We start from the raw sequence: 57,671 nt of genomic DNA on the forward strand, positions 1-57,671 counted from the left end.
ATGCCTTCGGCCGCCGCATCGCCAAAACCGTCGACGACCACACCACCGAATTCTTCTGGCAGGGCGACAACCTCGTCGCCGAAAGCAGCCGCGAGCATTACCGCAGCTACGTCTACGAACCCGGCACTTTCCGCCCATTGGCCATGCTCGACGGCAAAGGCCCGCGCAAGGCGTGCCCGTTTTACTACCAGCTCGATCACCTTGGTACGCCGCAGGAACTGACGGATTTTGGTGGCGAGATTGTCTGGTCGGCGAAGTACAACGCCTACGGAAAAGTCACGCATTTAGCAGTTGGCGGGGGAGAGCAGCTCGAACAACCGCTGCGGTTTCAGGGGCAGTACTTTGATGTCGAGAGCGGTCTGCATTACAACCGGCATCGGTACTATGATCCGGAGGTAGGGCGGTACCTGACGCCGGATCCTGTGAAGCTGGCGGGCGGGCTGAATCAGTACGGGTACGCGCTGAATCCTACGGGGTGGGTTGATCCGTTGGGGTTGGCATGTCTACCTTGCCCCGGTGATCCTGAAGGGCCGTATAGCGAAATTGTTCCGGGAGGAGGTTTGGCTGCGCATGAGGCGCAGGGTGGGCATCTAATTGCGAAGCATATTGATAGGACCGAAGCACAGTTGCGAGACAGGCTTAGAGCAGAGCCAAATATACCCATCGCGTCGACGTTTCCTAGCAGGACTGCCGCGGAGAGTACTGTCTCAAGTGTCATGGAGAAAAATAAAAAGACAATTGATGATTTTATGATAGGTAATGCACGGAAAATAGTGATCACAGAACCAATGTCAACACCGGTAGGTGTTGGGGTTGTTCGGCTCAGTGGAAAGCTTGAATCACTAGCTGTTGTAAAATTAATACTTCAGAAATCGAGAAACTCTCCTTCTGGTTACATAATATTAACGGGGTATGCAAGTGATCGATAAATCGTATGCTCAGCTTTTTCAGTTTTTGGGGGCTTACTTTAATGAGGACTGGATGTGCGAGTCCGGATTGGCTGATGATATTGTTCGGTCGTTCATAGTTGACTCGGCAGCAGAGACGATTTCGAATGTAATAGGAGAAATTACAATGCTTTTAGAGGTGCGCATGCCTGAGCCAGAGTTGAGAGAGTTTCTGCTAAAAAATATGAGTTGTTGTTACTGTTATTGGCATGAGTGGGCTTCAGGAGAAGATTGGCTAAAGCATGTTGTTAATATTCTTGGTGAATGAGATGTTTTTGGTTTGCAGGTCGATTATTTGTTGTTGTTGATATTGTCGTACGACTTTCCGAGCTGCACGATTTTTTTGGCGCGTACTTTCATCAGGACTGGGTAACTGAGTATGGCGCGGCAGAGCAAGTGATTGACGCGTTCTTGGCTGACTCCGATCCTGAGGATCTAAAGTTGGTTCAGCAAGAACTTGGCTTTTTGCTTGAACAAAGGAAGAGTGAACGGGAGTTAAAGGAGTACTTATTGAAGGAGCTGAGCTGTTACTACAGCTACTGGAATGAGTGGGAATCAGGCGAAGCATGGTTGTGTCATATTGCTAAAAAGTTGGGCAGCAAAATTTGATGGTTTTGCTGATAACGGGAAACGAAATTTCTGGGCAAGGTCGTCGGAAGTTTCCTTCAATTTCTATCGGATTCCATGAACTGGCGCGTAACGTGTTCCATGGATAGTCTCTGGTGGTCACTGAAAATTCAGTGATGGGGGTGTAGGAACCCTTCAAGACCAGAGAGGACGCTTTGGCGTCGACACCTGAATTGCGGCCATCAACATGCGTCCGTAAGATCAGTTGCGGCGGCTGTACGCGGGCATGCTTCGGCGTGGTCGAGTTCTCTGGTCTCGATATTCCTACCCCGCGTATAGCTGCCACCCAAGCCTGTAGGAAGGCCGATGGTAGCTTCCCTTCTTACCAGAGGTTTAAAAATGACAAATCTTCACCCCGATCCACCCTACGAAAAACCAGCCCCCCCCCCCCGAAAACCGCTTCATGGCGCTCACCAGCAACTGCGACGACATGCCCACCTTGTTCGTCGATACCCTCGCACCACTTGACGTTTTATACGACGCGGCCAGCTATCGAATCCGCGCCGTCACCCAAGTCATGGAAAACCTGTCGATGCGCGGCTCGATCGAATGTCAGTCGTTCATCCTCAGTGATTTCGCCTTGCTCTGCGCCATTCCGTTGCGGGACGGGTGTGATGTGCTGGATGTGTTGGGGCGGCGGTTGAAGGCTCGGCCTTCGGCGTAGCGCCGCTGAATGCTGAATGGTCGTTTCCATGCGCCGCGTGGGAACGATCACTGCCCGCTCGGCCGCGAAGCCCTGACGTTCGCCTCGGTACAAGGTAAACTTCCCGACCTTCGCAGGAGCAATCATGAATTATCGTCACGCCTTCCATGCCGGCAATCACGCCGATGTGTTCAAACACCTGACCTTGACCCGCCTCATCGCCCTGATGTCGCGCAAGGAGCAGCCGTTTGCCTATCTCGACACTCACGCCGGCATTGGTCTGTATGACCTGCAGGGTGATCAGGCGAGCCGTACCGGTGAGTACCTGGAAGGCATTGCGCGGTTGTGGGATCAGCCGGATCTGCCGGCGTTGACCGCCGATTACATGAAGGTGCTGTACGACATGAACCCGGATGGCCAGTTGCGCTACTACCCGGGTTCGCCGGAGCTGGCGCGGCGGCTGACGCGGCCGCAGGATCGGCTGATGCTCAACGAAAAGCACCCCGAAGACGGTGTGTTGCTCAAGGACAACATGGCCGGGGACCGTCGGGTGAAGGTTCACTTGGGCGAAGGCTGGCATGTGCCGCGTGCGATGTTGCCGGTGCAGGAGAAGCGGGCGGTGATGCTGATCGATCCGCCGTTTGAGCAGCTCGATGAAATGCAGCGTTGTGCGGCGTCGCTGAAAGAGGCGATTGGCCGGATGCGCCAAACCGTGGCGGCGATCTGGTACCCGGTGAAGGACCAGCGCATGTTGCGGCGTTTTTATCAGGACCTGGCCGGCACGGGCGCGCCGAAGTTGTTGCGGGTGGAGTTGCTGGTGCATCCGCTGGATACGCCGAATAGCCTGAACGGTTCCGGGTTGGCGATTGCCAATCCGCCGTGGGGGCTGGAAGAGGAATTGCGTGAGTTGCTGCCGTGGTTGTCCAAGAAGCTTGGCCAGACCCAGGGCGGGTGGCAGATGGATTGGTTGATTGCCGAGAGTTGATGGCTGATCAGATGTTTTGATGGCGTCTGATCGGGCGCCTTCGCGGGCAGGCCCGCTCCCACAGGTTTTGTGTTTGACCACAATTTTGTGATCGACATAGATCCTGTGGGAGCGGGCTTGCCCGCGATGCTTTCAGGGCCTGAATCAGATCGGGCAGGTCACGCCTGTGCCGCCAATCCCGCAATACCCTTCAGGGTTTTTCGCCAGGTACTGCTGGTGATACGCCTCGGCGAAGTAGACCGTCGGCGCTTCTTCGATTTCGGTGGTGATGGTGCCTTTGCCGGCCTTGGTCAGCTCAGCCTGGAACACTTTCTTGCTGGCCTGGGCCGCGTCCAGTTGGGTCGGGTTGGTGGCGTAGATCACTGAACGATACTGCGTGCCGATGTCATTGCCCTGACGCATGCCCTGAGTCGGGTTGTGCAATTCCCAGAACATCTTCAGCAGCGCTTCGTAGCTGACTTTTGCCGGCTCGTAGACCACGAGCACGACTTCGCTGTGGCCGGTCAGGCCCGAGCAGACTTCTTCATACGTCGGGTTTGGCGTGAAGCCGCCGGCGTAACCCACCACCGTGCTGACCACACCTTCGCGCTGCCAGAACTTGCGTTCCGCGCCCCAGAAGCAACCCAGGCCGAAGATCGCGAAATCCACGTCCATGGCGAAGGGGCCCAGCAACGGGGCGTCGTGGACGAAGTGTTTTTCCGGCAGGTTCATAGGCGTTTCACGGCCAGGCAGAGCTTGTTCTTTAGTCGGGAGCACGTTTTTGTTCACCAGGATTTCCGAGCGCAGAACCATAATCAGTCCTCTCAGTCAGGTTGAATTGTCAGACACGCAGTTTGCCCGAGTGCAGCCTCGCTGTCAGGCGATTGGGCCGCGCGGGTAGCGCTTGAGCTTTTCGATCAGCTCGGTGCCCGGGATCGGTCGGTCGAACAGGTAACCCTGGCCGACGTCGCAGCGGTGGCGGCGCAGGAAAGCCAACTGTTCGGCCGTCTCGATGCCTTCAGCCACGACCTTGAGTTTCAGGTTGTGCGCCATGGCGATCACCGCAGAGGTGATTTCCATGTCGTCCTGGTTGTCCGGGATTTCGTGAATGAAGCTTCGATCGATCTTAATGATGTCGATGGGGAATTTTTTCAAGTAACTGAGCGACGAGTAACCGGTGCCGAAGTCGTCCATGGCCAGGGTCAGGCCCAAGCGCTTGAGCTGGTCGAGCTGCAAGTGGGTGTCTTCGGTGGCTTCCAGCAGCAGGCCTTCGGTCAGTTCCAGCTCCAGCAGGCTCGGCGGCAGCGCTTCTTCCTTGAGGATATTGGCGATCGACGACACCAGGTCCGGGTCGGAGAACTGCTTGGGTGACAGGTTGATCGCCACTTGCAGATTACCCAGGCCAGCGGCGGTCAGGTCTTTGCTCATGCGACAGGCCTGGCGGGCGATCCATTTGCCGATTGGAATGATCAACCCGGTTTCTTCGGCGACGCTGATGAACTGGTCCGGGCGGATCATGCCTTTTTCCGGATGGTTCCAGCGCAGCAGCGCTTCCATGCCCAGCAAGCGGCCGCTGCGCAGGCAGAGCTTGGGCTGGTAGAACACGTCCAGTTCGTTTTGCGTCAGGGCGCGGCGCAGGTTGTTCTCGACGAACAGTTTGTAACTGGCCTCGGCGTTCAGCGCTTCGGTGAACACCTGGACCTGATGCTTGCCGTTGGCCTTGGCCTTGTGCAGCGCGAGGCCGGCGTTACGCATCAGGGTCTGTGGATCGCGCCCGTGCAGCGGCGCGCAAGCCAGGCCCACGGAGCCGGTGACGCTGATCAACTGGTTATCGACGAACATCGGTTTGTCGAGGGTCGCCAGCAGTTGATTGGCGACTTGCTGGCCCATCGCGAGGTCGGTGTTGTCCAGCAGTACGGCAAATTCGTTACTGGCGAAACGCGCCAGGCTGCCGCTCGGGATCAGGCTGTTGCGCAGGCGTCGGGCCAGGCTGATCAGCAGTTTGTCGCCGGTCTGGTGGCCGAGGCTGTCGTTGATCCGCTTGAAGTTGTCGATGTCCACCAGCAGCAGGCTGATGGGGGTATCGCTGTCTCGGGCGAAGCGTTCATCGAGGTTGCGGATAAACGCCGGTCGGTTGCCGAGGTTGGTCAGGTTGTCGGTATAGGCCAAGCGCTCGATGCGTTGCTGGGCGAGCTTGGTCTGGGTGATGTCTTCGTAGATGCCGATGTAATGCGTCAGCTCGCGGTTGTCGCCATATACCTTGGAAATCGACAACTGGCCCCAGTAGGGTTCGAGGTTTTTGCGCCGGCTCTTGAATTCGCCCTGCCAACTGTTGCTCTTGACCAGCGCCGAGGGCGCGTCGAACAGCAGTTCGCTGAGGTTTTCCAGGGCCGGCAGTTCCGACAGTCGCTGGCCGTGGACTTCTTCAGTGGTGTACTGGGTGATCGCGGTGAAGCTCGGGTTGACGTATTCCACCACGCCGTCGCAATTGACCAGCAAAAAGGCGTTGGCGCTTTGCTCGACCGCACGCTGAAACAGGTGCAGGGCGCTGGTGGCGGTGCGGCGATTGTGGTTGTTGATGACCTGGGCGAATTGGTCGGCCAACTCGCCGGCGAAGGCGATTTCGTCGGACTGCCAGGCGCGGGTTGCCCCGATCTGTTCGAGGCAGAGCACGCCGACCACCTGGCCATCGACGCGAATGCTGGCATCGAGCATCGCGTTCACATCGCGAGCGCGCAGGCTTTCGGCCATTTCCCGGGTGCGTGGATCACGAATCGCATTGTGGGCATCGATTGCCCGGCTGCCATGCAGTGCGTCCATGTAATCGGGGAAGCCGCTGACGTCGATCGGCTCCGGGATTACGTATTCCTGAGGGGCGCGGTGATAGGCCGAGATCGGCACCAGCATCGAACCGTTGAGGTTCCACAGGCTGGCGCAGTCGATTTGGTAGATGTCACAGGCGCTGCGGGTGATCAGTTCGGCGGCTTCTTGCAGGGAATTGCCGGAGCTGTAGCGCTGACGGGTCAGCAGCAGGATCAGGTCTTGCTGGGCGCGCACGCGGTCCAGGTGCAATAGCTGTTCCTGTTGGGCACGCTGATTGAGTTCCAGGGCGATCTGCAGGCGCGAGTTCTGGGTTTCGAGGTCCAGTGCCGGCAGCAGCGGCTCGCCGTCGAACATGCCGTCAACGACCAGCAGGTAGCCGCGCAGCAAGTGCCGATTATGTTGTTTGTAGGCTTCGCCCAGTTCCAGCAGGCTCAAGGTGCCTGCGGCTGTGTGCAAGGTGTAGCGGATCAGGTAATGCGGGCTTTCGGTGAGCTGTTGCTGGATCGCGTCATGCAGCTGATAGCGCGCTTCGGGCTCCATCAGGCTGGCGTAGGGCGAACCGACCAGCGCACAGAGCTCCACCGCCGGCAGGCCGAACTGTCGCTCGCAATTGGGATCGAGAAACAGCAGTGCCCAGCTGGGTTCATTCAGCCGTTCGAAACGCAGCATGCCGAGCCGCGAGGGCACGGGCAACTGCGTCACTACCTCGGCCACCATACGGCTGGCGGCATCGGGTTGGCTTTTCATGGAGGGAAACTCGCTTCGAATGTTCTGATCGCGCCGGGCTCTCGCCCTCTTTACTGTTGCCTGCGGCAAGGTTGCATCATTGCGACACCGACTGACAAGAGACATGAAGGCCAAGTGCTATAAGAATATGTCGGCCGACGTGAACATTTCTTCAGTAATGGCTGAAAACTAACGTATTTGGCTGGAAAAAGCGTTGCTGATCGCCAGCAAGCTGGCTCCTGCAGAGGATCGCGTCAATCCTGCAGGAGCCGGCTTGCTGGCGATGTTTGCGGCATCACCGCAACGTAATGCTCGTCAACTGCAAAAATTTGCCATCCCGGTCGTGATAACGGACGCGGATCTGTTCTGTTTCCACAATCAGATGCGCGAAATTGTCCTGGCTGATGACCTGGCTGGTCAGCTCATGCCGAAAATCTCCGTCGGCAGTCCGCACCAAAGGCTGATCGAGGATGAAGGTGGAGGCCTTGGCGTAGGGCAGCAGTTTGCTGTTGCACAGCGGCGAGGAGACGATGGTGTGTACCTCGAAGTCCGGGTCTTCGCTGTGGGTCAATCGACTGGTCAGGGAGCCGTGTACATCCCCGGACACGAAGAAGACGTTCTTGATGCGACGTGTACGAATAGTCTCCAGCAACCGCAGGCGTTGTTCCGGAAAGGCTTGCCAGGCGTCATCGCCCAGGCGTTTGCGGTCGGGGTAGAACATCACGCTGGTGACCACGAATTTGATCCGGGCCGGGCTGTGGATCAGCCAGTTGCACAAGGCTGTTTCCTGCTCCTCGTCGAGAATGCGCCGATCGCCTGCAGACAGATTGCGCCGGGTTCGGCTGTCGGTGACAAACCATTCGATATCACCGTGGGTGAATTGATACCAGTAGCGCTCCAGGGGGCGATGGATATTTCCATCTTCAAGCAACTTATGAGCCGGGCTGTGGCTGGCTTGATATAACTCATAGGCGGCAATGGCATTGTTATAGAGATGGTCGTCGTTTTTGTTTTTATTGGCGGGCCAGTTGTCTTCGATTTCATGGTCGTCGAGGATCATGTAAGTCGGCGTGCCGGACATCAACTTTGCAATGTGCGGCTGGGAGAACGCCATGCGGTACTTGTTAAGTATTTCCTTGTACTCCCGATCAGGGGCGATGATGTTCAAATCATCGATATAAACCTGGTCGCCGGTCATCAACAGGGCGCTGATGGGCGTTTCGGCACGCTGCGCCAGGTTCGTGATGGAGGCAAAGATCCGGTCGCCCCGATGCGGGAATGAAGGCGCACCGACCGTCATCCGCAGGTAACGGCACGAGCCGACGATGTACGCCCGTGGCGCAACGGGATTGTTGGACTGGGTGCTGAAACGGTAGACATCCCGGGGCCATTGCAGCGGCAGTTCCTGAATTGTCTCCACGGTGTGCACCGGGCTCATGGGGCTGAACCAGCCTGCCTGGTATTCGTACTCGGTATCGGCGGTGAGGTCGTTGAGGGCAAAGACGTCGCACATGTCGCGCGCGTTTGTCAGTTGAATGAAAATTCCTTTGGACCAAGGGGTGTCGCCATGGCGTCGATATCGAATTCCACCAAATACCAAAGCATCTTTCTGTAATTCGCCACGTAAAAAGATACGTGCGTGATGAGCTGTAGTGTGGCCAATAATCGGGCCGACTGTAGGTTTAAACATATTCGAATCCATTCGAAGGGGTACTCACTAATGAAGTAAGTTTTCCTAACTTTGCGTCAGTTGTTTGTGTAACTAAGCCTAGTGGCTGACCGGAAAAAAATATCGTGCTGAAGTGGATTCGAGTTGTGGGTGAACTCAGCCACGGACGTAGGAAAGAGACTTTCTTCCAGGCAAAAAAAGCCCCGCCAAATTGGCGGGGTTGAGGTACGAGCGTGGCGCTCGGAAAACGTGAAACGCGTACGGCCCTCCGGTGAAGGAGGGCCGGCCGGTGTTACAGCAAGATGGTGCGGATGTCCGCCAGCAGGCTGCTCAGACGCTGGGTGAAGCGTGCAGCAGCGGCGCCGTTGATCACTCGGTGATCGTAGGACAGCGACAGCGGCAGCATCAGTTTCGGCTGGAAGGCTTTGCCGTCCCAGACTGGCTGGATGGTTGCCTTGGATACACCGAGGATCGCCACTTCCGGCGCGTTGACGATCGGCGTGAAGCCGGTGCCGCCAATGTGGCCGAGGCTGGAAATGGTGAAGCAGGCGCCTTGCATGTCGTCAGCGGTGAGCTTCTTGTCGCGGGCTTTGGCGGCCAGCGCAGCGGCTTCGGCTGCCAGTTGCAGCAGGCTCTTCTGGTCGACGTTCTTGATGACCGGTACCAGCAGGCCTTCAGGGGTGTCGACGGCGAAGCCGATGTTCACGTACTTCTTGCGGATGATCGCCTTGCCGCTTGGTGCCAGCGAACTGTTGAAGTCCGGCAGTTCCTTGAGCAGGTGCGCGCAGGATTTGAGCAGCAGCGGCAGGATGGTCAGCTTGACGCCGGCCTTCTCTGCAACGGCTTTCTGAGCGATACGGAACGCTTCCAGCTCGGTGATATCAGCCGAGTCGAACTGAGTCACGTGTGGAATGTTCAGCCAGCTGCGGTGCAGGCTCGACGCGCCGATCTGCATCAGGCGAGTCATCGGCACTTCTTCGGTTTCACCGAAGCGACTGAAGTCCACGACCGGAATCGGCGGGATGCCCGCGCCACCGGTTGCGCCTGCAGCAGCGGCCGGTGCTTCCTTGGCCTTCTGCATCATGGCTTTGACGTAAACCTGCACGTCTTCTTTCAGCACGCGACCGTGCGGGCCGCTTGGGCTGACCGCGCTCAGCTCGACGCCGAATTCGCGTGCCAGTTGGCGTACCGCAGGACCTGCGTGCACCTTGGCGCCCGGTTTGGCCGGAGCCGCCGCAGGTGCTGGAGCAGCAGGAGCAGCGGCGGCTGGCGCAGGCGCGCTCGGTGCGGCAGCGGCTGGAGCCGATGCCGGAGCCGGGGCAGCAGCAGGCGCAGCGCCTTTGACTTTCAGCTTCAGGATCAGGTCGCCGGTACCGACTTCGTCATCCAGCTTGATGGAAACGCTTTCCACCACGCCAGCGGCCGGCGATGGGATTTCCATGCTCGCCTTGTCGGATTCGAGGGTGATCAGCGACTGGTCGGCAGTGACGGTGTCGCCTGCCTTGACCAGTACTTCGATGATCTTGGCCTTGCCCGACGAACCGATGTCCGGGACGTGAATGTCCTGGACGCTGTCGGCAACCGGTGCAGCCGGTGCGGCAGCGGCAGGCGCCGGAACAGCGGCCGCAGGTGCAGCTGCCTGTGCTGGCGCGGCAGTAGCAGGGGCCGCAGCACCCGCCACTTCCAGTTCCAGGATCAGGTCGCCGGTGCCGACTTCGTCGTTGAGCTTGACGCTGATGCTCTTGACCACGCCAGCGGCAGGCGATGGGATTTCCATGCTGGCCTTGTCGGATTCCAGGGTGATCAGCGACTGATCAGCCTCGACGGTGTCGCCGACCTTGACCTGGATCTCGATGATCTGGGCCTTGCCCGCCGAACCGATGTCCGGCACGTGCACTTGCTGAGCCGAAGCGGTAGCAGGCGCGGCTGCTGGCGCTGGAGCAGCGGCAGGAGCAGCGGCCGGTTTCTCTTCAGCTTTTGCAGCTGGCGCAGCGGCAGCCGCAGGGGCCGCCGTAGCGGCACCTTCGACTTCCAGCTCCAGCAATTCGTCGCCTTCTTTCAGACGATCGCCCAGCTTCACTTTCAGGCTCTTGATGATACCGGCCTTCGGCGCAGGCACTTCCATGCTCGCCTTGTCCGATTCCAGCGTCAGGATGCTCTGGTCGGCTTCGATACGGTCGCCGACCTTTACAAACAGTTCAATTACTTCACCTTCACCGCTGCCGATGTCAGGTACGCGAATGAGTTCGCTCACAGAATCTCTCCTCAGCAGTCCAGTGGGTTGCGTTTTTCCGGGTTGATACCGAACTTGGCGATGGCTTCAGCCACCACTTTAGGTTCGATGTCACCACGGTCAGCCAATGCTTCCAGGGCTGCCAACACCACGAAATGACGATCGACTTCGAAGAAGTGACGCAGCTTCTTGCGGCTGTCACTGCGGCCGAAACCGTCGGTGCCCAGGACTTTGAATTCCTTGGACGGGACCCACTGACGAATTTGCTCAGCGAACAGCTTCATGTAGTCGGTAGACGCGATGACCGGACCTTTACGGCCGTTCAGGCACTCTTCGACGTAGCTCAGTTTAGGCTTCTGGCCAGGGTGCAGACGGTTGGTGCGCTCGACGGCCAGGCCATCGCGACGCAGTTCGTTGAAGCTGGTAACGCTCCAGACGTCAGCGCCCACGTTGAACTGCTCACGCAGGATCTTCGCCGCTTCACGGACTTCACGCAGGATGGTGCCGGAGCCCATCAGCTGAACGTGGTGCGCCGCTTCGCGGGTGTCTTCTTCGAGCAGGTACATGCCCTTGATGATGCCTTCTTCCACACCGGCCGGCATGGCTGGCTGCTGGTAGGACTCGTTCATCACGGTGATGTAGTAGAAAACGTCCTGCTGCTCTTCGGTCATCTTCTTCATGCCGTCCTGAATGATCACCGCCAGCTCGTAGCCGTAGGTTGGATCAAAGGTGCGGCAGTTCGGGATGGTGGCAGCCAGGATGTGGCTGTGACCGTCTTCGTGTTGCAGGCCTTCGCCGTTCAGCGTGGTCCGGCCGGCGGTGCCGCCGATCAGGAAGCCACGAGTACGGCTGTCGCCGGCAGCCCAGGCCAGGTCGCCGATACGCTGGAAGCCGAACATCGAGTAGAAGATGTAGAACGGCAGCATCGGCTGGTTGTGGCTGGAGTACGAAGTACCGGCAGCGATGAAGGAGCTCATGGCGCCCGCTTCGTTGATGCCTTCTTCGAGGATCTGGCCCTTCTTGTCTTCCTTGTAGAACATCACCTGGTCTTTATCGACTGGCTCGTAGAGCTGGCCGACGGAGGAGTAGATGCCCAACTGACGGAACATGCCTTCCATACCGAAGGTACGGGCTTCGTCCGGGATGATCGGAACGATGCGCGGGCCGATTTCCTTGTCCTTGACCAGCTGCGCGAGGATCCGCACGAAGGCCATGGTGGTGGAGATTTCACGGTCGCCCGAACCGTCAAGGATGGCCTTGAGGGTGTCCAGCGACGGGGTCGGTACGCTGAAGCTCTGCGCGCGGCGCTGTGGCACGAAACCGCCCAGTGCAGTGCGACGCTCGCTCAGGTAGCGGGCTTCGGCGCTGTTCGGTTCCGGTTTGAAGAACGGCAGGTTTTCCAGCTCTTCGTCTTTGACCGGGATGTCGAAGCGGTCGCGGAACAACTTCAAGCTGTCGACATCGACTTTCTTGGTGTTGTGCGCAGTGTTTTTCGCTTCGCCGGCACCGGTGCCATAACCCTTGATGGTCTTGGCCAGGATGACGGTCGGTTGTTCTTTGTGGTTGACCGCTTCGTGGTACGCCGCGTAGACCTTGTACGGGTCGTGGCCGCCACGGTTGAGTTTCCAGATCTCGTCGTCGGACAGATCAGCAACCATCGCCTTGAGTTCTGGCGAGTTGAAGAAGTGTTCACGCACGAACGCGCCGTCTTTGGCTTTGTAGTTCTGGTACTCGCCGTCGATGACTTCGTCCATGCGACGTTGCAGGATACCGTCGACGTCTTTGGCCAGCAGTGGGTCCCAGAAACGGCCCCAGATGACTTTGGTCACGTTCCACTGAGCGCCACGGAACACGCCTTCGAGTTCCTGGATGATCTTGCCGTTGCCGCGAACCGGGCCGTCGAGGCGCTGCAGGTTGCAGTTGATGACAAAGATCAGGTTGTCGAGCTTCTCGCGGCCAGCCAGCGAGATCGCGCCCAGGGATTCCGGCTCGTCGCACTCGCCGTCGCCCAGGAAGCACCAGACTTTTTGCTTGCCTTCCGGGATGAAACCACGGGCTTCCAGGTACTTCATGAAGCGTGCCTGGTAGATCGCCTGGATCGGGCCCAGACCCATGGATACGGTCGGGAACTGCCAGAAGTCAGGCATCAGCCAAGGGTGCGGATAGGACGACAGGCCCTGACCGTCCACTTCCTGGCGGAAGTTGTTCATCTGGTCTTCGGTGATGCGGCCTTCCATGAACGCACGGGCGTAAACGCCTGGCGAGGTGTGGCCCTGGAAGTAGATCAGGTCGCCGCCATGTTCGTCGGTCGGGGCCTGGAAGAAATAGTTGAAGCCGATGTCGTACAGGGTGGCGCTGGAGGCGAAGCTGGAGATGTGACCGCCCAGGTCAGAATCTTTCAGGTTCGTACGCATCACCATGGCCATCGCGTTCCAGCGTACCAACGAGCGAATGCGGCGTTCCATGAACAGGTCGCCAGGCATGCGTGCTTCGTGGGTAACGGGAATGGTGTTGCGGTATGGCGTGGTGATGGCGTAAGGCAATTGCGAACCGCTGCGGGTTGCGAGTTCGCCCATACGGGTCATCAGATAGTGAGCACGGTCTTCGCCTTCTTTGTCGAGAACCGATTCCAGGGCGTCCAGCCATTCCTGGGTTTCGACGGGATCGAGGTCTTGCATGGCTTGCTCCAGGGCGGAAAGGCTTCCAGAATCGGTTGCCTGAGTTTGCGACTGGCCTTGTGGGCAGACGATATAAATTCTTGGATTGCCGAGAGGTTGTTCCGGCGGCGTGTAGTTTTACTACAAATCATCGGGCATTTCAGCCTTTCGAATGTATATACGAGTAGTAAAACTACAGATGAGCGGCTTGTGGCCTCCGGCTGCGTTGTGAGAATAATCGTTAAGGTTGGTCTTTTGCCAACCAGAAAAGGTGAAAGCTTGATGCTGTCTGCCAAAAATAAAGAAATTTCAGCTATTTCTAACCTTTGTTCGACAGTCGATCAGGTAGTGCGATTTGAAAATTCACTACATGCAGCCTTCTATACGCCGATCAAGGATAGACCATGAGCCTCCCTTCGCTTGCCGAACTGCCCGGCATTCTCCTGCCGTTTGTCACCCGTGCCGAGCAGTCGTTCCGTACTGCCGTTGCCGAACTCGACGACGACCATGGCCTGTCTGTCTGGACGCCTGAACGCTGGGCGCAATTCGCCCGCGTCACCGCCGCCAGCGACTTCGTGATTGAACAGAGCGTTCGTGACCCTTTGATGTTGCTGACACTGGTGCAGTCCGGCGAACTGGATCGCGGCTTTGCCCCCGGCGAGTTGTGCGCGCAGATTGCGGCAGCGGCGAATGCCGCGCAGACCGAGGACGAACTCGGTCGCGCCCTGCGTCGCCAGCGCACCCGTCATCAAGTGCGGATCATCTGGCGTGACCTGACCCGTCAGGCCGACCTCGTCCAGACCTGCCGCGACCTCTCGGACATGGCCGATGCCAGCATCGATCAGGCTTATCAGTGGTTGTACTCGCGGCATTGCCAGCAATTCGGCGTGCCGACCGGTCGGCGCAGCGGCGAGCCGCAGCAGATGGTCATCCTCGGCATGGGCAAGCTCGGCGCGGTCGAGCTGAACCTGTCGTCGGACATCGACCTGATCTTCGCCTACCCCGAAGGCGGCGAAACCGTCGGCGTGAAACGCTCGCTGGATAATCAGGAATTCTTCATCCGCCTCGGTCAGCGCCTGATCAAGGCACTGGACCCGATGACCGTCGACGGCTTCGTATTCCGCGTGGACATGCGCCTGCGCCCTTACGGCTCGGCCGGTGCGCTGGTGCTGAGCTTCAATGCGCTGGAACAGTATTACCAGGACCAGGGGCGCGACTGGGAACGCTACGCGATGATCAAGTCGCGGGTGGTGGCCGGCGACCAGGTCGCTGGCGCGCAACTGCAAGAGATGCTGCGCCCATTCGTTTACCGGCGTTACCTGGACTTCTCGGCCATCGAAGCGTTGCGCACGATGAAGCAGTTGATCCAGCAGGAAGTCCGGCGCAAGGGCATGGCCGACAACATCAAGCTCGGTTCCGGCGGCATCCGCGAAGTCGAGTTTATTGCCCAGGCTTTTCAGCTGATCCACGGTGGTCGCGACCTGAGCCTGCAACAACGTCCTCTATTAAAAGTACTGAGCACCCTGGAAGGTCAGGGTTACCTGCCACCGGCGGTGATCAGCGAACTGCGCGAAGGCTACGAATTCCTGCGTTACACCGAGCACGCCATTCAGGCGATTGCCGACCGCCAGACGCAGATGTTGCCGGATGGCGCACAGGATCAGGCGCGCATTGCCTTTATGCTGGGCTTCGCCGATTGGGACGCTTTTCATGCGCAGCTGATGTATTGGCGCGGTCGCGTGGCCTGGCACTTTGGCCAGGTGATCGCCGACCCTGATGAAGAGGAAGGCACCGAAAGCGAAGTGGTGGTCGGCGGTGAATGGCTGCCATTGTGGGAAGAGGCGCAGGACGAAGAGGCGGCTTGTCGCCAGTTGGAGGAGGGCGGCTTCGTCGATGCCACCAAAGCGCTGAAAGCCCTGGCCAGCCTGCGCGGCAGCCCGCAGTTACGCGCGATGCAGCGTTTGGGGCGCGAACGCCTTGATGCCTTTATTCCACGGTTGCTGGCGCAGGCGGTCGAGCATGCCAACCCGGATCTGGTGCTGGAGCGCGTGCTGCCGCTGGTTGAAGCGGTGGCCCGGCGTTCCGCGTATCTGGTGCTGCTGACCGAAAACCCCGGCGCGCTGCGACGCTTGCTGACCTTGTGCGCTGCGAGCCCGTGGATCGCCGAACAGATCACGCGCTTCCCGCTGTTGCTCGACGAATTGCTCAACGAAGGCCGGTTGTTCAAGCCACCCCTGGCGCCGGAACTGGCCGCCGAGTTGCGCGAGCGTCTGACGCGGATTCCCGAGGACGACCTCGAACAGCAAATGGAAGCCCTGCGCCATTTCAAACTGGCGCACCGCTTGCGCGTCGCCGCGTCGGAAATCGCCGGCAGCCTGCCGTTGATGAAAGTCAGCGATTACCTGACCTGGCTCGCCGAAGCGATCCTCGAACAGGTGCTGGCCCTGGCCTGGCGCCAGACTGTGGCCAAATACGGCACGCCGCTGCGCAGTGACGGTACGCTGTGCGATCCGGGCTTTATCATTGTCGGTTACGGGAAAGTCGGCGGGCTGGAATTGGGGCATGGTTCGGACCTGGACCTGGTGTTCATTCACGACGGCGACCCGCAGGCGGAAACCGACGGCCCGAAACCGATTGATGGCGCGCAATTCTTCACCCGGCTCGGGCAGCGGATCATTCACTTGCTCACGGCCCAGACCAACTCCGGTCAGCTGTATGAAGTGGACATGCGCTTGCGACCGTCCGGTGCTTCCGGTCTGTTGGTGAGCTCGCTCGGCGCGTTTGCGCGTTATCAGGAAAACGAAGCCTGGACCTGGGAGCATCAGGCGTTGGTACGGGCGCGGGTACTGGTGGGCAGTCAGGACGTCGGCCACGCGTTCGAGAAGGTTCGCGCGGCGATTTTGGGCAAAGTCCGGGATTTACCGACCTTGCGCCAGGAGGTCAGCGAGATGCGCGCGAAAATGCGCGATAACCTTGGCAGCAAGAGCACCGCAGCGGGCACCGGGGCGAATGCCTTCGAGGCCACGGCGCCGTTCGATCTCAAGCAGGACGCCGGAGGTATCGTCGATATTGAATTTATGGTGCAATACGCGGCCTTGGCGTGGTCCGAAACACACCCGCCATTGCTGCGTTGGACCGACAATATCCGCATTCTGGAAGAGCTGGAACACGAAGGGCTGATGCCCGCCGAAGACGCCAGCCTGTTGCGCGAGGCCTATAAAGCCTACCGCTCCGCCGCGCACCGGCAGGCCTTGCAGAAGGACGCCGGGGTGATACCGGGCGACCAGTTCGTGGACGAACGACGGCAGGTATTGCGGATCTGGCGTGAGTTGGGACTAAGCTGAAACGGATAGTTTGAACAATAGATAACCCACAGTAGATCTGCGTTGTTTTGTAGGTTGAGGCAGCTAAGCTGCACCGCACTGGATGTGCACCAATACCCATGTGGGAGCGGGCTTGCCCGCGATAGCGGAGTGACAGTCGACAGTCATGTTGGATGTGATGATCCCATCGCGAGCAAACAGGCTCCCACAGTGATTATCGAGGCGGGGAGGCGTATGCCTCCCCGGTTCGTTTTTGGAAACCACATGAAAATTCTGATCGTTGGGCCCAGTTGGGTCGGTGACATGGTGATGGCGCAGACACTGTTTCAGTGTCTCAAGCAGCGCCACCCGCAATGCGAAATCGACGTGCTGGCCCCCGAGTGGAGCCGGCCGATTCTTGAGCGCATGCCCGAAGTTCGTCAGGCCTTGAGCTTTCCGCTCGGTCACGGTGCTTTGGAGCTGGCGACGCGTCGGCGTATCGGCAAATCCCTGGTCGGCCAGTACGATCAGGCGATCCTGTTGCCCAATTCCCTGAAGTCGGCGCTGGTGCCATTCTTCGCCGGTATCCCGAAACGCACCGGCTGGCGTGGCGAATTCCGCTACGGTCTGCTCAATGACGTGCGCACGCTGGACAAAGAACGTTATCCGCTGATGATCGAGCGCTTCATGGCGCTGGCGTACGAGCCCGGCCTTGAACTGCCGAAACCCTATCCGCGCCCGACCTTGCAGATCGATCCGGTTACCCGCGAAGCGGCGCTGGCCAAATTCGGCCTGAGCCTCGATCGTCCGGTGTTGGCGCTGTGCCCTGGTGCCGAGTTTGGCGAGTCCAAGCGCTGGCCGTCCGAGCATTACGCCAAGGTCGCCGAAGCGAAGATTCGCGAAGGCTGGCAAGTCTGGTTGTTCGGTTCGAAAAACGATCACGCGGTCGGCGAAGACATTCGTGCGCGGCTGATTCCCGGTCTGCGTGAAGAATCGGTGAACCTCAGCGGCGGCACATCCCTGGCCGAGGCCATCGATCTGCTGTCCTGTGCAGACTCGGTGGTGTCCAACGACTCCGGCCTGATGCACGTCGCCGCGGCGCTGAATCGCCCGTTGGTGGCGGTGTACGGCTCGACGTCGCCGGGCTTCACGCCACCGCTGGCCGAGCACGTCGAGATCGTGCGCCTGGGCATCGAATGCAGCCCGTGCTTCGATCGCACGTGCCGCTTCGGTCATTACAACTGCCTGCGCCAGCTCATGCCGCAAGCGGTGAACGAAGCCTTGCAGCGGTTGCAGGGCACTGTGGTCGAGGTCAAATAGTTTGCGGGTTCTGCTGATCAAGACTTCTTCGCTGGGTGACGTGATTCATGCGTTGCCGGCGCTGACCGACGCGTCCCGGGCAATTCCCGGTATAACGTTCGACTGGGTGGTGGAAGAAGGTTTCGCCGAGATCCCGACGTGGCACCCGGCCGTGGGCAAAGTGATTCCGGTGGCGATCCGCCGCTGGCGCAAGAACATCTGGCAAACCATCAAGAGTGGCGAGTGGAAGCGCTTCAAGCAAAGCGTTCGCGCCACGAAATATGATCTGGTGATTGACGCACAGGGCCTGTTGAAAAGCGCCTTGCTCACCCGCTATGTCAAGGCGCCGGTGGCGGGCCTCGATAAAGGTTCGGCACGGGAACCGATCGCTGCGCGTTTCTATGATCGCAAACTGGCGGTTGCCCGTGGCCAGCACGCGGTTGAGCGAGTGCGTCAGTTGTTCGCCATCGCCCTGGGCTACGACCTGCCCAAAGGGTTGGGCGACTACGGCCTGAACGTCGAGCGCCTGGTGGAATTGCCGCGCAAGAACCCTTACGTGCTGTTCCTGCACGGCACCACCTGGGACACCAAGCACTGGCCTGAAGCCTACTGGCGCGAGCTGGCCGAGCGCGTCGGCTACCTGGGCGTCGGCGTGAAGCTGGCGTGGGGCAATCCGCCGGAAAAAGCCCGGGCCGAGCGCATCGCCAAGGACATGCGGCACGTCGAAGTGCTGCCCAAACTGAATCTGGCGGGCATCGGCAAAGTGCTGGCCGGCGCGCAGGCGTGCGTGGCGGTGGACACCGGTCTCGGTCACCTGGCCGCTGCACTGGACGTGCCGACGCTGTCGCTGTTCGGCCCGACCAACCCGGGCCTGACCGGTGCGTACGGCAAGGCGCAGATTCACATCGCCAGCGATTTCCCCTGCGCTCCGTGCCTGCAAAAGAAATGCACCTATCAACCGACGGCCGAAGATGCCCGCCGGTTTGACCTGAAGCGCGAGTGGCCGTTGTGCTTCACGCGTCTGAATCCCGAGCGTGTCGCGACCCGACTGAGCACGTTGTTACTGGCTGAGGAGCTGCGCTGATGCAATTGGCATTCGTCTTGTACAAGTACTTTCCGTTCGGGGGCTTGCAGCGCGACTTCATGCGCATTGCCCTGGAATGTCAGCAGCGCGGTCATCAGATTCGTGTCTACACGCTGATCTGGGAAGGTGAGATCCCACCCGGTTTCGAAGTGCTGGTGGCGCCGGTCAAAGCGTTCTTCAATCATCGACGCAACGAGAAACTCAGCGAGTGGATGGAGGCCGATCTGGCCAAGCGTCCGGTGGACCGTCTGATCGGTTTCAACAAGATGCCGGGCCTGGACGTTTACTACGCCGCCGACGGCTGTTTCGAAGACAAGGCGCAGAATCTGCGCAACTCGCTGTACCGTCGCTGGGGCCGCTACCGGCACTTCGCCGAGTACGAGCGCGCGGTGTTCGCCAGGGACGCCAAGACTGAAGTGTTGATGATCTCCGAAGTCCAGCAGCCGCTGTTCATCAAGCATTACGACACCCCGCTGGAACGTTTCCATTTGCTGCCGCCGGGCATTTCTCAGGATCGCCGCGCGCCACCAAATGCGGCTGAGATTCGTGCCGGGTTCCGTCGTGAATTCAACTTGAAGGACGACGAGTTGCTGCTGGTGCAGATCGGCTCCGGGTTCAAGACCAAAGGCGTGGATCGCAGCCTCAAGGCGCTGGCCGCGTTGCCCGCTGATCTGAAGAAGCGCACCCGGCTGTTTGTAATTGGCCAGGACGACCCCAAGTTATTCCAGGTGCAGAGCGCCGCTTTGGGGCTTGGCGACAATGTGACGTTCCTCAAGGGCCGCAGTGATATCCCGCGTTTTCTGCTCGGCGCCGACCTGTTGATCCACCCGGCGTACAACGAAAACACCGGGACGGTGTTGCTCGAAGCCTTGGTGGCCGGGTTGCCGGTGCTGGTCAGCGCGGTGTGCGGTTACGCCCATTACATCGCCGAGGCGGACGCCGGTCTGGTGCTGGACGAACCCTTCGATCAGGCGCAACTGACGCAATACCTGACCGGTATGTTGAACGACGCTCAAGCACGAGCGGCCTGGAGCCGCAACGGTCTGGCTTTCGCCGAGACGGCCGACCTCTACAGCATGCCGCAACACGCGGCCGATGTGATTCTGGCGGAGCACGCTTAATGAAGTTGATGCTGGCTGAACCGTTCAAGAGCCTTTGGGCCGGACGCGACCCGTTCGCCGAAGTCGAAGGCCTGCAGGGCGAGGTCTACCGTGAGCTGGAAGCGCGCCGGACCTTGCGCACTGAAGTGAACGGCAACGGTTTTTTCGTGAAGATCCACCGTGGCATTGGCTGGGGCGAAATCTTCAAAAACCTGCTGACCGCCAAACTGCCGGTGCTGGGTGCGGGCCAGGAGTGGAAAGCCATTCAGCGCCTGCAGGAAGTCGGTGTGCCGACCATGACCGCCGTCGCGTACGGTGAAAAGGGCAGCAACCCGGCGGATCAGCATTCGTTCATCGTCACCGAAGAACTGGCGCCGACCATCAGCCTCGAAGACTTCAGCATCGACTGGGTCAAGAACCCGCCCGAGCCAAAGCTCAAGCGTGCGCTGATCGCCGAAGTGGCGCGCATGACCGGCATGATGCACCGCGCCGGGGTCAATCACCGCGACTGCTACATCTGCCACTTCCTGCTGCACACCGACAAACCGGTGACCGCCGACGACTTCAAACTCTCGGTGATCGACCTGCACCGCGCTCAGACCCGCCCGGCAATCACCCAGCGCTGGCGCAACAAGGATCTGGCGGCGCTGTACTTCTCGGCCCTGGACATCGGCTTGACCCGGCGCGACAAATTGCGTTTCCTCAAAGGCTACTTCCAGCAACCGCTGCGCCAGATTCTGTCGGAAGAAGCGGGGCTGCTCGCCTGGCTGGAAGGCAAGGCCAACAAACTCTACGACCGTAAACAGCGATACGGGGATGCGCTCTGATGTCGGGTTGGAACCTGGAACCTGCCTACAGCGATCTGGCCGAAGATTTCGGCAGTCTCGAGGCGGTGTTTGCCTTGCAGGGTGAGCGATTGACTCGCGACCCGCTGTCCGAAGTCATCCGCGTCAATCGCAACGGCGTCAACTATTACGTCAAGCGCTACACCGGCGCGGGCAAGGGCTTGCGCCGCTACCTCGGCAAGCCTCGGGTGAAAATGGAATGGCAGAACCTCAAACGCTTCGCCAAATGGGGCATTCCCACCGCTGAAGTGGTGGCCTGGGGGCTGGAGCGACGCGGTGCCGCCTACGATCGCGGGGCGATGATTACCCGTGAACTGCCGCATACCGAAGACCTGTCTGTCCTGGCGGAGCGGCATGACCCGAAACTGGCGGACCGTGCCTGGGTCGATCATGTCAGTCGGCAATTGGCCGATTACACCCGGACCATGCACGACCACCGCTTCACCCATAACGATCTGAAGTGGCGCAACCTGTTGATCGACGATCAGGCACGTCTGTTCCTGATCGATTGCCCCAACGGCGATTTCTGGCGTGGTTTCTGGCTCAAATACCGTATTACCAAGGATCTGGCGTGCCTGGACAAGGTCGCCAAGTATCAGCTGTCGGCCACTCAGCGCCTGCGCTTTTACCTGCAATACCGCCAGCGGACACGACTCAATGCCGCCGACAAGAAACGGATCCGGCACGTGGTTAGATTTTTTGAGGGGCGCGAATGACTGATTTTCTGGCCGCTGAAGACCGTGCGCTACTGGAGCGCCACGGCCTCGGTACCTTCGATGCACTTTGGGCCAGGCAACTCGATGCCGTGGATGAGCCCAACACCGTGCGCGGTGGCTGGAGCAGTGTGTTTCGACTGGACCTTGAAGGTCACGGCTTCTATCTCAAGCGTCAAAGCAACTACCTGATGCGCACGTTGCATGCGCCGTTTGGCGAGCCCAGTTTTGCCCGGGAATTTCGCAATATCAGTCGTTATGAAAAGCTCGGCATTCCGGCCCTGAAAGCGGCGTTCTTCGGTGAGCGCAAAGTCGAGGGCGAAGTCCGGGCGATTCTGCTGACCCGTGCGCTTGACGGTTGGGATGACCTGGACTCGCTGTTGCGGCGCTGGTCGGAGTTAAGTGGCGCGCAGCATTCGGCGATTTTGCAGGCGTGTGGCGAGCTGGCTCGACGCCTGCACGCAGCGCGTCAGGTTCATGGCTGCTTCTACCCGAAACACATTTTTCTCAAGGCCACCGGCGACGGTTACCAGGCCCAACTGATCGACCTGGAAAAGACCCGGCCGTTGCTGTTGGGGCAGCGTGACCGGGTCAAGGATCTGGAGCCGTTGACGCGGCGGGCGCCCGAATGGAGCGATGCGCAGCTGCGTGAGTTGCTGGCCGCCTACCTGGGTCAATCGCAGGACAGTTCGCTGATCGATGGCTGGCTGACGCGACTGACCGCGCGGCGCAGCCATAAGGAGGCACGCTGATGCGTTTGTCCGAACTGAAAAACGCCGGCCGTAATCCGGCTCTGCCGCTGAGTGTTTCACTGGCCGATGCCGCTGGTCCCGCCGAGTTGCAGCTGCTGAGCCTGCTGCGGGTGTTGCCGGGCCAGCGCTATGTCGGCGCCGGTGTCTGGCGCGGCCGTCCGGTGCTGGCCAAGTTGCTGGTCGGCAGCAAGGCTGCCCGGCATTTCCAGCGTGAACTGGACGGTGTGCGCTTGCTCGCCGCTCAAGGTCTGACCACGCCGCAGCTGCTGGCCGACGGCTTGAAGGATGGCGAGGGTGGCTGGCTGCTGTTCGATTTCCTTGAAGGTGCCGAGAGCCTGGGGGATACCTGGAAACAGGTCGAGCACTTGCCGATGCTGGCGGATGAGCAATCGGCGGTATTGGCCGATGCGCTGGGCGCGATAGGTCAAATGCACCGCAAAGGCCTGTGGCAGGAAGACCTGCACCTGGACAACCTGCTGCGTCAGGGCGGTCGACTGTATTTGATCGATGGCGCCGGGATCTGCAGCGAAACCCCCGGCCAGCCACTGTCTCGGCAGAAAGTCCTGGAAAACCTCGGGGTGTTTTTTGCCCAATTGCCCAAGTCGCTGGAGCCGTTCACCGAAGAATTGCTGGTGTATTACCTGCTGAGCAATGGCGAGCATGCCTTGCCCATGGAGGCGTTGCAGAAGCAGATCGACAAAGTCCGCAGCTGGCGCCTCAAGGACTTTCTGATCAAGGTCGGTCGCGAATGCACGCTGTTCAGCGTGCAGCGCGGGGCCTTCGGGCTGCGGGCGATTCGCCGCGAGGAAGAAGCGGCGATGCTGCCGGTGCTGGAGCAGGCCGATGCGTTGCTCGATCAGGGCCATCTGTACAAGACCGGCGGCGCGGCGAGTGTCGGAAAAGTCGCGGTGGACGGTCGGACTCTGGTGATCAAGCGCTACAACATCAAAGGCTTTGCCCACTGGCTCAAACGCTTCTGGCGCCCAAGCCGTGCCTGGCACTCATGGCGCGAAGGCAATCGGCTGGCGTTCCTCGGTATTGCCACGCCGAAACCGCTGGCCTTGCTGGAAAAACGTTTTCTCTGGTTGCGCAGCCGGGCGTATCTGGTGACCGAGCATTTGCCGGGGCCGGACATTATCGAGCGGTTTGCGCCGTACGTTGAAAGCGGTGAAGCGCCCGAGGCAGAGTTGGTGGCACTGGATCAGTTGTTTGCAGAGCTGATTCGCGAGCGGATCAGTCATGGCGACTTCAAGGGGCACAACCTGTTCTGGCACCACGATCGCTGGGCGCTGATCGACCTCGATTCGATGTGCCAGCATGGCTCAGCCAGCAGCTTCGCCCCAGCGTATGCGCGGGATCGGGCGCGGTTCATGCGCAACTGGCCCGAGAGCAGCGCGCTGTATAAGGTCATTGACCAGCGGCTTCCCAGAGACATCTCCAGCGCTGCCTGAGTCGAACCTTCGGTCCTTTCGCGAGCAGCCAACGAAGATAAGGGACAAGTTCTTGTGAACGGTCCTACACAAACTTGAGAAGCCATGAACTGTGGCCTGACTGACCGCAATGCTAGTTTGCCTGACGTTCATGGAGGGCAAATTTTGACGATTAAAGCGGCTGTTCTGTTCGGCACACTCTCACTGGCACTATCTGGCTGCGGCACCGCTGTCACGGTCCTGCAAAATGACGAAGATGCGGCGCGTGACCTGCGCAAACAAAAAACCTACTGCCAATCCATCCCGCGTATCTACAGCGGCCTGGCTTACGATTTCTGTGTGTTGAATGCGCCGCCGGATCCCACGGGTTTTCTTGTGCCGCTGGTCTTGCTGGACCTGGCGTTGTCCGGTGCGCTGGACACCGTCGCCTTGCCGTACACGATTTACCGGCAGGGGGTCGATGGCAACCTCAGGATTTACTGGCGGCCAGGTCGCGGATGACCCTGGCCGTGCGTCCTGGTCCTGAGCCATGTTTACGCCGCTGATAACCGTAGGGTCATTCCCGGCATGTTTAAGCTATAATCTCGCCCTTTAGCTGTCTCTCGCCCCTTGCGAGGGCACATTAATTTTTGAGGCGCGTTGCGCCTGCATGCAGACTAAAGAGGCTAGACCCCTGTGGCATTGACGATTCTTGGCCTGTCCGGCGCCCTTAGCCATGATCCTTCCGCAGCCTTGTACATCGACGGCAAGCTGGTCGCGGCGGCTGAAGAAGAGCGCTTTGTGCGCGATAAACATGCAAAGAACCGCATGCCTTACGAATCGGCGAAGTTCTGCCTCGAGCAGGCGGGCATCAAACCGTCCGACGTTGACGTGGTTGCGATTCCGTTCGCGCCGATCAGCCTGTTCGGCAAGGCACGCTGGCACTACGCCAAGCGTTACTGGTACGCCCCGGACCGCGCGCTCGATGCGATCCTGATGGGCAACCGTCGCTACAAGCGCTATCGCAACAAGATCGTCTGGTGCCTCGAGCAATTGGGTTTCGATCCGAAGAAAATCAAGATCGAACCCGTCGAGCATCACCTGGCCCACGCCTCCAGCGCTTACCACTGCTCCGGTTTCAAAGAGAAAACCGCGATCCTCGGCATCGACGGCAAGGGTGAGTACGCCACGACCTTCTTCGGTTACGGCGAAAACGGCAAGATCCACAAGATCAAGGAATTCTTCGATCCCGACTCCCTCGGCGGCCTGTACGGTGCGATCACCGAGTTCCTCGGTTTCGAGATGCTCGACGGCGAGTTCAAGGTCATGGGCATGGCGCCGTACGGCGACGCCAGCAAGTACGACTTCTCGCGTCTGGCCTCGTTCGAGAACGGCGAGCTGGTGATCAATACCGACTACGCCAACGTCATCGGCCTGCGTCGCTACAAAGAGAAGGGCAAGGGTTTCTACTTCTCGCCGAAGCTGATCGAGTGGCTGGGGCCGAAGCGCGAAGGCGACATCGCCGACGAGCCCTACATCCACTACGCCGCGAGCATGCAAGCGCTGTTCGAGAAACTGGCGTTGCAGATGATCGACCATTACCTGGGCGACGTGCTCAAGGAAACCGGCAAGCTGGCCTTCGCTGGCGGCTGTGCGTTGAACGTCAAGCTCAACCAGAAAATCATCGCCCGTGATGACGTCAAGGAACTGTTCGTCCAGCCTGCGTCCGGCGATGCCGGCACCGCGGTCGGCGCGGCGGCTTATGTGTCTCACGCTCGTGGCGTGCCGGTCGAGAAGATGGAACACGTCTACCTCGGCCCGTCGTACAGCAACGAAGACGTGCTCGCCGCATGCGCCCGTCACCCGAGCAAGCCGGTATGGCGCAAGCTCGAGAACATGCCGGAAAACATCGCCAAAATCATGGTCGATGGCAACCCGGTCGCCTGGTTTCAGGGGCGTATGGAGTTTGGTCCGCGTGCCTTGGGCGGTCGTTCGATCATCGGTTGCCCGAGCGCGACCGGCGTGGCTGACCGCATCAACCACCAGATCAAGTTCCGCGAGCGCTGGAGGCCTTTCTGCCCGTCGATGCTCGACACCGTCGCACCGCAGATGATCAAGATCGATCACCCCGCGCCATTCATGACCTTCACCTTCGAAGTGGCTGAAGAGTGGAAAACCCGCGTGCCGGAAGTCGTCCATGAAGACGGCACCTCTCGTGCTCAGGTGCTCAAGCGCGAATACAACCCGCGCTACTACGACATGATGAAGGCGCTGGAAGTGCTGACCGGTAACGGCGTATCGCTGAACACCTCGCTCAACCGCCGTGGCGAACCGATGATCTGCTCGCCGACGGATGCCCTGAACATGTTCTTCGGCTCCGACCTGCAGTATCTGATCATGGAAGACATCCTGGTGGTCAAAGAGGGCGCGGACGCATATGACACGCTCGGCTGAACGCCATGTGCTGCAGTTCTGCCACGGCTATGACGGGCCGTTTCTGGACTGCGCCCGGCAGTACGCCAGCCTGTTCGCGGGGACCGGTTATCGAGTGACCACGGTGTTTCTGACCGGGGTTGCAGACAGCGAGGTTGCCGCGGGCTGTGCTTCCGATGAAGTGTTGTTCATGGAATACAGCTCCAAGGCCATTCGTGGCCTGAAGCTGGGTGCCATCCGCGATCTGCGCAAGATCGCCGCTTCGCGCAATTTCAGTTTCTGCATTGCTCATCGTTTCAAGCCGATCTACATCGCCTTGTTGGGCACTTCGTTGCCGGTGATCGGCGTGCATCACGCGTTTGACGACTACAAGCGCGGCACTCGCAAATTCTTTGTGAATTTTTTCCGCAAGCGTTTGAGTCTGCTCGGTGTTTCCGATGCCGTGCGCGACGACATTCGCAGTTGCCTGCCGAATTGGCCGGCCGCACGGATTCAGACACTCTACAACCGGATCAATGTGCAAGCCTTGCAGGACAGTCACGTATCGATTCGCGAAGCCCGGGAAACCCTGGGCTTGTCCATGGATGCATGGATTATCGGCAACGTCGGCAGACTGCATCCGGACAAGGATCAGACCACGTTGCTGCACGGTTTTGCCGCGGCGTTACCGGGCTTGCCGGCTAACAGCCAGTTGGTGATTCTCGGTATCGGTCGGCTGGAGCAGGATCTCAAGGCAACGGCTCGCGAACTGGGGATCGGCGACCGTGTGCTGTTTCTCGGTCAGGTGCCCGAAGCCCGTCGTTACTTCCGAGCCTTCGATGTGTTTGCCTTGAGCTCCGATCACGAGCCGTTCGGCATGGTGCTGCTGGAGGCCATGGCTGCCGGCGTACCGTTGCTCGCGACGGCATGCGGCGGTGCGAAGGAAGTGGTCGAGGGCGTCGGTATTCTCTTTCCGCTGGGCGACGCCGAGCACCTGGCTCAAGGGTTGCAACATCTGGCCGCGATGGATGATCAGCAGCGCCGCCAATGTGCCGAGTTGATGCTAGACCGTTTACGCGAGCGCTTCTCCGACCGCGCGGTACGCGATGCTTTCTGGCATTTACCCGCCGTCACCGAACTGGCGGCGAGGGGTTGATGCTCAACCGATTTCAAGGATGGCGCGAGCGTGGCTGGGCGGTGGTCGATGCCTCGACATACGCCGAGGCCTGGCACCGTTATGGCGGCAGCGTCGCCACTCATCCGATGGTGGTCGAGCGCCTGGCGCAGTTGGCCGATATCCCGGTGCGTTACCTGGCCTGGGCGCCAAAGGGTGAAGTCCAGGCGGCGATTCCAACTTGGGGTCGTGACCTTGCCTTGTCCAAGGACGTGCTCAAGCGCAACGGTAAGAAAGGCCTGTTCGACCTCGGCAATGCGGAGCTCATCCTGCCGGCCGCTGCTGATACGCAAGCGCCCCTGCGCCATCGCGCTCGTTATCTGTCCGCGCTGAATGAAGGCCGCTTCAGCGGTATCAGGCTGCAGGCAGAACAACTGGCCATGGCCCGCACTCCTGAAGAGCTGTCGAAAAAATTTCGCTATAACCAGCGTCGCGAATTGCGTTTGCTGGAAGAGGCGGGCGGCGTGGTGCGGCCGGTCAGCGAGTTTTCCAGCGCCGAACTGGCGGCGATTTACTGCGACTTGTTCCAGCGTCGCTGGGGCTTTCCCGCGACCGGTGCCGAGCGTATGGCCGAGGTGATCGGGTTGTTGCGTGACTTGCTGATCGGCTCGGTGATTTTCCTCAACGATGCGCCGATCGCGATTCAACTGGTCTACCGCGTCGAAGCGCCGCAATGGATCAGTGTCGAATACATTAATGGTGGCGTCGATCCCGAAACCCGTGAATTCAGCCCCGGTAGCGTCTTGAGTTTTCTCAATACCCAAAGTGCCTGGGAGCATGCACGAGCGCTGGACAAGCCCCTGCGCTTCTCCTTCGGTCGCGCCGATCGTGAATACAAGGATCGCTGGTGCAATCCTGTGCCAGTCTTCACCGTATGAGCGAACCTATGAGTCGAAAACAGCAATTGCTCAAGCGCCACCGGCGCAACAAACGTATCGGCCTGCTGATCGCCTTGGTGCTGTTGGTCGTCATCGGCGTGCTGGTGGCCTGGTGGCTACCGCTGGTGCTGGCGGTACTGGGCTGGATCGCTCACGAAGCCTGGTTCGCCGATCATTTGTTCTATTCGCCCAAGGACGATTACGCTTACAACTTCCCGCCTTACACCCCGCAACCCAAGATTCACCTGGACGGCGAGCGTTTGCGCCTGGATGACGGCGTCATGCTGGTGGACGACGCTACGCTGGTATTGGCCCTTCGGATCAAGAGCACCTGGCTGGGGCGCTTTCTCGACCCGGCTGTCGAATTGTCAGGGGGCGATAATCCCGATAGGCAAACCTTCGAGCGTGGGGCCAACGGGCTGCGTTACCTCAATCTCAGTGGTCAGGCGCAAGTGCTGTCGCGAGGCGAGTTGCGTCTGCGAGGACGTTTTTGCCGAGTGCTGGGCGAACCCGTGCTCTGGGCATTCGAACAGCCGGATTACCGCCGTCAGCGGGTGATGGTCATCGCGCCACACGCCGACGACGCCGAGCTGGCGGCTTATGGTTTGTACAGTCAGGCCGACGAAGCCTGGATAGTCACCCTCACCGCCGGCGAAATCGAAGCGGAACATTATCAGCAGATCGGCCTGAACAAGGTCGAAGCAGCTCGCCTCAAGGGGCGGCTGCGGGCGTGGGACAGCATCGCCGTGCCACGCTGGGCCGGGGTGCCCGAAGCCCATTGCGTGCAGTTGGGCTATTTCTGCCTGCAACTGGCGGCGATGCAGGCAGCACCGTCCCGGCCGGTGGGTTCACGGGAAGCGGAGATGGACGACACCCGCTTGTTCCGCCAGTTGAATCCCTTTGCACTACCGGGCGACGCCGATGGTGCACCGACCTGGAACAACCTGTTGGCCGACCTGCGCGAACTGCTGCTGCGGGCCCGCCCTGAAGTGATCGTGTTGCCGCACCCGACGCTCGATCCGCACCCGGATCACATCTGCGCCCAACAAGCGATCCTTGAAGCACTGCGAGGCCTGGCGTGGCAGCCGACCACGTTGCTCGGTTATGCCAACCATTTGCATGACAACGATCGCTGGCCCATGGGAGATGCCGGCCATGGTATCGCGCTGCCGCCAGCCTTCGATTCGTCGGTGCCGATGCAGCCTTACTGCCTTCCGGTTCCCCCGGCACTTCAGCGTGATAAAGCCATGGCGCTGGGTATGATGCACGACCTGCAGCCGCGCATGCCATTGAAGCGGCGCCTGCGTCGGTTGATACAGTGGCTCCTGGCCAGTAGAGTGCCGCCTCTCTATGGCGAGAATGAATTCTTTCGCAAGGCGGTCAGACGCCAGGAACTGTTCTGGCTTCTGAAGCATGGCGAAACCCCTGTGAAGCAGAATTGAAGTACAACTCTGCCTAGCATGGCAGCGCCTCCCAGCATTGACAGCGAGTTATCCGTGATTAATCCATGCCCGCGTATTTTGTTTCTGATGCCTTATTTCGGCAGCTGGCCCTTCTGGATGCCGTTTTTTCTGGAGAGCTGCCGTCGCAATCCCGACATCGACTGGTTGTTCTTCACAGACTGCGGCGTTCCCGAGAATCTACCGCCCAACGTGACCGTCGAATGCATGATGTTCAGCGATTACTGTGGGTTGGTGTCCCAGCGGCTGGGTATCGACTTTGCGCCGACTCAGGCTTACAAGTTGTGCGACATCAGGCCCGCGTTCGGTCTGATCCATGCAGACCGCCTGGAGGGCTATGATTTCTGGGCGTTCGGCGATATCGACCTGGTGTACGGCGACCTGCGCAGCTACTTCACTGCCGATCGGCTTGCTTCCTACGACCTGTACTCCACCCACGAACGGCGAGTGGCCGGGCATCTTTGCCTGATCAGAAACACCGCCCGCAAGCGTGAGTTGTTCAGGCAGATCAAGGATTGGGAAGCGCGGTTCACGGACCAGAAGCATCACGCGCTGGACGAGGGCGCATTCAGTCGAATCTTTCTCTGGCGCAAGAATTTTCCCGAGCCCTTGTTCAAACTGGTGGGCAAGTTCAACCCGTGGCGTCGACGTAGCGAATTCACCGAGGCGTACAGTACGCCGGGTGGTTGCATCAAGTGGCATGACGGGACCGAGAATTTCCCGCACCAATGGCATTGGCGCGACGGCCATTTGACCAATGATCGCGATGGCGATCGCCGGTTTCCGTATTTCCATTTCGTTTGCTGGAAGCGCAACGAGTGGCCACGGTTGCCTCAACCCGATCCGGTGGAGATCAAGCGCCTCGCCGCTGAACCCGCCTGGGTCATCGACGCGACTGGTTTTCACCGGGGAGAGTTATGAGTCAACGGTCAAAGGTTCTGCAGTTGCAGCCTGACTACAATGTCAAAGCCCATGACTTTGCCGACCTGGCAGAGCAGATCGTCAAGGCTTTGCCGGATGATCGCTATGAGGTGACCGCCGCGTTTTTGCGGGGCAAGCCAGGGCCGGGCGAGGCGGTGAGCCGTGCCGGGCGTTCCGTTTATTTCGAGTTTTCCGACAAATCGCTCAAGGGCATGCGCCTGCGCGCCATGTGGCGGCTGTATCAGTTTTGCCGCAAAGAAAAATTCGATGTAGTGATTTGCAACCGCTTCAAGCCGGTCAACATGATGCTGACGCTCAACCGCTGGTTGAAAGTGCCGTTGTGCATCGGCATCTCCCACGGCTTTGGCGAGTACGACCGATTGTACCGACGTCGCCAGACCCAGCGCCTGATCGATAGTCACTGGCGTTTTGTCGGGGTATCGCCGGCGGTCAAGCAGTATTTGCTGGACTGCGACTGCGGGTTCACCGATCAAAACACTTACGCCATTACCAATGCGATCGACATCGAACAGGCCGAAGGTTTGCAACACAGTCGCGAACGGGCCCGTGAACTGCTCGGTATTGATCCGTCGGTGCGACTGATCGGTGCATTGGGCCGTTTGGTGCCGGTCAAGGGGCACACTTACCTGTTGCAGGCGTTTGCGGCCCTCAAGGACAAGTACCCGAATACCCAGTTGGCGATCATCGGTGCGGGCCGCGAAGAGTCGCGCCTGACCGCCGAGATAGAGCGTCTGGGCCTGAGCGGGCGTGCGCATCTGCTGGGCTTCAAGGAAAACGCCTTGCAGTACGTTCGCGCCTTTGACATCTGGACCATGCCATCGCTGGCCGAAGGTCTCGGGCTGGCATTGCTCGAGGGCATGAGCGGTCATCTTCCGGTCATCGCTTCCAACGTGCCGGCGATGCTGCCGTTGATTCAGGGCGCGGGCGGTCTGGCGATTACGCCGAAGGATGTGCCGAGCCTGGTCGCGGCACTGGATACTTACCTCGAGCTACCGGATGACGCGCTCAAGGCCAAGGGCGAACAAGCCTACCGGTATCTCCAGGAACAACACGATATCGAGGTGTTCCGCCAGGAATACCTGAACCTGATCGACTCCGGCTTGAGCAAGGCCCGCAAGGAAGAATCATGAGCGACGCACAACCCATCGTCACGGTCATCATCGCGTCGTATAACCACGGTCGTTACATTGAGGAGAGCATTCTCAGCGTCCTCAACCAGACCTATTCGAACATCGAGTTACTGGTGGTCGATGATGGTTCCAGCGATGACAGTGTCGAGCGGATCAACGTCTTGCAGGCGCAACACGGCTTTGATTTCCGTGTTCAGCAGAATCAGGGGCTGACCAATACTCTCAACGGTGCCATAGCGCGCGCAAAGGGCAGCCTGATAGTGCCTTTCGGTTCCGATGACATCATGCTGCCCGAGCGCATCGCCACGCAGGTCGCGCACATGGATGGCAAGCCCGAGGTCGGCATCTGCGCCGGCAATATCGAGCTGATGGACGCTGACGGCATTGCGTACCCGGAGTCGCGCCAGCGCCGGGACGTACCGTTCCGCCGTCTGGACTTCGATGACATGTTCCTCGAGCGCAAGCCCTATCCGCCGGCACCGACCCTGATGATCCGTCGCGAGGCGCTGGACAAGGTCGGCGGGTTCGATCCGACTATTCGCCTGGAAGATTTGCTGATCGAGCTGAAAGTGACCCATGCCGGCTACTTCATTGATGGCTTGAACGTGCTGATGGCGCGCTATCGCAAACACGCCACCAACTCCTACAAGAACCACCGCTTCATGATCGACAACATCCTGCGTACCTATGCGCTGTTCAGTGATCACCCGCTGTACGAGCATGTGCGCTACAAGTTTCTCAGTTCGATGTTCCTGAAGACCGCCAATCGAGACCGCAAGCTGGCGCGGGAGCTTCTGGCGCAGATTCCGTTCCGGGCGTGGAACAAGAAGACCTGGCGTGGTCTGGGGCGCTTGTATTTCTCGCCTCTGGAAAAGGATTGAGCCATCGGCTCAATCCGGGCCTCGGTCCGCTGTGCCAGGACGGGCCAAACTAAAAGAGCAGCCGAGGCTGCTCTTTTACGTTGCGCTTCGCTAATCAATGAACCTGTGCAGTTGAGCTCGCAGCCAGCACTTGCTTGTGCAGGGTATCCACCGCAGATTTCGATGCTGTCACGGCATACCCTTGCAGCAATGCCTGGAAATGATCCTCGAACAACCAGCGTCGATCAACGGTGTATCGCTGCATATGGCGCAGGTTGCGCTGACGCAGGGACAGGCTCAGCGACGACGGGTAGATGCGCATGTCCGCCACGTCGATCAGGCCAAATTCGCCATCCTCCAGCACCAGCACATTGCCCAGATGCAGGGAGCGGAAATACACCCCTTGCTCGTGCAGTTGCGCCATGAATTTACCGAAGCGTTCCACCAGTGCCTCACGCACGTCCGGCGCCGTGATCGCTTGCAGGACCTGACGCAGCGTGTTGCCGGGCAGAGGCGTGTAGTGCACGGCGGAGCTGCCGTCCCTGAGGCGGTACAGATTCAGAATCGGCGGCGTCGGGATGCCCATGCGGCGCAGTCGCTCGCTGTTGATGGCAAAGCGTTCTGAATACGGATCGAAGCTGCCCGAGGTGTACCAACGACGACGGCGGAACAGCTTGAGGAAGCTGCCATCGAGCAGGCGCAGAACTTTGGGGCCCAAACCATCTTCCTCGATCACCTGGGCGTTGGCCGTCAGTTTTTCCAGGGCTGCCTGCGACAGTTGCTTGATCGGCATGGCCAGCAGGCGACTAGCGCGTTGGTTGATACTCAGTGCAGCGATCAGTGCCAAGGGAATCCACAGCAGGAACCAGTGCTCCTTGGGGCGCGAAATGATCCCGCCGCCTTCGGTCAGTCCCGCTCCGATACCGAACACCAGCCAGGTCGAGGCGATGATGAACAGCGGTTGCACGCGATGGCGCCAGCTGCTCAGCAGGCCCCAGGCCTGGAAGAACAGCCACGGGATAAAACCGAAGATACCGACATAGTAGAGAACGCCTAACGCGAAACTGTGGGGCTCTGCTAGCGTGTAGCCCAAGCCCACATCAATGTCCATGCTGGCGTCGTAGCCATGGCCGATCCAGGGGTGTTCAGCTATTTTTTGCAGGACCATCTGCCAGATTTCAAAACGATAGGAATCACCTCGTTCGAAAATCATGTGCGAGAAAAGCGCAATCACTGACGCTCCTCCGACGAGTATGATGCCCAGCAATACGATGGACCGGCGATTCCAGCAGATGAAGCCCAGCCACAGCACGGCCAGTGTCAGAGCCACCAGCGGAGTCCGGGACCCGGTAGCGATTACCGCGATGAACATGATCACCATTGCCGGGATGCTCAACCAGAGTATCTGAGGGCGCTTGCAGGTCATGCTCAGGCTCAGCCAATAGGCGCAGAAGAAGCCGAACAAGTGCGAGCTCAACAACGGATTGTCGAACGCGCCGCCACCAATCAGGCGCTGGCCCGGCTCATAGATGTGGGCAAACACGTACAGGTTGTAGACCGACGCAATCAGCCCGACCATAGCGGCGCTGAACAGCAGTGGCTGGACAATCTCGCTGCGGTAGCGCACCAGCAGATAGCACCCGACGAACAGCATCAGCGTGTGGAGCGGGGGCTTGAACTTGCCGGAAAACCCGTCATCGCCCGGGCTCCAGCACAAACTCAACAGCGCCCACCCGGCGAATAGCAGCATCGCAATGAAGATCGGCTCGCGCAGCAACTCTTTGAGCTCACGCGGTCGCAGGCAAAGCGCAATCAGCGCTGGAATGCTGAACAAACCGTAGTAGAGCTTATGAAACGGACTGCGGTCCGGCAGGAAGAACAGCGAGCACAGAAGCAAAAAATAGCCGAGTGGAAGCATCCACAGGCAAATGAAATCGAAGACTCGATTGGACGTACTGTTGAAACCACTGACTTGCATGCTGAAAAATTCAATCCTGAAGTTGATCGGCCATTCCGGTGATGGCTATATGACACCGTTGGCGCCGTCTAACAATAACAGCCTTTATGCGATTGCCAGAACCCAGAGGAAGCTGTGCTAAAGTCAGCGTCCTTTTTATCGACATTCGCGTGATATGACCGACTCCAGTCTCTCCGCAAGCCCCTCGAGCTTGAAAATCTACTTCCGTCTGCTCGGTTATGTCCGGCCGTACATCAGCCTGTTCCTGATCAGCATCGTCGGTTTTCTGATTTTCGCTTCGACGCAGCCAATGCTCGGCTACATCCTCAAGTACTTCGTCGACGGCCTCTCGAATCCTGAAGCGGTACTGTTTCCCAGCGTGCCTTACCTGCGCGACTTGCAACTGCTGCAAGCGGTCCCGTTACTGATCATCCTGATCGCTGCCTGGCAGGGGTTGGGATCTTATCTGGGTAACTACTTTCTGGCCAAGGTTTCCCTCGGGCTGGTTCATGACCTGCGAGTACAGCTGTTCAACAACCTGCTGGTTTTGCCCAATCGGTATTTCGACAAGCATAACTCGGGGCATTTGATTTCGCGTATCACCTTCAACGTCACCATGGTCACTGGGGCGGCCACAGATGCGATCAAGGTCGTAATCCGTGAAGGCATGACGGTGATCTTCCTGTTCGCCTCGCTACTGTTCATGAATTGGAAACTGACGCTGGTCATGGTGGCGATCCTGCCGTTGATCGCCGTGATGGTCCGTACCGCGAGCAAGAAATTCCGCAAACAGAGCAAGAAAATCCAGGCGGCCATGGGTGACGTGACACATGTGGCGTCGGAAACCATCCAGGGTTATCGCGTGGTGCGCAGTTTCGGCGGCGAAGTCTACGAAGAAAAACGCTTCTTCAATGCCAGCCAGGGCAACACCGACAAACAATTGCGCATGACCCGTACCGGCGCTATCTATACGCCGCTGCTTCAGTTGGTGATCTACAGCGCCATGGCCGTGCTGATGTTCCTGGTTCTTTTCCTGCGTGGCGATGCGTCCGCCGGTGACATGGTGGCCTACATCACCCTGGCAGGCCTGCTGCCCAAGCCGATCCGTCAATTGTCCGAAGTCAGCTCGACCATTCAAAAAGGCGTGGCCGGTGCCGAAAGTATTTTCGAGCAACTGGACGTTGAGCCGGAAGTCGATAGCGGCACCGTCGAACGCGATGCCGTGACCGGGCGCCTGGAGGTGCGGCATTTGAGCTTCACCTATCCTGGCACCGAACGTCAGGTACTAGACGACATCAGTTTCTCGGTCGAACCTGGGCAAATGGTGGCGCTGGTCGGGCGTTCGGGCAGTGGCAAGTCGACCCTGGCCAACCTGATTCCGCGTTTCTATCACCATGACAAGGGCGAGATCCTGATCGATGGCGTCGAAGTGGAACAGTACAAGCTGCTGAACCTGCGCAAGCACATCGCCCAGGTCACCCAGCATGTGACGTTGTTCAGCGATACCGTGGCCAACAACATCGCGTACGGCGATCTGGCCGGTGCGCCCCGTGAAGACATCGAAAAAGCGGCGAAAGACGCTTATGCGATGGATTTCATCGCACAGCTGCCCGAAGGCCTGGACACTCAGGTCGGCGAAAACGGCGTATTGCTTTCTGGTGGCCAGCGCCAGCGTCTGGCGATTGCCCGGGCCCTGTTGAAGAACGCACCTTTGCTGATTCTCGACGAAGCCACTTCGGCACTGGACACCGAATCGGAGCGGCATATCCAGGCGGCCCTGGATCAAGTGATGAAAGGGCGGACGACCCTGGTGATTGCTCACCGTCTGTCGACCATAGAAAAGGCCGATTTGATCCTGGTCATGGATCAGGGTCGGATCGTCGAGCGCGGCACGCATGCCGAACTGTTGGCGCAAAACGGCTATTACGCCCGCCTGAACGCCATGGGCCTCGATGCCCCGGCTGGAGACATCGCCTGATTCCTGTCGGCGTTCATTTGTCATGAACGATTAAAAAAATCGCAGTCTGTCGTTTTAGAACGTGTACAGGCTGCGATTTTTTTTGCTTTTGGCACCCTCGTTCATGCCATGCGCAAGCCCTGCGCCAACCCTGTGCTAATATCCCGCCCTTGTTCATTTTGTATGTGGGTTGCTCCATGAAGTTGTCCATGCCGCGATTCGATCAAGCCCCTGTATTGGTGGTCGGCGATGTCATGCTCGACCGCTACTGGCATGGTGGTACCTCACGGATTTCCCCTGAGGCGCCGGTACCGGTGGTCAAGGTCGAGCAAATCGAGGACCGCCCGGGCGGTGCCGCTAACGTTGCCCTGAACATTGCCGCGCTCGGCGCACCGGCCTCGCTGGTCGGCGTGACCGGCGACGACGAAGCTGCCGACAGCCTGGCCAACAGCCTCAAGGGTGCTGGTGTGCGCGCATTGTTCCAGCGTATTGCGCACCAGCCGACCATCGTCAAGTTGCGGGTCATGAGCCGGCACCAGCAGTTGCTGCGTATCGACTTCGAAGAACCCTTTGCCACCGACGCCTTGGCGCTGGGCGAGCAAGTTGACGAGTTGCTTGAAGGCATCAAGGTGCTGGTGCTGTCCGACTACGGCAAAGGCGCGCTGAAAAATCATCAGGTGCTGATCCAGGCTGCCCGTGCCCGTGGTATTCCGGTGCTGGCCGATCCCAAGGGCAAGGATTTCTCGATCTACCGGGGCGCGAGCCTGATAACCCCGAACCTCAGTGAATTCGAAACGATCGTTGGCGGTTGCGTCGATGAGCACGAACTGGTGAGCAAGGGCGCGAAACTGATGCACGACCTGGACCTCGGGGCCTTGCTGGTGACCCGTGGCGAGCATGGCATGACCTTGTTGCGCCCGGATCATCCGGCCTTGCACCTGCCGGCTCGGGCCCGTGAAGTGTTCGACGTGACCGGTGCTGGCGACACGGTGATTTCCACTCTGGCAGCCGCGATCGCTGCTGGCGAAGAGTTGCCCCACGCGGTGGCGTTGGCCAACCTGGCGGCTGGCATCGTAGTCGGCAAGCTCGGTACGGCGGCCATCAGCGCTCCGGAGCTGCGTCGTGCCATTCAGCGTGAGGAAGGTTCCGAACGTGGTGTATTGGGCCTGGAGCAACTGCTGCTGGCAGTTGACGATGCACGTGCGCACAAAGAGAAGATCGTTTTCACTAACGGTTGTTTCGACATTTTGCATGCCGGTCATGTGACCTACCTCGAGCAGGCGCGGGCCCAAGGGGATCGCTTGATCGTCGCGGTCAACGACGATGCATCGGTAAGTCGTCTGAAAGGGCCGGGACGTCCGATCAACAGCGTCGATCGTCGCATGGCTGTGCTGGCAGGGCTGGGTGCGGTGGATTGGGTGATCAGTTTCCCTGAAGGCACTCCTGAAAACCTGCTGCGCGAGGTCAAGCCGGACGTGCTGGTCAAGGGGGGTGATTACGGGATCGATCAAGTGGTGGGTGCCGACATCGTGACGACTTACGGCGGTACCGTGAAGGTGCTGGGATTGGTGGAAAACAGCTCGACGACAGCGATTGTCGAGAAGATTCGCAACCGTTGATGAGTCTAGTGACTCCCGTGTCATACGGCGTATGAACGGGTTTTTATTGTGAGGATATTACCTTCCCTGAGGATTTTGGTGGGTATGACCCGATGCGCTTGCCTGCTTTGTCTCGTGGTAAATGATTTATGAAAGTCATGCTCCTGGTGATGGACGAGCAACGTGTGATTCTGGATCGACTGTATGAAATCGTGCAGCAGAACTGCGACGAGTGTGTTGTTTATCGCCTGAGCAAAAAGCAGCAAATGAAGCTGGGGCCGTTTCTCGCCTCCGTCAATTACCAGAACTTTCACCGGGTTGTGATCTTCTCCAGGGTAAAGCGCCTCGTCCCTCAACTTAGGGTCCTGAAATGTATTCCGGGCCTGGTGTTTCTCGAGCATGACGCTTATCAGAACTACATGCCCGAGAGTAAATACCTGCGGGTTTACTCGCGTCTATACAGTCGTCTGCCAAGCTCTCGTGCGCTGGTTTCCGGGGCTGTCGTTGCACGTCGGCTGCAAGCAGAGAACATTGATGCAGTGTTCGTTTCGAAGGGATATGACGAACAAATGCTGCAAAACACCAACAGCGTTCGGGACATCCCGGTGGCTTTTCTGGGCAGTTTGAAAAGTACTGAATACGCGCAACGCAGGGCACTTCTGGAGTCCCTTTCCCGGCGGACCGGCATGTTGGTGGGTCGCACTAATTCGGGTGCCGAATATCTGGAAATGCTCAATCGCGTCAAGATTTTTGTGAGCGCCGATATCGGCATGAATGAATTCATGATCAAAAACTTCGAAGCGATGGCGTGTGGCTGCGTATTGCTGGCCTGGAGCCAGGGTGAAGAAGACCAATTGCTGGGCTTCCGGGATATGCACAATACGGTTTTCTATCGCTCCGAAGATGAGGCCGTGGAAAAACTCCAGCTGTTGCAGAGTGACCCGTTGCTGACCGCTCGCATTGCCAGTAACGGCCAGGCGTTCGCCGAGAGCCAGTATTCCTTTGCTCGTGTGGGGCGCACGCTCGCTGCCGAGATTCAGCGTGAAATGCGTCCCTGGCGGCCGCCATCAATGTTCACTCGCCTGTGGGTAAAGTTGCGTTACGGTATGCAGGTTCCAGAGTAGCCATGGAAAGTCAACCGCCTCAAACCGATCAACCAATGGCGCTGGATGCACTGCCTGGTGGTCATCAATCTGTTTCGGGCGGGCTGCCACAGGAACTGAAGGAGTGCCTGCGCAGGGCCCCCCGGGTTCTGCTGGTTGCCAACAATCCGGCCATTACACGGGACGATTTCCAGGCGCTGAACATCGGCGCCGATGATGTCGTCGTCAGCTTCAACAACTGTGTCCTGGCGCCGCTGCTTTCCCCGCAAAGCGTCAATCTCTTCGTGCATGGTTTCAATGCGCCGGACGCTTACTTTTTTGGCCTTCCCTACGGTCCGGAAGTGCAGGGGCTGTTCAGTCAGACTGACACGCGGTGTTTCACGATGTTGGTGGGATGCACTGGGGCCATGTGCCCCTTGCCAGAGGTGGCGCTTTATTGGGAGCGTATTCCGTTACCGGCATTGTGGAACTATCCGGTCGATCGCCCGGGCGGCAAACGCTATGTCGGCCCCTCCACCGGTTTCAATGCGCTGGTGTTGTTCGACTGGCTGCGCGGACAGGCAGGATATGACTATCAGCTCATGACCCTGGGTTTTTCCAACGAAGCGGGGAAACGCTGGAGCGGGCATGCCTGGGATTATGAACGGGACTGGCTGCAAAAATCAGACGTCATCGTGATACCTCTGCGGCGTCGCCATTGGTGGCAGAAATTGTTTCGTCGTGGCTGACTTGTCGCCGGGTGCCCGCGGGCGCCGCAAGATAAGCCCGATTATTTTTCGAGGGGGGCTGTAGTGTTGAATATTGCGGTGGCTTTTTTTGGTATCCCGAGAAACTCGCAGATCTGTTTTCCTTCCATTCAAGCAAACGTCTTGGCGCTGCTTCCTTCCGACAGCAACGTAAAATGCTTTCACCACCTGTATAAAATCGACGAAGTGCAGAACTCGCGCTCGGGTGAGCAAGGTGAGCTGAAGGCTGACAACTACGAGCCCTTCGAAACCATGACCGGGCAACTGACCTCGACCGAGGGGGTGTTGGAGCGCTGGAACTTTGAACAAGTGAAAGCGCTGGGCGACACCTGGGCTGATGATTACGCCTCACTCAGAAACCTGATCTATCAACTCAATTCGCTGCACATCGTCACGACCATGATGGAATCTTTCAATCCCGATTTCGTCGTCTTTGTGCGGCCGGACAATTTCTTTCACTCACCGCTTCCCGCTTATGTGTTCAAGCATGCCGAAGCCCGGCGGCTCAATACTTATATTCCCGACTGGCAGTGGTGGGGCGGGTTGAATGATCGTTTCGCCATTTGTGGTCGCGACACCTACGTCGCGTACGGCAAAAGGATCGAGCGCATTTTTGATTTCAGTGAAGTGACGGGAAGGAAGTTGCATTCCGAGCGGCTGCTCAAATTTGCATTGCAACAGGCAGGGGTGAAGATCTGCACCCTGGAGACCAAGGCTTCGCGTGTTCGTATCAACGGAGCCTTTGCCGAAGAGTCGTTTTCACCCAAGCGCGGCATGGGCAAGCGCGAGAATCGCTATTTCCATTTTTTTGCGCAGTTGCGCACCTTCATGGACAAGCAACGAGCGGGTTAGATCGAACCTGATTTATTTGCGCAAACTTCCACTGACCAGTCGAACCAGTCGCAGGGCCTTTACGCTCAGTTTCTTCAGCCCCCGTCGCGGGGCTTTTGGTGCTTCCAGCCCTTGTTGTGCAACCCAGTCCTTCCAGCGAATACGCTCCTCGCGGACAGTCCAGCCTTCCTGGATAGCAAAGCTCTCAGCCAGGTACAGTCCACGGGTACTGGCGGGTAAAAGTTTGTCACGCTTGAGCGTGTACAACTCGGGCCGCGGGACGCCATCTTCCAGAGGCATCAAGTACAGATCCGGACGCTTGCGGTCGAGCCGGGCCACCAGTTGATCGCCTTCCAGCCGCTCGTCGACATGAAACAGGCTCAGGGATTTGGCTTCCTTGGGTACGTCCAGGCGCAAGTCATAGATCAGTTGCAACGACGCTGTCGGCAGATGCACGTAGGCCCGTGGGCGTTCGATCAGTTGCATGTTGGCGCAGCGCACCGGCCGCGCCGAGCCGGATAGCGGCGTCAGCCGAAACGGCAACGCTTCGCGATAATGCAGTGCGGACGAGTAGGGCGCAGGCAGCCAAGTGTCGTTGAAACGCCCGCCTAGCCAGCCTTCCGGCGTCTCTAGCAGGCATTCTTCGGCAATCTCCTGAATCGCCGTGTGCAGCGGCAGGTTCAGTTCGTGGGCCGGCACGTAACCGGAGATCAGCTTGAGCACCACATCGCCACGGTCTTGCCGACGCTGGCGTACCAACACCCAATAATCGCGATTCTGCCAATGCAGGGTCAGACGCACCGAAACCCCGAGATTGGCCAGCTCCACGGCGAACCGTTCGCTGTCAGCCACCGCCACCGGGCGACGACGTTGCAAGGTCTGGGAAAAATTCAGCGGCATCCCGACGCTCTGATAACTCAAGCCTTCGGGAGTCGCTTCGACGAATAACGGCAGGGTCTTGAAGTTGCTCGGATTCTTTCTAATGAGCGTACGCGGCATGTCGGCTCCTGCTTAAGGCCGCATGGGCGGCATCAGTTTCTACGTAGGACCTGGGCAACGGTCGCGACGTTGTGGGCGAGGTGCAGCGGATTGATGGTCCCGACAATAGCACTGGCCACACCCGGATGTTCAAACAACAGCTCGAAACTGGCGCGCACCGGATCCACGCCTGGACTCAGGCAGACATGACCGCTGGCGAGAGCTTTTTTGACCAGGATGGCTTTGCCGTGTGCAGCAGCATAGTCAATGACCGGCTTCTCGTTCTGTTCGTTCAGATTGTAGGTGACCATCGCGCAATCACCTTGCTCCAGAGCCTTCAAACCGCCTTCGACGGTTTTACCGGAGAAACCATAGCCGCGAATCTTGCCTTCTGCCTTGAGCGCGGCGAGGGTCGCGTAGACCTCGGTGTCGTTGAGGATCGCCAGGTCGTTGCCGTCGGAGTGCACCAGCACCAGATCGATGAAATCCGTCTCCAGACGTTGCAGGCTGCGTTCCACCGACAGGCGAGTATGCGCGGCACTGAAATCATGGCGAGACTGGCCGTCGGCAAACTCTTCGCCGACCTTGCTGACGATCACCCAATCCTGGCGCTGACCCCGCAGCAACGGGCCGAGGCGTTCTTCGCTGCGGCCATAGGCCGGCGCAGTGTCGATCAGGTTGATGCCCAAGTCGCGCGCCAGCTTGAGCAGCATGCGCGCTTCATTATCGTCGGGAATCTGGAAGCCATTGGGGTACTTCACACCCTGGTCGCGACCGAGTTTGACCGTGCCCAATCCCAGAGGCGAAACCATCAGGCCGGTGCTGCCCAGCGGGCGATGCAAGTCGTGCAGGGTCGGTAGGCTCATGGCAGTAGTTGCTCCCAGGCCGGGATACCCATCGGCGGTTTCGGCAACTCGGGCAGTGGCGCCGGATGGCTTGGCTGGATGCCGTCACGTTGCAATGAGCTGATGACGCGGTCGGCGAAGTCCGGCGCGAGCGCCAGTTTGGTCGGCCAGCCGACCAGCAAGCGGCCTTCTTCGGCAAGAAATGCGTTGTCCGGCCGCGTCAGGCCCGATTGCAGCGGCTCGGCGCGGTCCACGCGCAAGGTCGCCCATTGCGCGGTGCTCAGGTCGATCCATGGCAGCAACTGGCCGAGTTCTTTTTGCGCGGTGGCAATCTGCTCGGCCGGTTCGCGGGCAACCCCTTCGGCTTCGGCAATGTCGCCGCCCAGGTACCAGACCCATTGGCCATCGGCGGCCGGGTGAGTGGTCACGGTGAGGCGCGGTTTGGTGCCGCCACCCAGGCAATGGGCGTACAGCGGTTTGAGGCTCGGGCCTTTGGCGATGATCATGTGCAACGGTCGGCGTTGCATGGCAGGCTGGCTCAGGCCCAGCGCTTCAAGCAGTGCCGCCGTGCCGGCACCGGCGCTCAAGACGATGCGCTGGGCGCGGATCTCGCGCCCGTCGACCTTCAGGCCCACCAGATCGCCACCGTCCAGCAACGGTTCGATGTTCTGACCGGCGAGCAAGCCATCACCCGCCAGATCGGCGAGGCGCTGGACCAGGCTCGGCACGTCGATCACCAGTTCTGCCAGGCGATAGACCTTGCCCTTGAAACGCTTGTCTTGCAGGGCTGGCGGCAGTTGCTCGCCCTTGACCTGATCGACGCGGCCGCGCACGGCTTTGCTGGCGAAGAAGCTGGTGAGGTTGCCGGCGAGGGTGCCGGGGGACCATAGATAGTGGGCTTCGGACAGCAGGCGCACGCCGGACAAATCCAGTTCGCCGTCACCGGCCAGCGCTTCACGCCAGCGGCGCGGCATGTCGGCGATGGCTTCCGAAGCACCGGTCAGCGCGCCATGCAGCGCGTACTTGGCGCCGCCGTGGATGATGCCCTGGGACTTCACGCTCTGCCCGCCACCGAGGGTGGCGCTTTCCACCAGCACGGTCGAAAAACCCTGGCGACGCAGGCGCGCATTCAACCAGAGGCCGGCGACACCAGCGCCGACAATCAGAACGTCGGTGGAAATAACGGATGGCATGCAGCGACCTCAGAGTTCAAGACGAGGGCGCAGTATACAGACTCGAAGAAGTGGGGGATTTGTTGGTGATCAACTGGGCGCATGCAAAACCTGTGGGAGCGAGCTTGCTCGCGATAGCGACGAATCAGTCAACAGTGATGCTGAATACAATAGGGCCATCGCGAGCAAGCTTGCTCCTACATGGATTGTGTTCCAGGTCTTAGTGCCCGGCGGTTTTGGAGAAGAGCTGGATGACCACGACACCGAGCACAATGAGCGCCATCCCCAGCATCGCCGGCACATCGAGTTTCTGCCCGTAGATAAACAGCGCCGCGACGCTGACCATCACGATCCCCATGCCGGCCCACACCGCGTACGCCACACCCACCGGCACACTGCGCACCACCAGCGTCAGCATCCAGAAGGCAATGCCGTAACCGACGATCACCAGGATCAGCGGCAGCGGTGTGCTGAAGCCTTTGACCGCTTTCATCGAAACAGTGGCGATCACTTCGGCGCAGATGGCAATGGCCAGGTAGTAGTAAGCGGTCATGGGTGCATCCTCATGTGAAGTGTTGCTTTATGAGGTCGGCATTTTAGAGCTTACACAGATGGGGTAAAGTCATTACCTATCTGTTTGGGCGATGGGTTGGTCATGAACATTCAATGGAATCTGGAGCAGTTGCGGTTGTTCGTCAGCGTAGCCGAGCAGCGATCGTTTTCCGCCGTGGCGCGGGACCAGCGCAAGGCGCAGTCGGCGGTCAGCAGTTCGATAGCGCTGCTGGAAGACGATCTGGGTGTGAGCCTGTTCGACCGCAGTAGTGGCCGGCAGCCGAAACTCACCGAGGCCGGCAATGCGTTGCTGGATGAGGCGCGGGAAGTGCTGCGTCAGTGCGAGCGTCTCAATGGTCGGGCGCTGGCAATGATGCGCGGGCAGGAGGCTCGCCTGCGCGTGGCTCAGGATGAGGCGATGCCGTATCAGCCCATCATTGAAAGCTTCGAAGCACTGGCAGAAAAATTTCCCAGTCTTGAAGTGCAATTGACCAGCGCTGCCCAGGGCGATGTGGCGCGCAAATTGGTGGAGCGGCGGGCCGATCTCGGTTTGCTGTTTTATCACGATCAGATTCCCGAGGCGCTCGAACGGCGCGTGCTGGGCAGCGTGGAAATGGTCACGGTGTGCGGCGTCGGGCATCCATTGGCGACGCAGGCTCTAGTCGATTGCCAGCAACTGGCGCAGCATCGGCAGTTGCTGATGTCGACCCAGTCCAGTGTGTATCCCGGCAGTGAGCCGGCCAGCCCGCAGGTCTGGCGGGCCGACAGTTTCTATGTGATGGCCGAATGGCTGGTGCGCGGGCTCGGTTGGGCCTGGCTGCCACGGCACGTGGTGCAGTATCCGGCGTATCAGGGGCAGATGGTCGAACTGGTCAGCGAATGGACGCCGCCGGCGCTGGTGGTGGAGCTGGTCTGGCGCCGCGATGAGCCGCTCGGCCCGGCGGCCCGTTGGCTGGCGGAACGTTTTGCCGTGCACTTGCAGGCGATCGGCGAAAAAACCGATAAACTCCGCCGCCATGAATAGAACTCTCTACACCGCGCTGTTTTACCTGGGGCTGCCACTGGTAGCGATTCGGCTGTGGCTGCGCTCGCGCAAGGCACCGGCGTATGCCAAACGCATCGGCGAGCGGTTCTCGCTCGGGCTGCCGGCGATGAAGCCGGGGGGTATCTGGGTGCACGCGGTGTCTGTCGGCGAGAGCATTGCGGCGGCGCCGATGATTCGCGCGTTGCTGCAACGTTATCCAGCGTTGCCGATCACCGTGACCTGCATGACGCCGACCGGCTCCGAACGCATCCACGCTTTGTTCGCCAACGAGCCGCGCATCCAGCACTGCTATTTGCCCTACGACTTGCCATGCGCGGCGGCGCGGTTCCTTGACCGGGTGCGGCCAACGCTGGCGGTGATCATGGAAACCGAACTCTGGCCCAACCACATTCACCAATGCGCCAAGCGCGGGATTCCTGTGGCTTTGGCTAATGCGCGACTGTCCGAGCGTTCCGCCAAAGGCTATGGCCGCTTCGGTAAATTGACTCAGCCGATGCTCGCCGAGATGAGCTTGTTCGCCGTGCAGACCGAAGCCGAGGCCCAACGCTTCCGCGATTTGGGCGCACGGGCAGAAACGGTCGAAGTGACCGGTTCAATCAAATTCGACCTGACCATCGACCCGCAATTGCTCCAGCGTGCCGCCGAGTTACGCGGGCAATGGCAGGCTCAGGAGCGTCCGGTGTGGATCGCCGCCAGTACTCACGACGGTGAAGATGAAGTGGTGCTGGCGGCGCATCGTCAGTTGCTAGCCGGTCATCCCGATGCGTTGCTGATTCTGGTGCCGCGTCATCCGGAGCGTTTCAATTCGGTGTTCGACCTGTGCAGGCAGCAGGGCTTCGCCACGGTGCGTCGTTCGACCGGCGAGCCGGTGACCACAGGGACTTCGGTGTTGCTCGGCGACACCATGGGCGAGTTGCTGTTTTTGTACGCGTTGGCCGATAGCGCCTTTGTCGGCGGCAGTCTGGTGCCGAACGGTGGCCATAACCTGCTGGAGCCCGCCGCCCTGGCGAAACCGGTGCTCAGTGGGCCGCACCTGTTCAACTTCCTCGAAATCGCCGCGCAGTTGCGCAGCGCCGGAGCGTTGCAGGAAGTGGAAGATGCCGAGGGGCTGGCGCTGGCGGTGCAGCGGCTGTTCGAATTGCCGCGTGATGCGAAGCGAATGGCAGACGCGGGGCTGAACGTGATGCGCACCAATCAGGGCGCGTTGCAGCGATTGCTGGACGGGTTGGATCGATTGATCAACCACCGCTAACTTGTAGGCGCCCGGCTTGCCGGGGATGGCGTCTTCGAAATCGCCATCGCCGGCAAGCCGGGCGCCTACAGGATTTGCGTCAAGGCCGGGCTTTGAGTTGTTCGGCAGCAGCCTTGGCCAGATCCGGTGGCAGGAAGTCCTTGTCCGGGTTGTAGTCAGCCTTGAGGTAGCGCTTGAGGTCCTGCAAATCCCCCGGGTTCAACGTGCCAGCGGCCTGTTTCAGGCGCAGGTTGTCGAGGATGTAGTCGTAGCGGGTGTTGTTGTAATTGCGCACCGAGGTGTACAGCTGACGCTGGGCATCGAGCACATCAACGATGTTGCGTGTGCCCACCTGATACCCGATTTCAGTCGCTTCCACTGCGCTCTGGTTGGAGATGATCGACTGCTTGCGCGCTTGCACCTGTTCCACATCGGTGTTCACCGCGCGGTGCAGGTTGCGGGTGTTTTCCACCACTTGCCGACGCAGGCCTTCACGCTGTTGTTCAGTCTGGTCCAGGCGCGAGTACGACTCGCGAACCTGCGAACTGGTCAGCCCGCCGCTGTAGATCGGGATGTTCAGTTGCAAGGCCAGGGTGCGCTGCTCGACAGGGCCGCCATAAGACTGGCCGAAGGCATTCGGGTTGCTGAAACCAAAGGCGTCGTTGTCGCCTTTCTCATATTTGGCCACCGCATCCACCGTTGGCGCGTGGCCGGCCTTGCGCTGCTTGAGGGTTTCTTCGGCAGCGCTGACCGCGTAGTTGCTGGCCAGCAGGTTCAGGTTCTGTTTGGCGGCGGTGTCGACCCAGGCCTTGGCGTCGTTCGGCGCCGGCGGCAGGATCGGCAAGGTGTGGACGATGCCCTGAATCGAGTTGTACTGACGGTTGGTCAACGTGATCAACGCTTCAAACGCATCATCCACCTGACGCTGGGCAACGATCCGGTTGGCCCGTGCCGTGTCGTAACTGGCTTGCGATTGCAGCACGTCGGTCTTGTCCGACAGACCGACATCAAAGCGCTCGTTGGACTGGTCGAGCTGACGCTTGAACGCCGCTTCTTCAGCCTTGGTCGAGGCCAGGGTGTCCTGGCTGCGCAGCACGTTGAAGTAGTTTTCAGCGGTTTGCAGAATCAGGTTTTGCTCGGTCGCCGAGAGTTGCAGGGCTGCCTGCTCATTGACGTCCTTGGCGGCCTGATACTGGAACCAGCGATCAGCACGAAACAGCGGCTGAGCCAATGTCGCCTGATAGGAGTTGGCGCTGCGGTTGGCAATGGCCGCCGGTTGATCGATATCGGTGCGCACATTGGCCACCTGGGCACCACCGGAGATGTTCGGCAGCAAGCCGGCGCGAGCCTGAGGCACGACTTCTTTCTGAGCGCCGTACTGGGCGCGGGCGGCGGCCAGGTCGGCGTTGTTGTCCACCGCTTCCTGGTAGACGCTGACCAGATCGGTTTTGGTCGATAAGGGCGCTTCTGCTGCCCAGGCCATTCCATTGGAAGCACAAGACACGGCAACGGCCAGTGAGAGTTTGCGCAGCATGAGGCCATCCCTAAAAATTACGCTGATAATTTGAGCGCCAAAGGTACGGCGCAGACCACCCAGCGTCAATGCGCGGCATGGCCGTTGCGAGTGTAGTTGCACGCTCGTTCCGCAACAATCCTGTAATTGCGCCATTCATCATGGTGTTTACCGCGGTGTTGGCGTTCTTTGTCAGTTGTGTCTAGACTGGCCGGGTTCTTGTCGGGGTGCCTTGCTATGAGGCTGAGATCGAATAATTTCGGATCCCGTTGAACCTGATCAGGTTAACGCCTGCGTAGGGAACAAGATTTCTCGTCACCCGGCGAGTCCTCTTGTGCTTCGTCCGGGATGTTGTTCGACAATCGAACACCCCTCGAGCACTGAGCACAGCACGACTGGTATTTCCAGCGCCCGTGCGTCCATTCGATTACAGGTTCGCTCCGACAAAAATCCACTGCCTGGATGTGTTCGGAGAGCCCGTGATGACGATAAAACCAAAAAACATAACGAACCTGAGTGACTCGGCCCAAGTCGATCAACAATCGGTTCAGCCGTTTACCCGCTCGCAAAAAATCTATGTTCAGGGCTCTCGCCCGGACATCCTCGTGCCGATGCGCGAAATCAGCCTCGACGTGACCCCGACCGACTTCGGCGGTGAGATCAACGCGCCTGTCGTCGTGTACGACACCTCGGGCCCGTACACCGACCCCAACGTTATCATCGACGTGCGCAAAGGCCTGGCCGACGTGCGTTCGCCGTGGATCGAATCCCGTGGTGACACTGAGCGTCTGCCGGGCCTGAGCTCCAACTTTGGCCAGGAACGCCTCGCCGATGCCGAGCTGACCAAGCTGCGTTTCGCCCACGTGAACAACCCGCGCCGCGCCAAGGCCGGGGCCAACGTCAGTCAGATGCACTACGCCCGCAAAGGCATCATCACCGCCGAGATGGAATACGTCGCCATCCGCGAAAACATGAAGCTCGAAGTGGCCCGCGCCGCCGGGCTGCTGGACCAGCAACACGCCGGTCACAGCTTCGGTGCCAGCGTGCCGAAAATCATCACCCCCGAATTCGTCCGTGACGAGATCGCCCGCGGTCGCGCAATCATCCCGGCCAACATCAACCACACCGAACTGGAACCGATGATCATCGGCCGTAACTTCCTGGTGAAGATCAACGGCAACATCGGCAACAGTGCCTTGGGTTCGTCCATCGAAGAAGAAGTGGCGAAACTGACCTGGGGCATTCGCTGGGGTTCGGACACGGTCATGGACCTGTCCACCGGCAAGCACATTCACGAAACCCGCGAGTGGATCATCCGCAACTCGCCGGTGCCGATCGGTACGGTGCCGATCTACCAGGCGCTGGAAAAAGTCGGCGGCGCTGCCGAAGACCTTACCTGGGAGCTGTTCCGCGACACGCTGATCGAACAGGCCGAGCAGGGCGTCGACTACTTCACCATCCACGCTGGCGTGTTGTTGCGCTACGTGCCGCTGACCGCCAAGCGCGTGACCGGGATCGTGTCCCGTGGCGGTTCGATCATGGCCAAGTGGTGCCTGGCGCACCACAAAGAGAACTTCCTCTACACTCATTTCGAAGACATCTGCGAAATCATGAAGGCCTACGACGTCAGCTTCTCGCTGGGCGACGGCCTGCGTCCGGGGTCGATTGCCGACGCCAACGACGCCGCGCAATTCGGTGAGCTGGAAACCCTCGGTGAGCTGACCAAGATTGCCTGGAAGCACGACGTGCAATGCATGATCGAAGGCCCGGGCCACGTGCCGATGCAGTTGATCAAAGAGAACATGGACAAGCAGCTCGAGTGCTGCGACGAGGCGCCGTTCTACACCCTCGGCCCGCTGACCACCGACATTGCGCCGGGCTACGACCACATCACCTCCGGTATCGGCGCGGCAATGATCGGCTGGTTCGGCTGCGCGATGCTTTGCTACGTGACGCCGAAGGAACACTTGGGCCTGCCGAACAAGGATGACGTGAAGACCGGGATCATCACCTACAAGATCGCCGCGCATGCCGCCGATCTGGCGAAGGGGCATCCGGGCGCGCAGATTCGCGACAATGCCTTGAGCAAGGCGCGCTTCGAATTCCGTTGGGAGGACCAGTTCAACCTGGGCCTTGATCCGGACACCGCCCGTTCGTATCACGATGAAACCCTGCCGAAGGATTCGGCCAAGGTCGCGCATTTCTGTTCGATGTGCGGGCCGAAATTCTGCTCGATGAAAATCACCCAGGAAGTCCGTGAATACGCGGCCAACCAGCGGATCGAAACCGTCGACGCCGAAGTCGCCCAGGGATTGGCTGACCAGGCCGAGCGGTTCAAGCAGGAAGGCAGTCAGCTGTACAAGAAGGTTTGATCTGACCTGAGTAAGGTGGGGCCTGCACAGGCCCCATCGCCAGCAGGCTGGCTCCCACACTGGATTTGTGCTGTTCACAAGTCCCCTGTGGGAGCCAGCCTGCTGGCGATAGCGATCAAAAAAAACAAAAAATGTCCCTCTGAGATAACACCCTTGAGCATTCAACCCAGCACTTATTCCCCCGACATCGCGGTGCCCGCTGACAAACGTGTGTTCGGTGGCCGCGATCTGTTTTCCCTGTGGTTTTCCCTCGGCATCGGCCTGATGGTTTTGCAGACCGGCGCATTGCTCGCGCCAGGTCTTGGCCTGTCCGGCTCGTTGCTGGCGATCTTCCTCGGCACACTGGTCGGCGTTCTGCTGCTGGCCGCTGTCGGCGTGATCGGCAGCGATACCGGCCTGTCGTCGATGGCCGCGCTCAAACTCAGCCTCGGCAAGCGTGGTGCGAGCCTGCCCGCGGTGCTGAATCTGCTGCAACTGATCGGTTGGGGCTCGTTCGAAATCATCGTCATGCGCGACGCTGCCAGCTTGCTCGGTGCGCGTGCGTTCAGCGAAGGGAGTCTGTTCTCCAGCCCGCTGCTGTGGACATTGTTCTTCGGTGCCTTGGCGACCTTGCTGGCGGTCAGCGGTCCGTTGACCTTCGTACGGCAGATCCTGCGCAAGTGGGGCATCTGGCTGTTGCTGGCCGCGTGCATCTGGCTGACCTGGAACCTCTTCGCCAAAGCAGATCTGACGGCTTTGTGGGCGCAGGCCGGGGACGGTTCGATGCCGTTCGCCGTGGGCTTCGACATTGCCATCGCGATGCCGCTGTCGTGGTTGCCGCTGATTGCCGACTATTCGCGTTTCGGCAAGCGCGCGAAAAACGTGTTCGGCGGTACGGCGATTGGCTTCTTTATCGGTAACTTCTGGCTGATGAGCCTGGGCGTGGCCTACACCCTGGCGTTCGCGCCGAGCGGTGAAGTGAATGCCTTGCTGTTGGCATTGGCCGGTGCCGGCCTGGGGATTCCGCTGCTGCTGATTCTATTGGATGAATCGGAAAATGCGTTTGCCGACATTCACTCGGCGGCGGTTTCCAGCGGGATTTTGCTGCGTTTGAAAGTCGAACACCTGGCATTGGCCATCGGCGTGGTCTGCACCCTGATCGCCTTGTTGGCGCCATTGGCTCAGTACCAGAACTTCCTGTTGTTGATCGGTTCGGTGTTTGCGCCGCTGTTCGGCGTGGTGCTGGTGGATCACTTCATCTTGCGCAAGCGTTCTGCTCACGTGGCGTCAGCCGCATTGCGCTGGCCGGCGTTGCTCGCCTGGTTGGGCGGGGTGAGCACCTATCACTTGCTGGCCAATCTGTATCCGGACATCGGCGCAACCCTGCCGTCGTTGATTCTGGCAGGGCTGCTGCAGCTGGTGCTGGGCCGGGCCTTCAGTTACGGCCGGGAAACAGCTCGGGCTTGAGAATGCCGTTCAGGCGCGGGTAAGGGATCTTCAGTTCGACGTGGCCCAGCGCGTAAGGCGCGATGGTGCTCACTTCGTACTTGAGGATCACCCCGCCGTAGGTCAGCGCCACGTTCTGGGTTTTCTGGAACGGCCACTGCTTGACGAACTCCGGTTCCTGATCGAGCTTGGTGCTGATCAGCCAGCTGTTGTGCGCCACCTGTGCCGCTTTCCAGAAGGCCTCTTCCTGACCCGGCAGCAACATGTCGGACAGGGTCAGCACTTTATGCTGCTGGCGCGAATAGTTGATAAAGCTGCGGCCCGGCGTGCCATGTGCACCGCCGGTGTCCAGGTAGCTGGAAAATTCGACGATCACCAAGCCGTCATGCTGCTCACGTACCTTGGCTTGCAAGTAACTGCTGTAGCGCGGGCCGGCGGTGCGCAAAAACTCATCGCGATAGGCCGCCAGCGTCGGTGCCGTAGGGGCGTCGGGCGAGGTGCGGGTCATTTGCAGCAGGCGTTTTTCGACGATACCGTCAAGCTGAGGCTCGGCCGGGAAGCGTAGCGTGTCGATGTTTACCAGCGGGCAGTCCGGAGTTGTGCAGCCCGGCTTCAGTGTTTCTGCGGCATCGCGGGTGGTTTCCAGCGGCGCCCGGTAGTTGGGCTGGAACAGGCTTTGGCAAGCGCCCAGGGTCAGGGCGATTGCGGCCACGGAGGCGATTTTAAAAAGCGACATGGGCGTCCTTCATAAAACAGGGAAAGGCGAAAAGTTACCCGCTTCGACTCTCAACGAAGCAGTCAGTTCGCCACTAAGCTAATTAGAGTTGGTTTCGCCCTCACCGTCTATCCCGCTGACGGGAAAGGGGCTGCATCAAACGTCACGGGCGCGTTAGGATGGCGCGAAGTCGAGGCAGGAGCCTCGGAGCAGATACGAGGATTGCCATGACTGATTTTGCCAACGCCATTCCGACCGCCGTTGAGATCGTTCGGCGCGAAAAGTGCTACGAGGGCTTTTACAAGCTCGACCGCGTGCACTTGCGCCACGAATTGTTCGCCGGTGGCATGAGCCGCGAAATCAATCGTGAAGTGTTTGTTCGCCACGATGCCGTCTGCGTGCTGCCTTACGATCCGCAACGCGACGAAGTGGTGCTGATCGAACAGTTTCGCGTGGGCGCCATGGGCAAGACCGACAATCCATGGCTGGTTGAACTGGTCGCTGGTCTGATCGACAAGGATGAACAACCGGAAGAAGTTGCTCACCGCGAAGCGCAGGAGGAAGCTGGGCTTGTATTCGGGGCGCTGTGGCCGATGACCAAGTATTTTCCATCGCCGGGCGGTAGTAATGAATTCGTGCATTTGTACCTGGGGCGTTGCGAGACAACCGGGGTCGGCGGCCTGCATGGGCTGGAGGAAGAAGCAGAAGATATCCGCGTTACGGTCTGGGCGTTCGAAGATGCCTTGCAAGCCGTACGCGACGGACGAATTGCCAACGCGCCCAGCATCATTGCCTTGCAATGGCTGGCATTGAACCGCGTTGAAGTGAGGGGGTTATGGTCGTAAACACGTTGCGCGATCGTTACAGGGTGGACCTCGTGGGGCTGCAAGCCTCTTGCGAGGCCAACTACGCGCGCCTGATGCGACTGTTGCCGGACATGCGCAATGAACCGGCGGCGCGACGCATTGCCGTGACCCATGGCGAGCAGATGCTCGGCGTGCTGGCGCTGGAAGTGCTGCAGGTCTGTCCGTACACCACCACCCTGCAAGTGCGCCAGGAACATAGCTTGCCGTGGTTGCCGGTGCCGCAACTGGAAGTGCAGGTCTATCACGACGCCTGCATGGCCGAAGTGGTCAGCGCCGAACATGCGCGACGCTTTCGCGGCATCTATCCTTACCCGAACGCCGCGATGCATCAGCCGGACGAAAAGGCCCAGCTGAACATGTTTCTGGGGGAATGGCTGAGCCATTGCCTGGCGCTGGGGCACGAGTACGAAGTCGTTCGTTGACGTTGTTGTGAACTGCGTCAGGTTCACACATTTCCTCTTTTGAGCGTCCCCCAGCATACTTGCGGCATTCCACACATCCCGTGATTCAGCCTTGGGAGAACGCCTTGCCAAGCGTATCCACATTGACCCCCGCCGATTCGGCGTTGCTGGTGCAACTGTCCGACAGCCATCTGTTTGCCGAAGCGGACGGCACGTTGCTGGGCATGAATACGCGCGACAGCCTGCAACAGGTCATCGAGCTGGTCAGGCAGCAACAGCCGCAGATCGATCTGATCATCGCCAGTGGCGACCTTTCCCAGGACGGGACGTTGGAGTCGTACCGGCAGTTTCGCGACCTGACCCGGCAACTCGATGCGCCAGCGCGCTGGATCCCCGGCAATCACGATGAGCCGCGGATCATGGCCGAAGCCGCGGTGCAGAGCGCGTTGCTGGAGCCGGTGGTGGATATCGGCAATTGGCGCGTCACCTTGCTCGACTCGGCGGTGCCGGGTTCGGTGCCGGGGTATTTGCAGGATGAACAGTTGCAGCTGCTGGCGCGCTCGTTGAGCGAGGCTCCGGAGCGCCATCATCTGGTGTGCTTCCACCATCATCCGGTGTCGATCGGGTGCGCGTGGATGGAGCCGATCGGGTTGCGCAATCCAGAAGGGCTGTTTGCCGTGCTGGACCGGTTCCCGCAAGTGCGCGCGGTGCTGTGGGGGCATGTGCATCAGGAAATCGATCAAGTGCGCAACGACGTGCGCCTGATTGCCTCACCATCGACCTGCATTCAGTTCGAACCGGGGAGTGAGGATTTCAAGGTCGGCGAACAGGCGCCGGGGTATCGCTGGTTGCGGCTGTTGCCAAATGGACAGATTGAAACCGGCGTGGAGCGCGTGACCGGCTTCGATTACACGGTCGATTACGGTTCCAGCGGCTACTGAATATCTGTGGTGCTGCCTTCGCCAGCGGGCTGGCTCCCACAATGAATCCGCGTCGTGCACAAATCCCTGTGGGAGCGAGCCTGCTGGCGATGGCGTCCATTCAGACGACATGAATGTCGCGGATATCCCCGATTCCCCTGGCACCCTGTAAACTCCGCCTTCTTTACCCGACGCACAGGGAGTTCAAATGTCCGGTTCGATCCTCTATATCCACGGTTTCAACAGCGCGCCTTCGTCAAAAAAGGCCACTCAGTTGATCGAAGTGATGGAGCGTCTGGGCTTGAGCGATCAGCTGCGCGTTCCGGCCCTGCATCACCATCCGCGCGAGGCCATCGGTCAGCTCGAGCAAGCGATTTTGGAGCTTGGGCGGCCACTGCTGGTCGGCAGCTCACTCGGCGGCTACTATGCGACTCACTTGGCCGAGCGCCATGGCTTGAAAGCTCTGTTGATCAACCCCGCCGTCAGCCCGCACCGGATGTTCGACGGGTATCTGGGGACACAGAAAAACCTGTATACCGATGAAGCCTGGGAATTGACCCACGACCACGTGACGGCCCTGGCCGAGCTGGAAGTGCCAGCGCCCCGGGACCCGCAGCGGTATCAGGTGTGGTTGCAGACCGGCGACGAAACGCTGGATTATCGCCACGCCCAACAGTATTACCGGGCCTGTGCCTTGCGCATTCAGGCCGGCGGCGACCATAGTTTTCAGGGTTTTGCCGGACAATTGCCGGCAATGCTGAGTTTCGCCGGCATCGGCGCAGATTTGTATCAGGCGATTGATTTCACAGCACTGTGAACCTTCGCCTCTATTTCATAGAACATTTGACGACGAGACCCCATGGCCACTCCCAGCGCTAGCTCTTATAACGCAGACGCCATCGAAGTCCTCTCGGGCCTCGACCCGGTGCGCAAACGCCCCGGCATGTACACCGACACCAGTCGGCCAAACCACCTCGCCCAGGAAGTCATCGACAACAGCGTCGACGAAGCCTTGGCCGGGCATGCGACCTCGGTGCAGGTCATCCTGCACGTCGACCACTCCCTGGAAGTCAGCGATGACGGGCGTGGCATGCCGGTGGACATTCACCCGGAAGAGGGTGTGTCGGGCGTCGAGCTGATCCTCACCAAACTCCACGCGGGCGGCAAGTTTTCCAACAAGAACTACCAGTTCTCCGGCGGTCTGCACGGGGTGGGTATTTCCGTGGTCAACGCCTTGTCGACTGAAGTCCGGGTGCGCGTAAAACGTGACGGCAACGAATACCAGATGACTTTCGCTGACGGTTACAAGAAAACCGATCTGGAAGTGATCGGCACCGTCGGCAAGCGCAACACCGGCACCAGCGTGTTCTTCGCGCCGGACCCGAAATACTTCGACTCACCGAAATTCTCCATCAGCCGCCTCAAGCACGTGCTCAAGGCCAAGGCCGTCCTGTGCCCGGGACTGCTGGTCAGTTTTGAAGACAAGGCCACCGGCGAGAAAGTCGAATGGCATTACGAAGATGGCCTGCGCTCCTACCTGGTGGACGCGGTCAGCGAATTCGAACGCCTGCCGGACGAACCGTTTTGCGGCAGCCTGGCCGGTAACAAGGAAGCGGTCGACTGGGCGCTGCTGTGGTTGCCCGAAGGTGGCGACAGCGTGCAGGAAAGCTACGTCAACCTGATCCCGACGGCCCAGGGCGGTACCCACGTCAATGGTCTGCGTCAGGGCTTGCTCGATGCGATGCGCGAGTTCTGCGAATTTCGCAGCCTGCTGCCGCGCGGCGTGAAGCTGGCGCCGGAAGACGTCTGGGAACGCATCGCCTTCGTGCTCTCGATGAAAATGCAGGAGCCGCAATTCTCCGGCCAGACCAAAGAACGTTTGTCGTCCCGTGAAGCGGCGGCGTTTGTTTCCGGTGTGGTCAAGGACGCGTTCAGCCTGTGGCTCAATGCGAATCCGGAAACCGGCATGCTCCTGGCGGAACTGGCGATCAACAACGCCGGCCGTCGTCTGAAGGCGAGCAAGAAGGTCGAGCGCAAGCGCATCACCGCGGGGCCGGCACTGCCGGGCAAGCTCGCCGATTGCGCCGGGCAGGACCCGATGCGCTCCGAACTGTTCCTGGTGGAAGGTGATTCCGCCGGTGGTTCCGCCAAACAAGCGCGGGACAAAGAGTTTCAAGCGATCCTGCCGTTGCGCGGCAAGATCCTCAACACCTGGGAAGTCGACGGCAGCGAAGTGCTGGCCAGCCAGGAAGTGCACAACATCGCCGTGGCCATCGGTGTCGATCCGGGCTCGGCGGACATCGCCCAGCTGCGTTACGGCAAAATCTGCATCCTCGCCGACGCCGACTCCGACGGTCTGCACATTGCCACGCTGCTTTGCGCGTTGTTCGTCCAGCATTTCCGTCCGCTGGTGGACGCCGGTCACGTCTACGTCGCGATGCCGCCGCTGTACCGTATCGACCTTGGCAAAGAGATTTACTACGCCCTCGACGAAGCCGAGCGCGATGGCATTCTCGACCGTTTGGTGGCCGAGAAGAAACGCGGCAAGCCGCAGGTCACCCGATTCAAAGGCCTGGGTGAAATGAACCCGCCGCAACTGCGTGAAACCACCATGGACCCGAACACCCGGCGTCTGGTGCAGTTGACGCTGGAAGATTACGAAGCGACTTCGGAAATGATGGACATGTTGCTGGCGAAGAAGCGCGCTGGTGATCGTAAATCCTGGCTGGAATCCAAAGGCAACCTGGCCGAGGTTCTTGGCTGATGCGGGTTGGCTTTGCCCTGGCGTGTGCGTT

General features: G+C 59.6%; 48 protein-coding genes, 1 pseudogene and 1 riboswitch (1 of these 50 running past the window's edge). Of the genes and pseudogenes, 37 read left to right on the top strand and 12 right to left on the bottom strand.

The genetic code is table 11. The features are described from left to right. From F8N43_RS25290 to F8N43_RS25310, 5 genes and pseudogenes are all read left to right on the top strand, one after another. Positions 1-929: RHS repeat-associated core domain-containing protein (locus F8N43_RS25290; RefSeq protein ID WP_191630152.1), on the top strand; the 929-nt coding region annotated here is incomplete at its 5' end. Beyond that, positions 919-1,215 carry a contact-dependent growth inhibition system immunity protein gene (locus F8N43_RS25295; RefSeq protein WP_150635987.1) on the top strand — a complete coding sequence of 99 codons (297 nt, stop codon included), beginning with the start codon at positions 919-921 and terminating at the stop codon, positions 1,213-1,215. The genes F8N43_RS25290 and F8N43_RS25295, both read left to right, overlap by 11 nt. Further along, positions 1,212-1,556: a contact-dependent growth inhibition system immunity protein gene (locus F8N43_RS25300; protein WP_191630153.1), complete on the top strand. Its 345-nt coding sequence runs from the start codon at positions 1,212-1,214 to the stop codon at positions 1,554-1,556. Before F8N43_RS25295 ends, F8N43_RS25300 begins: the two co-directional genes overlap by 4 nt. A gap of 357 nt (positions 1,557-1,913) precedes the next feature. Next, positions 1,914-2,238, top strand: a pseudogene (locus F8N43_RS25305) (hypothetical protein). Positions 2,239-2,362: 124 nt separating this feature from the next. Continuing rightward, a complete protein-coding gene (locus tag F8N43_RS25310) occupies positions 2,363-3,202 on the top strand; it encodes a 23S rRNA (adenine(2030)-N(6))-methyltransferase RlmJ (protein WP_150654514.1) in 840 nt (279 codons plus the stop codon). A 144-nt stretch (positions 3,203-3,346) separates the two neighbouring features. On the opposite strand, the gene msrA is transcribed toward F8N43_RS25310, so the two are convergent. The 5 genes from msrA to aceE form a co-directional block, all read right to left on the bottom strand. Continuing rightward, a complete protein-coding gene (msrA, locus tag F8N43_RS25315) occupies positions 3,347-3,994 on the bottom strand; it encodes a peptide-methionine (S)-S-oxide reductase MsrA (RefSeq protein ID WP_150635982.1) in 648 nt (215 codons plus the stop codon). A gap of 63 nt (positions 3,995-4,057) precedes the next feature. Further along, a complete protein-coding gene (locus tag F8N43_RS25320; RefSeq protein ID WP_150634744.1) occupies positions 4,058-6,751 on the bottom strand; it encodes a putative bifunctional diguanylate cyclase/phosphodiesterase in 2,694 nt (897 codons plus the stop codon). Between the two features lie 274 nt (positions 6,752-7,025). Further along, a complete protein-coding gene (locus F8N43_RS25325) occupies positions 7,026-8,420 on the bottom strand; it encodes an alkaline phosphatase D family protein (protein WP_150634743.1) in 1,395 nt (464 codons plus the stop codon). Positions 8,421-8,691: 271 nt separating this feature from the next. After that, positions 8,692-10,653 (bottom strand): dihydrolipoyllysine-residue acetyltransferase, encoded by a 1,962-nt coding sequence (gene aceF, locus F8N43_RS25330; protein WP_150654515.1) that lies wholly within the window; start codon positions 10,651-10,653, stop codon positions 8,692-8,694. 11 nt (positions 10,654-10,664) lie between these two features. After that, on the bottom strand, positions 10,665-13,310 hold the full coding sequence (aceE, locus tag F8N43_RS25335) for a pyruvate dehydrogenase (acetyl-transferring), homodimeric type (RefSeq protein ID WP_150632354.1): 2,646 nt from the start codon (positions 13,308-13,310) through the stop codon (positions 10,665-10,667). On the opposite strand from aceE, the gene F8N43_RS25340 reads away from it, so the two are divergent. From F8N43_RS25340 to F8N43_RS25420, 17 genes are all read left to right on the top strand, one after another. Next, positions 13,305-13,697, top strand: a complete 393-nt coding sequence (locus tag F8N43_RS25340) for a hypothetical protein (protein WP_150632355.1) — start codon at positions 13,305-13,307, stop codon at positions 13,695-13,697. The genes aceE and F8N43_RS25340 overlap by 6 nt on opposite strands. Beyond that, positions 13,694-16,633: a bifunctional [glutamate--ammonia ligase]-adenylyl-L-tyrosine phosphorylase/[glutamate--ammonia-ligase] adenylyltransferase gene (gene glnE / locus F8N43_RS25345; RefSeq protein WP_150632356.1), complete on the top strand. Its 2,940-nt coding sequence runs from the start codon at positions 13,694-13,696 to the stop codon at positions 16,631-16,633. Before F8N43_RS25340 ends, glnE begins: the two co-directional genes overlap by 4 nt. A 243-nt stretch (positions 16,634-16,876) precedes the next feature. Continuing rightward, the gene (waaF, locus tag F8N43_RS25350) at positions 16,877-17,911 is read left to right on the top strand and encodes a lipopolysaccharide heptosyltransferase II (RefSeq protein WP_150632357.1); all 1,035 of its coding nucleotides are present in this window, start codon (positions 16,877-16,879) and stop codon (positions 17,909-17,911) included. Position 17,912: 1 nt separating this feature from the next. Further along, positions 17,913-18,974: a lipopolysaccharide heptosyltransferase I gene (waaC, locus tag F8N43_RS25355; protein WP_150654516.1), complete on the top strand. Its 1,062-nt coding sequence runs from the start codon at positions 17,913-17,915 to the stop codon at positions 18,972-18,974. Beyond that, entirely contained in the window at positions 18,974-20,095 is a 1,122-nt protein-coding gene (locus tag F8N43_RS25360; RefSeq protein ID WP_150654517.1) for a glycosyltransferase family 4 protein, read from the top strand. The genes waaC and F8N43_RS25360 overlap by 1 nt, the downstream gene beginning before the upstream one ends. After that, positions 20,095-20,901, top strand: coding sequence for a lipopolysaccharide core heptose(I) kinase RfaP (rfaP, locus tag F8N43_RS25365; RefSeq protein ID WP_150654518.1), 807 nt, complete (start codon positions 20,095-20,097; stop codon positions 20,899-20,901). Before F8N43_RS25360 ends, rfaP begins: the two co-directional genes overlap by 1 nt. After that, positions 20,901-21,635: a lipopolysaccharide kinase InaA family protein gene (locus F8N43_RS25370; protein ID WP_150632361.1), complete on the top strand. Its 735-nt coding sequence runs from the start codon at positions 20,901-20,903 to the stop codon at positions 21,633-21,635. Before rfaP ends, F8N43_RS25370 begins: the two co-directional genes overlap by 1 nt. Further along, entirely contained in the window at positions 21,632-22,384 is a 753-nt protein-coding gene (locus tag F8N43_RS25375) for a lipopolysaccharide kinase InaA family protein (RefSeq protein ID WP_150654519.1), read from the top strand. Before F8N43_RS25370 ends, F8N43_RS25375 begins: the two co-directional genes overlap by 4 nt. Next, positions 22,384-23,835: a lipopolysaccharide kinase InaA family protein gene (locus F8N43_RS25380; RefSeq protein WP_150654520.1), complete on the top strand. Its 1,452-nt coding sequence runs from the start codon at positions 22,384-22,386 to the stop codon at positions 23,833-23,835. Before F8N43_RS25375 ends, F8N43_RS25380 begins: the two co-directional genes overlap by 1 nt. A gap of 144 nt (positions 23,836-23,979) precedes the next feature. After that, positions 23,980-24,315, top strand: coding sequence for a YceK/YidQ family lipoprotein (locus tag F8N43_RS25385; protein WP_150632364.1), 336 nt, complete (start codon positions 23,980-23,982; stop codon positions 24,313-24,315). A 174-nt stretch (positions 24,316-24,489) separates the two neighbouring features. Further along, positions 24,490-26,247 carry a carbamoyltransferase gene (locus F8N43_RS25390; protein ID WP_008027860.1) on the top strand — a complete coding sequence of 586 codons (1,758 nt, stop codon included), beginning with the start codon at positions 24,490-24,492 and terminating at the stop codon, positions 26,245-26,247. Then, positions 26,231-27,361 carry a glycosyltransferase gene (locus tag F8N43_RS25395; RefSeq protein ID WP_150632366.1) on the top strand — a complete coding sequence of 377 codons (1,131 nt, stop codon included), beginning with the start codon at positions 26,231-26,233 and terminating at the stop codon, positions 27,359-27,361. The genes F8N43_RS25390 and F8N43_RS25395 overlap by 17 nt, the downstream gene beginning before the upstream one ends. Next, entirely contained in the window at positions 27,361-28,257 is an 897-nt protein-coding gene (locus F8N43_RS25400) for an antimicrobial resistance protein Mig-14 (protein WP_150654521.1), read from the top strand. The genes F8N43_RS25395 and F8N43_RS25400 overlap by 1 nt, the downstream gene beginning before the upstream one ends. An 8-nt stretch (positions 28,258-28,265) precedes the next feature. Further along, on the top strand, positions 28,266-29,699 hold the full coding sequence (locus tag F8N43_RS25405) for a PIG-L deacetylase family protein (protein ID WP_150639546.1): 1,434 nt from the start codon (positions 28,266-28,268) through the stop codon (positions 29,697-29,699). A 54-nt stretch (positions 29,700-29,753) separates the two neighbouring features. Beyond that, positions 29,754-30,638, top strand: coding sequence for a DUF6625 family protein (locus F8N43_RS25410; RefSeq protein WP_150639547.1), 885 nt, complete (start codon positions 29,754-29,756; stop codon positions 30,636-30,638). Then, positions 30,635-31,789, top strand: a complete 1,155-nt coding sequence (locus F8N43_RS25415) for a glycosyltransferase (RefSeq protein ID WP_150639548.1) — start codon at positions 30,635-30,637, stop codon at positions 31,787-31,789. Before F8N43_RS25410 ends, F8N43_RS25415 begins: the two co-directional genes overlap by 4 nt. Further along, complete coding sequence (locus tag F8N43_RS25420; RefSeq protein WP_150654522.1) at positions 31,786-32,670, top strand: glycosyltransferase; 885 nt, start codon at positions 31,786-31,788, stop codon at positions 32,668-32,670. The genes F8N43_RS25415 and F8N43_RS25420 overlap by 4 nt, the downstream gene beginning before the upstream one ends. A 94-nt stretch (positions 32,671-32,764) precedes the next feature. On the opposite strand, the gene F8N43_RS25425 is transcribed toward F8N43_RS25420, so the two are convergent. Further along, positions 32,765-34,627, bottom strand: a complete 1,863-nt coding sequence (locus F8N43_RS25425; RefSeq protein WP_150654523.1) for a bifunctional O-antigen ligase/aminoglycoside phosphotransferase family protein — start codon at positions 34,625-34,627, stop codon at positions 32,765-32,767. Between the two features lie 154 nt (positions 34,628-34,781). On the opposite strand from F8N43_RS25425, the gene msbA reads away from it, so the two are divergent. From msbA to F8N43_RS25450, 5 genes are all read left to right on the top strand, one after another. After that, a complete protein-coding gene (gene msbA / locus F8N43_RS25430) occupies positions 34,782-36,584 on the top strand; it encodes a lipid A export permease/ATP-binding protein MsbA (RefSeq protein ID WP_150639552.1) in 1,803 nt (600 codons plus the stop codon). 176 nt (positions 36,585-36,760) lie between these two features. Further along, positions 36,761-38,182, top strand: coding sequence for a bifunctional D-glycero-beta-D-manno-heptose-7-phosphate kinase/D-glycero-beta-D-manno-heptose 1-phosphate adenylyltransferase HldE (gene hldE / locus F8N43_RS25435; protein WP_150654524.1), 1,422 nt, complete (start codon positions 36,761-36,763; stop codon positions 38,180-38,182). 128 nt (positions 38,183-38,310) lie between these two features. Then, positions 38,311-39,285 carry a glycosyltransferase gene (locus F8N43_RS25440; RefSeq protein ID WP_150654525.1) on the top strand — a complete coding sequence of 325 codons (975 nt, stop codon included), beginning with the start codon at positions 38,311-38,313 and terminating at the stop codon, positions 39,283-39,285. Between the two features lie 2 nt (positions 39,286-39,287). Further along, positions 39,288-39,992, top strand: coding sequence for a hypothetical protein (locus F8N43_RS25445; protein WP_150639555.1), 705 nt, complete (start codon positions 39,288-39,290; stop codon positions 39,990-39,992). A gap of 63 nt (positions 39,993-40,055) precedes the next feature. Next, entirely contained in the window at positions 40,056-40,862 is an 807-nt protein-coding gene (locus tag F8N43_RS25450; protein WP_150654526.1) for a hypothetical protein, read from the top strand. Positions 40,863-40,874: 12 nt separating this feature from the next. On the opposite strand, the gene F8N43_RS25455 is transcribed toward F8N43_RS25450, so the two are convergent. The 4 genes from F8N43_RS25455 to F8N43_RS25470 all read right to left on the bottom strand — a co-directional run bounded on the left by F8N43_RS25455 (position 40,875) and on the right by F8N43_RS25470 (position 44,389). Continuing rightward, positions 40,875-41,840 (bottom strand): metal ABC transporter ATPase, encoded by a 966-nt coding sequence (locus tag F8N43_RS25455; RefSeq protein ID WP_150654527.1) that lies wholly within the window; start codon positions 41,838-41,840, stop codon positions 40,875-40,877. 32 nt (positions 41,841-41,872) lie between these two features. After that, complete coding sequence (locus F8N43_RS25460; RefSeq protein ID WP_150654528.1) at positions 41,873-42,685, bottom strand: aldo/keto reductase; 813 nt, start codon at positions 42,683-42,685, stop codon at positions 41,873-41,875. Next, positions 42,682-43,857 carry an NAD(P)/FAD-dependent oxidoreductase gene (locus tag F8N43_RS25465; protein ID WP_150632380.1) on the bottom strand — a complete coding sequence of 392 codons (1,176 nt, stop codon included), beginning with the start codon at positions 43,855-43,857 and terminating at the stop codon, positions 42,682-42,684. Before F8N43_RS25465 ends, F8N43_RS25460 begins: the two co-directional genes overlap by 4 nt. A gap of 199 nt (positions 43,858-44,056) precedes the next feature. Next, complete coding sequence (locus F8N43_RS25470; RefSeq protein ID WP_008027887.1) at positions 44,057-44,389, bottom strand: DMT family transporter; 333 nt, start codon at positions 44,387-44,389, stop codon at positions 44,057-44,059. A gap of 102 nt (positions 44,390-44,491) precedes the next feature. On the opposite strand from F8N43_RS25470, the gene F8N43_RS25475 reads away from it, so the two are divergent. Together F8N43_RS25475 and waaA are read left to right on the top strand one after the other, a co-directional pair. Then, positions 44,492-45,412 carry a LysR family transcriptional regulator gene (locus F8N43_RS25475; protein WP_150632381.1) on the top strand — a complete coding sequence of 307 codons (921 nt, stop codon included), beginning with the start codon at positions 44,492-44,494 and terminating at the stop codon, positions 45,410-45,412. Then, positions 45,405-46,685 carry a lipid IV(A) 3-deoxy-D-manno-octulosonic acid transferase gene (gene waaA, locus F8N43_RS25480; protein WP_150639561.1) on the top strand — a complete coding sequence of 427 codons (1,281 nt, stop codon included), beginning with the start codon at positions 45,405-45,407 and terminating at the stop codon, positions 46,683-46,685. Before F8N43_RS25475 ends, waaA begins: the two co-directional genes overlap by 8 nt. A gap of 79 nt (positions 46,686-46,764) precedes the next feature. Here waaA and F8N43_RS25485 read toward each other — a convergent pair whose 3' ends face one another. Continuing rightward, positions 46,765-48,198, bottom strand: a complete 1,434-nt coding sequence (locus F8N43_RS25485; protein WP_150632383.1) for a TolC family outer membrane protein — start codon at positions 48,196-48,198, stop codon at positions 46,765-46,767. Between the two features lie 192 nt (positions 48,199-48,390). Further along, positions 48,391-48,496, top strand: a riboswitch (TPP riboswitch). Positions 48,497-48,659: 163 nt separating this feature from the next. On the opposite strand from F8N43_RS25485, the gene thiC reads away from it, so the two are divergent. Together thiC and cytX are read left to right on the top strand one after the other, a co-directional pair. Further along, positions 48,660-50,549: a phosphomethylpyrimidine synthase ThiC gene (gene thiC / locus F8N43_RS25490; protein ID WP_150632384.1), complete on the top strand. Its 1,890-nt coding sequence runs from the start codon at positions 48,660-48,662 to the stop codon at positions 50,547-50,549. 153 nt (positions 50,550-50,702) lie between these two features. Continuing rightward, positions 50,703-51,995 carry a putative hydroxymethylpyrimidine transporter CytX gene (gene cytX, locus F8N43_RS25495; RefSeq protein ID WP_150654529.1) on the top strand — a complete coding sequence of 431 codons (1,293 nt, stop codon included), beginning with the start codon at positions 50,703-50,705 and terminating at the stop codon, positions 51,993-51,995. Here the strand turns inward: cytX and F8N43_RS25500 are convergent. Continuing rightward, complete coding sequence (locus tag F8N43_RS25500) at positions 51,964-52,710, bottom strand: RsiV family protein (RefSeq protein WP_150654530.1); 747 nt, start codon at positions 52,708-52,710, stop codon at positions 51,964-51,966. The two genes, cytX and F8N43_RS25500, sit on opposite strands and share 32 nt — an antisense overlap. 206 nt (positions 52,711-52,916) lie before the next feature. Here F8N43_RS25500 and F8N43_RS25505 point away from each other — a divergent pair, with 206 nt between their 5' ends. From F8N43_RS25505 to F8N43_RS25530, 6 genes are all read left to right on the top strand, one after another. Beyond that, the gene (locus F8N43_RS25505) at positions 52,917-53,534 is read left to right on the top strand and encodes an NUDIX domain-containing protein (RefSeq protein ID WP_150632387.1); all 618 of its coding nucleotides are present in this window, start codon (positions 52,917-52,919) and stop codon (positions 53,532-53,534) included. Next, the gene (locus F8N43_RS25510) at positions 53,525-53,977 is read left to right on the top strand and encodes a DUF1249 domain-containing protein (RefSeq protein WP_150632388.1); all 453 of its coding nucleotides are present in this window, start codon (positions 53,525-53,527) and stop codon (positions 53,975-53,977) included. The genes F8N43_RS25505 and F8N43_RS25510 overlap by 10 nt, the downstream gene beginning before the upstream one ends. A 104-nt stretch (positions 53,978-54,081) precedes the next feature. Then, a complete protein-coding gene (cpdA, locus tag F8N43_RS25515) occupies positions 54,082-54,897 on the top strand; it encodes a 3',5'-cyclic-AMP phosphodiesterase (protein ID WP_150654531.1) in 816 nt (271 codons plus the stop codon). Between the two features lie 187 nt (positions 54,898-55,084). Next, entirely contained in the window at positions 55,085-55,693 is a 609-nt protein-coding gene (locus F8N43_RS25520; protein ID WP_150632390.1) for a YqiA/YcfP family alpha/beta fold hydrolase, read from the top strand. 42 nt (positions 55,694-55,735) lie between these two features. Further along, positions 55,736-57,640, top strand: a complete 1,905-nt coding sequence (gene parE, locus F8N43_RS25525; RefSeq protein WP_150654532.1) for a DNA topoisomerase IV subunit B — start codon at positions 55,736-55,738, stop codon at positions 57,638-57,640. Beyond that, positions 57,640-57,671 carry the 5' portion of an esterase-like activity of phytase family protein gene (locus F8N43_RS25530; RefSeq protein ID WP_150632392.1) on the top strand. Its footprint extends 958 nt past the window's final position, so only the first 32 of its 990 coding nucleotides appear in the window; the start codon lies at positions 57,640-57,642; its stop codon lies beyond the right edge, outside the window. The genes parE and F8N43_RS25530 overlap by 1 nt, the downstream gene beginning before the upstream one ends.

Origin of the sequence: Pseudomonas fluorescens (assembly GCF_902498065.1) — a bacterium.
GTDB lineage: Bacteria > Pseudomonadota > Gammaproteobacteria > Pseudomonadales > Pseudomonadaceae > Aquipseudomonas > Aquipseudomonas fluorescens_BJ.

Bases quoted from the DNA above. Each gene is read 5' to 3' on its own strand.
- F8N43_RS25300 (WP_191630153.1), top strand. From the start codon at position 1,212: ATGAGATGTTTTTGGTTTGCAGGTCGATTATTTGTTGTTGTTGATATT.
- F8N43_RS25310 (WP_150654514.1), top strand. From the start codon at position 2,363: ATGAATTATCGTCACGCCTTCCATGCCGGCAATCACGCCGATGTGTTC.
- msrA (WP_150635982.1), bottom strand. From the start codon at position 3,994: ATGGTTCTGCGCTCGGAAATCCTGGTGAACAAAAACGTGCTCCCGACT.
- F8N43_RS25320 (WP_150634744.1), bottom strand. From the start codon at position 6,751: ATGAAAAGCCAACCCGATGCCGCCAGCCGTATGGTGGCCGAGGTAGTG.
- F8N43_RS25325 (WP_150634743.1), bottom strand. From the start codon at position 8,420: ATGTTTAAACCTACAGTCGGCCCGATTATTGGCCACACTACAGCTCAT.
- aceE (WP_150632354.1), bottom strand. From the start codon at position 13,310: ATGCAAGACCTCGATCCCGTCGAAACCCAGGAATGGCTGGACGCCCTG.
- glnE (WP_150632356.1), top strand. From the start codon at position 13,694: ATGAGCCTCCCTTCGCTTGCCGAACTGCCCGGCATTCTCCTGCCGTTT.
- waaF (WP_150632357.1), top strand. From the start codon at position 16,877: ATGAAAATTCTGATCGTTGGGCCCAGTTGGGTCGGTGACATGGTGATG.
- F8N43_RS25360 (WP_150654517.1), top strand. From the start codon at position 18,974: ATGCAATTGGCATTCGTCTTGTACAAGTACTTTCCGTTCGGGGGCTTG.
- rfaP (WP_150654518.1), top strand. From the start codon at position 20,095: ATGAAGTTGATGCTGGCTGAACCGTTCAAGAGCCTTTGGGCCGGACGC.
- F8N43_RS25370 (WP_150632361.1), top strand. From the start codon at position 20,901: ATGTCGGGTTGGAACCTGGAACCTGCCTACAGCGATCTGGCCGAAGAT.
- F8N43_RS25375 (WP_150654519.1), top strand. From the start codon at position 21,632: ATGACTGATTTTCTGGCCGCTGAAGACCGTGCGCTACTGGAGCGCCAC.
- F8N43_RS25380 (WP_150654520.1), top strand. From the start codon at position 22,384: ATGCGTTTGTCCGAACTGAAAAACGCCGGCCGTAATCCGGCTCTGCCG.
- F8N43_RS25395 (WP_150632366.1), top strand. From the start codon at position 26,231: ATGACACGCTCGGCTGAACGCCATGTGCTGCAGTTCTGCCACGGCTAT.
- F8N43_RS25400 (WP_150654521.1), top strand. From the start codon at position 27,361: ATGCTCAACCGATTTCAAGGATGGCGCGAGCGTGGCTGGGCGGTGGTC.
- F8N43_RS25405 (WP_150639546.1), top strand. From the start codon at position 28,266: ATGAGTCGAAAACAGCAATTGCTCAAGCGCCACCGGCGCAACAAACGT.
- F8N43_RS25415 (WP_150639548.1), top strand. From the start codon at position 30,635: ATGAGTCAACGGTCAAAGGTTCTGCAGTTGCAGCCTGACTACAATGTC.
- F8N43_RS25420 (WP_150654522.1), top strand. From the start codon at position 31,786: ATGAGCGACGCACAACCCATCGTCACGGTCATCATCGCGTCGTATAAC.
- F8N43_RS25425 (WP_150654523.1), bottom strand. From the start codon at position 34,627: ATGCAAGTCAGTGGTTTCAACAGTACGTCCAATCGAGTCTTCGATTTC.
- msbA (WP_150639552.1), top strand. From the start codon at position 34,782: ATGACCGACTCCAGTCTCTCCGCAAGCCCCTCGAGCTTGAAAATCTAC.
- hldE (WP_150654524.1), top strand. From the start codon at position 36,761: ATGAAGTTGTCCATGCCGCGATTCGATCAAGCCCCTGTATTGGTGGTC.
- F8N43_RS25440 (WP_150654525.1), top strand. From the start codon at position 38,311: ATGAAAGTCATGCTCCTGGTGATGGACGAGCAACGTGTGATTCTGGAT.
- F8N43_RS25445 (WP_150639555.1), top strand. From the start codon at position 39,288: ATGGAAAGTCAACCGCCTCAAACCGATCAACCAATGGCGCTGGATGCA.
- F8N43_RS25455 (WP_150654527.1), bottom strand. From the start codon at position 41,840: ATGCCGCGTACGCTCATTAGAAAGAATCCGAGCAACTTCAAGACCCTG.
- F8N43_RS25460 (WP_150654528.1), bottom strand. From the start codon at position 42,685: ATGAGCCTACCGACCCTGCACGACTTGCATCGCCCGCTGGGCAGCACC.
- F8N43_RS25465 (WP_150632380.1), bottom strand. From the start codon at position 43,857: ATGCCATCCGTTATTTCCACCGACGTTCTGATTGTCGGCGCTGGTGTC.
- F8N43_RS25470 (WP_008027887.1), bottom strand. From the start codon at position 44,389: ATGACCGCTTACTACTACCTGGCCATTGCCATCTGCGCCGAAGTGATC.
- F8N43_RS25475 (WP_150632381.1), top strand. From the start codon at position 44,492: ATGAACATTCAATGGAATCTGGAGCAGTTGCGGTTGTTCGTCAGCGTA.
- waaA (WP_150639561.1), top strand. From the start codon at position 45,405: ATGAATAGAACTCTCTACACCGCGCTGTTTTACCTGGGGCTGCCACTG.
- F8N43_RS25485 (WP_150632383.1), bottom strand. From the start codon at position 48,198: ATGCTGCGCAAACTCTCACTGGCCGTTGCCGTGTCTTGTGCTTCCAAT.
- thiC (WP_150632384.1), top strand. From the start codon at position 48,660: ATGACGATAAAACCAAAAAACATAACGAACCTGAGTGACTCGGCCCAA.
- F8N43_RS25500 (WP_150654530.1), bottom strand. From the start codon at position 52,710: ATGTCGCTTTTTAAAATCGCCTCCGTGGCCGCAATCGCCCTGACCCTG.
- F8N43_RS25505 (WP_150632387.1), top strand. From the start codon at position 52,917: ATGACTGATTTTGCCAACGCCATTCCGACCGCCGTTGAGATCGTTCGG.
- F8N43_RS25510 (WP_150632388.1), top strand. From the start codon at position 53,525: ATGGTCGTAAACACGTTGCGCGATCGTTACAGGGTGGACCTCGTGGGG.
- F8N43_RS25520 (WP_150632390.1), top strand. From the start codon at position 55,085: ATGTCCGGTTCGATCCTCTATATCCACGGTTTCAACAGCGCGCCTTCG.
- parE (WP_150654532.1), top strand. From the start codon at position 55,736: ATGGCCACTCCCAGCGCTAGCTCTTATAACGCAGACGCCATCGAAGTC.